This window comes from Vreelandella sp. H-I2 (genome assembly GCF_052959335.1).
This window is the reverse complement of record NZ_JBRAMC010000008.1, coordinates 230,686-287,704: the sequence shown is the minus strand read 5'-3', so window position 1 is coordinate 287,704 and position 57,019 is coordinate 230,686. Positions and strand designations below refer to the sequence as shown.

The 57,019-nt window shown below is 54.8% G+C and carries 54 protein-coding genes; 31 read left to right on the top strand and 23 right to left on the bottom strand.

Going from position 1 to position 57,019, the window contains the following annotated elements:
• Positions 1-176: 176 nt before the first annotated feature.
• The 4 genes from ACUVOF_RS19545 to hexR all read right to left on the bottom strand — a co-directional run bounded on the left by ACUVOF_RS19545 (position 177) and on the right by hexR (position 5,150).
• Positions 177-1,271 carry a TRAP transporter substrate-binding protein gene (locus tag ACUVOF_RS19545; RefSeq protein WP_447045930.1) on the bottom strand — a complete coding sequence of 365 codons (1,095 nt, stop codon included), beginning with the start codon at positions 1,269-1,271 and terminating at the stop codon, positions 177-179.
• Positions 1,272-1,377: 106 nt separating this feature from the next.
• Positions 1,378-1,857, bottom strand: a complete 480-nt coding sequence (locus ACUVOF_RS19540) for a phosphate-starvation-inducible PsiE family protein (protein ID WP_447045929.1) — start codon at positions 1,855-1,857, stop codon at positions 1,378-1,380.
• A 20-nt stretch (positions 1,858-1,877) separates the two neighbouring features.
• Positions 1,878-4,076, bottom strand: coding sequence for a DNA helicase II (gene uvrD, locus ACUVOF_RS19535; RefSeq protein ID WP_447045928.1), 2,199 nt, complete (start codon positions 4,074-4,076; stop codon positions 1,878-1,880).
• Between the two features lie 219 nt (positions 4,077-4,295).
• Positions 4,296-5,150 carry a transcriptional regulator HexR gene (gene hexR / locus ACUVOF_RS19530; protein ID WP_447045927.1) on the bottom strand — a complete coding sequence of 285 codons (855 nt, stop codon included), beginning with the start codon at positions 5,148-5,150 and terminating at the stop codon, positions 4,296-4,298.
• Positions 5,151-5,400: 250 nt separating this feature from the next.
• Between hexR and ACUVOF_RS19525 the strand changes: the two genes are divergently transcribed.
• Entirely contained in the window at positions 5,401-5,616 is a 216-nt protein-coding gene (locus ACUVOF_RS19525) for a PA3496 family putative envelope integrity protein (protein WP_035556145.1), read from the top strand.
• A gap of 33 nt (positions 5,617-5,649) precedes the next feature.
• On the opposite strand, the gene ACUVOF_RS19520 is transcribed toward ACUVOF_RS19525, so the two are convergent.
• Positions 5,650-6,993, bottom strand: coding sequence for a sodium-dependent transporter (locus tag ACUVOF_RS19520; protein WP_447045926.1), 1,344 nt, complete (start codon positions 6,991-6,993; stop codon positions 5,650-5,652).
• Positions 6,994-7,148: 155 nt separating this feature from the next.
• Entirely contained in the window at positions 7,149-8,003 is an 855-nt protein-coding gene (locus ACUVOF_RS19515; RefSeq protein ID WP_447045925.1) for a DUF72 domain-containing protein, read from the bottom strand.
• Between the two features lie 235 nt (positions 8,004-8,238).
• Here ACUVOF_RS19515 and hglS point away from each other — a divergent pair, with 235 nt between their 5' ends.
• Entirely contained in the window at positions 8,239-9,600 is a 1,362-nt protein-coding gene (hglS, locus tag ACUVOF_RS19510) for a 2-oxoadipate dioxygenase/decarboxylase HglS (RefSeq protein WP_447045924.1), read from the top strand.
• Positions 9,601-9,688: 88 nt separating this feature from the next.
• Positions 9,689-10,132 carry a type II 3-dehydroquinate dehydratase gene (gene aroQ / locus ACUVOF_RS19505; protein ID WP_447045923.1) on the top strand — a complete coding sequence of 148 codons (444 nt, stop codon included), beginning with the start codon at positions 9,689-9,691 and terminating at the stop codon, positions 10,130-10,132.
• Here the strand turns inward: aroQ and ACUVOF_RS19500 are convergent.
• Positions 10,125-10,904 carry an IclR family transcriptional regulator domain-containing protein gene (locus ACUVOF_RS19500; protein WP_447045922.1) on the bottom strand — a complete coding sequence of 260 codons (780 nt, stop codon included), beginning with the start codon at positions 10,902-10,904 and terminating at the stop codon, positions 10,125-10,127. The two genes, aroQ and ACUVOF_RS19500, sit on opposite strands and share 8 nt — an antisense overlap.
• A 271-nt stretch (positions 10,905-11,175) precedes the next feature.
• Between ACUVOF_RS19500 and ACUVOF_RS19495 the strand changes: the two genes are divergently transcribed.
• From ACUVOF_RS19495 to ACUVOF_RS19480, 4 genes are all read left to right on the top strand, one after another.
• Complete coding sequence (locus tag ACUVOF_RS19495) at positions 11,176-12,162, top strand: Bug family tripartite tricarboxylate transporter substrate binding protein (RefSeq protein ID WP_447045921.1); 987 nt, start codon at positions 11,176-11,178, stop codon at positions 12,160-12,162.
• A 73-nt stretch (positions 12,163-12,235) separates the two neighbouring features.
• Positions 12,236-12,742, top strand: coding sequence for a tripartite tricarboxylate transporter TctB family protein (locus tag ACUVOF_RS19490; protein WP_447045920.1), 507 nt, complete (start codon positions 12,236-12,238; stop codon positions 12,740-12,742).
• Between the two features lie 28 nt (positions 12,743-12,770).
• Complete coding sequence (locus tag ACUVOF_RS19485) at positions 12,771-14,273, top strand: tripartite tricarboxylate transporter permease (RefSeq protein ID WP_447045919.1); 1,503 nt, start codon at positions 12,771-12,773, stop codon at positions 14,271-14,273.
• A 101-nt stretch (positions 14,274-14,374) separates the two neighbouring features.
• Positions 14,375-15,601 carry a CaiB/BaiF CoA transferase family protein gene (locus tag ACUVOF_RS19480; protein WP_447045918.1) on the top strand — a complete coding sequence of 409 codons (1,227 nt, stop codon included), beginning with the start codon at positions 14,375-14,377 and terminating at the stop codon, positions 15,599-15,601.
• A gap of 9 nt (positions 15,602-15,610) precedes the next feature.
• Here the strand turns inward: ACUVOF_RS19480 and ACUVOF_RS19475 are convergent, their stop codons facing one another.
• The 4 genes from ACUVOF_RS19475 to ACUVOF_RS19460 all read right to left on the bottom strand — a co-directional run bounded on the left by ACUVOF_RS19475 (position 15,611) and on the right by ACUVOF_RS19460 (position 18,424).
• Positions 15,611-16,354: an SDR family NAD(P)-dependent oxidoreductase gene (locus tag ACUVOF_RS19475; RefSeq protein ID WP_447045917.1), complete on the bottom strand. Its 744-nt coding sequence runs from the start codon at positions 16,352-16,354 to the stop codon at positions 15,611-15,613.
• Between the two features lie 97 nt (positions 16,355-16,451).
• Complete coding sequence (catC, locus tag ACUVOF_RS19470; RefSeq protein ID WP_447045916.1) at positions 16,452-16,724, bottom strand: muconolactone Delta-isomerase; 273 nt, start codon at positions 16,722-16,724, stop codon at positions 16,452-16,454.
• 41 nt (positions 16,725-16,765) lie between these two features.
• A complete protein-coding gene (locus ACUVOF_RS19465; RefSeq protein WP_447045915.1) occupies positions 16,766-17,062 on the bottom strand; it encodes a YciI family protein in 297 nt (98 codons plus the stop codon).
• 27 nt (positions 17,063-17,089) lie between these two features.
• Positions 17,090-18,424, bottom strand: coding sequence for a short-chain fatty acid transporter (locus ACUVOF_RS19460; RefSeq protein WP_447045914.1), 1,335 nt, complete (start codon positions 18,422-18,424; stop codon positions 17,090-17,092).
• Positions 18,425-18,598: 174 nt separating this feature from the next.
• On the opposite strand from ACUVOF_RS19460, the gene ACUVOF_RS19455 reads away from it, so the two are divergent.
• Both ACUVOF_RS19455 and ACUVOF_RS19450 read left to right on the top strand, forming a co-directional pair.
• Positions 18,599-19,504, top strand: a complete 906-nt coding sequence (locus ACUVOF_RS19455) for a 3-hydroxyacyl-CoA dehydrogenase NAD-binding domain-containing protein (RefSeq protein ID WP_447045913.1) — start codon at positions 18,599-18,601, stop codon at positions 19,502-19,504.
• Complete coding sequence (locus ACUVOF_RS19450) at positions 19,501-20,529, top strand: cyclase family protein (RefSeq protein ID WP_447045912.1); 1,029 nt, start codon at positions 19,501-19,503, stop codon at positions 20,527-20,529. Before ACUVOF_RS19455 ends, ACUVOF_RS19450 begins: the two co-directional genes overlap by 4 nt.
• 104 nt (positions 20,530-20,633) lie before the next feature.
• On the opposite strand, the gene ACUVOF_RS19445 is transcribed toward ACUVOF_RS19450, so the two are convergent.
• The 6 genes from ACUVOF_RS19445 to ACUVOF_RS19420 form a co-directional block, all read right to left on the bottom strand.
• Positions 20,634-21,584: an AEC family transporter gene (locus ACUVOF_RS19445; RefSeq protein WP_447045911.1), complete on the bottom strand. Its 951-nt coding sequence runs from the start codon at positions 21,582-21,584 to the stop codon at positions 20,634-20,636.
• A 78-nt stretch (positions 21,585-21,662) separates the two neighbouring features.
• The gene (locus ACUVOF_RS19440; protein WP_447045910.1) at positions 21,663-22,541 is read right to left on the bottom strand and encodes a shikimate dehydrogenase family protein; all 879 of its coding nucleotides are present in this window, start codon (positions 22,539-22,541) and stop codon (positions 21,663-21,665) included.
• A complete protein-coding gene (locus ACUVOF_RS19435) occupies positions 22,538-24,424 on the bottom strand; it encodes a bifunctional sugar phosphate isomerase/epimerase/4-hydroxyphenylpyruvate dioxygenase family protein (protein WP_447045909.1) in 1,887 nt (628 codons plus the stop codon). Before ACUVOF_RS19435 ends, ACUVOF_RS19440 begins: the two co-directional genes overlap by 4 nt.
• A 28-nt stretch (positions 24,425-24,452) precedes the next feature.
• Positions 24,453-25,718 carry a TRAP transporter large permease gene (locus ACUVOF_RS19430; protein ID WP_447045908.1) on the bottom strand — a complete coding sequence of 422 codons (1,266 nt, stop codon included), beginning with the start codon at positions 25,716-25,718 and terminating at the stop codon, positions 24,453-24,455.
• Positions 25,715-26,212 carry a TRAP transporter small permease gene (locus ACUVOF_RS19425; protein WP_447045907.1) on the bottom strand — a complete coding sequence of 166 codons (498 nt, stop codon included), beginning with the start codon at positions 26,210-26,212 and terminating at the stop codon, positions 25,715-25,717. Before ACUVOF_RS19425 ends, ACUVOF_RS19430 begins: the two co-directional genes overlap by 4 nt.
• Before the next feature lie 86 nt (positions 26,213-26,298).
• Positions 26,299-27,345, bottom strand: a complete 1,047-nt coding sequence (locus tag ACUVOF_RS19420; RefSeq protein ID WP_447045906.1) for a DctP family TRAP transporter solute-binding subunit — start codon at positions 27,343-27,345, stop codon at positions 26,299-26,301.
• Positions 27,346-27,512: 167 nt separating this feature from the next.
• On the opposite strand from ACUVOF_RS19420, the gene ACUVOF_RS19415 reads away from it, so the two are divergent.
• From ACUVOF_RS19415 to ACUVOF_RS19360, 12 genes are all read left to right on the top strand, one after another.
• Entirely contained in the window at positions 27,513-28,196 is a 684-nt protein-coding gene (locus ACUVOF_RS19415; RefSeq protein ID WP_447045905.1) for a TetR/AcrR family transcriptional regulator, read from the top strand.
• A 117-nt stretch (positions 28,197-28,313) separates the two neighbouring features.
• Positions 28,314-29,642 (top strand): class-II fumarase/aspartase family protein, encoded by a 1,329-nt coding sequence (locus ACUVOF_RS19410; protein WP_447045904.1) that lies wholly within the window; start codon positions 28,314-28,316, stop codon positions 29,640-29,642.
• A gap of 186 nt (positions 29,643-29,828) precedes the next feature.
• Positions 29,829-30,659 (top strand): CoA transferase subunit A, encoded by an 831-nt coding sequence (locus ACUVOF_RS19405; RefSeq protein WP_447045903.1) that lies wholly within the window; start codon positions 29,829-29,831, stop codon positions 30,657-30,659.
• Positions 30,659-31,432 (top strand): CoA-transferase subunit beta, encoded by a 774-nt coding sequence (locus ACUVOF_RS19400; protein WP_447045902.1) that lies wholly within the window; start codon positions 30,659-30,661, stop codon positions 31,430-31,432. The genes ACUVOF_RS19405 and ACUVOF_RS19400 overlap by 1 nt, the downstream gene beginning before the upstream one ends.
• An 11-nt stretch (positions 31,433-31,443) precedes the next feature.
• On the top strand, positions 31,444-32,661 hold the full coding sequence (gene pcaF, locus ACUVOF_RS19395) for a 3-oxoadipyl-CoA thiolase (RefSeq protein ID WP_447045901.1): 1,218 nt from the start codon (positions 31,444-31,446) through the stop codon (positions 32,659-32,661).
• 11 nt (positions 32,662-32,672) lie between these two features.
• Positions 32,673-33,854 (top strand): alpha/beta fold hydrolase, encoded by a 1,182-nt coding sequence (locus tag ACUVOF_RS19390; protein ID WP_447045900.1) that lies wholly within the window; start codon positions 32,673-32,675, stop codon positions 33,852-33,854.
• Between the two features lie 66 nt (positions 33,855-33,920).
• Positions 33,921-34,853 (top strand): pca operon transcription factor PcaQ, encoded by a 933-nt coding sequence (pcaQ, locus tag ACUVOF_RS19385; protein WP_447045899.1) that lies wholly within the window; start codon positions 33,921-33,923, stop codon positions 34,851-34,853.
• Positions 34,854-34,941: 88 nt separating this feature from the next.
• Positions 34,942-35,673, top strand: a complete 732-nt coding sequence (gene pcaH / locus ACUVOF_RS19380) for a protocatechuate 3,4-dioxygenase subunit beta (RefSeq protein ID WP_447045898.1) — start codon at positions 34,942-34,944, stop codon at positions 35,671-35,673.
• 16 nt (positions 35,674-35,689) lie between these two features.
• Positions 35,690-36,334 carry a protocatechuate 3,4-dioxygenase subunit alpha gene (gene pcaG, locus ACUVOF_RS19375; protein ID WP_447045897.1) on the top strand — a complete coding sequence of 215 codons (645 nt, stop codon included), beginning with the start codon at positions 35,690-35,692 and terminating at the stop codon, positions 36,332-36,334.
• Positions 36,335-36,658: 324 nt separating this feature from the next.
• Positions 36,659-37,684: a TRAP transporter substrate-binding protein gene (locus ACUVOF_RS19370; RefSeq protein WP_447045896.1), complete on the top strand. Its 1,026-nt coding sequence runs from the start codon at positions 36,659-36,661 to the stop codon at positions 37,682-37,684.
• A gap of 12 nt (positions 37,685-37,696) precedes the next feature.
• On the top strand, positions 37,697-38,224 hold the full coding sequence (locus ACUVOF_RS19365) for a TRAP transporter small permease (protein ID WP_447045895.1): 528 nt from the start codon (positions 37,697-37,699) through the stop codon (positions 38,222-38,224).
• Entirely contained in the window at positions 38,214-39,503 is a 1,290-nt protein-coding gene (locus ACUVOF_RS19360; RefSeq protein ID WP_447045894.1) for a TRAP transporter large permease, read from the top strand. Before ACUVOF_RS19365 ends, ACUVOF_RS19360 begins: the two co-directional genes overlap by 11 nt.
• Positions 39,504-39,506: 3 nt before the next feature.
• Here ACUVOF_RS19360 and ACUVOF_RS19355 read toward each other — a convergent pair whose 3' ends face one another.
• Positions 39,507-40,412, bottom strand: coding sequence for a helix-turn-helix domain-containing protein (locus tag ACUVOF_RS19355; protein WP_447045893.1), 906 nt, complete (start codon positions 40,410-40,412; stop codon positions 39,507-39,509).
• A gap of 146 nt (positions 40,413-40,558) precedes the next feature.
• Here ACUVOF_RS19355 and pobA point away from each other — a divergent pair, with 146 nt between their 5' ends.
• Complete coding sequence (gene pobA, locus ACUVOF_RS19350; protein ID WP_447045892.1) at positions 40,559-41,743, top strand: 4-hydroxybenzoate 3-monooxygenase; 1,185 nt, start codon at positions 40,559-40,561, stop codon at positions 41,741-41,743.
• 155 nt (positions 41,744-41,898) lie between these two features.
• Entirely contained in the window at positions 41,899-42,426 is a 528-nt protein-coding gene (mscL, locus tag ACUVOF_RS19345) for a large-conductance mechanosensitive channel protein MscL (protein ID WP_447045891.1), read from the top strand.
• A 78-nt stretch (positions 42,427-42,504) separates the two neighbouring features.
• Here mscL and ACUVOF_RS19340 read toward each other — a convergent pair whose 3' ends face one another.
• From ACUVOF_RS19340 to hemC, 4 genes are read right to left on the bottom strand one after another with little or no spacing between them, the layout of a single operon-like run.
• Complete coding sequence (locus ACUVOF_RS19340) at positions 42,505-43,776, bottom strand: heme biosynthesis HemY N-terminal domain-containing protein (RefSeq protein ID WP_447045890.1); 1,272 nt, start codon at positions 43,774-43,776, stop codon at positions 42,505-42,507.
• Positions 43,773-45,314, bottom strand: coding sequence for a uroporphyrinogen-III C-methyltransferase (locus ACUVOF_RS19335; RefSeq protein WP_447045889.1), 1,542 nt, complete (start codon positions 45,312-45,314; stop codon positions 43,773-43,775). Before ACUVOF_RS19335 ends, ACUVOF_RS19340 begins: the two co-directional genes overlap by 4 nt.
• A gap of 13 nt (positions 45,315-45,327) precedes the next feature.
• Positions 45,328-46,107 carry a uroporphyrinogen-III synthase gene (locus ACUVOF_RS19330; protein ID WP_447045888.1) on the bottom strand — a complete coding sequence of 260 codons (780 nt, stop codon included), beginning with the start codon at positions 46,105-46,107 and terminating at the stop codon, positions 45,328-45,330.
• A complete protein-coding gene (gene hemC, locus ACUVOF_RS19325; protein ID WP_447045887.1) occupies positions 46,104-47,048 on the bottom strand; it encodes a hydroxymethylbilane synthase in 945 nt (314 codons plus the stop codon). Before hemC ends, ACUVOF_RS19330 begins: the two co-directional genes overlap by 4 nt.
• 137 nt (positions 47,049-47,185) lie before the next feature.
• Between hemC and ACUVOF_RS19320 the strand changes: the two genes are divergently transcribed.
• The 8 genes from ACUVOF_RS19320 to ACUVOF_RS19285 all read left to right on the top strand — a co-directional run bounded on the left by ACUVOF_RS19320 (position 47,186) and on the right by ACUVOF_RS19285 (position 56,187).
• A complete protein-coding gene (locus ACUVOF_RS19320) occupies positions 47,186-49,969 on the top strand; it encodes an EAL domain-containing protein (protein WP_447045886.1) in 2,784 nt (927 codons plus the stop codon).
• Between the two features lie 81 nt (positions 49,970-50,050).
• The gene (gene argH / locus ACUVOF_RS19315; protein WP_447045885.1) at positions 50,051-51,454 is read left to right on the top strand and encodes an argininosuccinate lyase; all 1,404 of its coding nucleotides are present in this window, start codon (positions 50,051-50,053) and stop codon (positions 51,452-51,454) included.
• Entirely contained in the window at positions 51,451-51,570 is a 120-nt protein-coding gene (lptM, locus tag ACUVOF_RS19310) for an LPS translocon maturation chaperone LptM (RefSeq protein ID WP_113270753.1), read from the top strand. The genes argH and lptM overlap by 4 nt, the downstream gene beginning before the upstream one ends.
• A 33-nt stretch (positions 51,571-51,603) precedes the next feature.
• Positions 51,604-52,875 (top strand): diaminopimelate decarboxylase, encoded by a 1,272-nt coding sequence (gene lysA / locus ACUVOF_RS19305; protein WP_447045884.1) that lies wholly within the window; start codon positions 51,604-51,606, stop codon positions 52,873-52,875.
• Complete coding sequence (dapF, locus tag ACUVOF_RS19300; RefSeq protein WP_447045883.1) at positions 52,875-53,708, top strand: diaminopimelate epimerase; 834 nt, start codon at positions 52,875-52,877, stop codon at positions 53,706-53,708. Before lysA ends, dapF begins: the two co-directional genes overlap by 1 nt.
• A gap of 16 nt (positions 53,709-53,724) precedes the next feature.
• Positions 53,725-54,435: a DUF484 family protein gene (locus ACUVOF_RS19295; RefSeq protein WP_113270756.1), complete on the top strand. Its 711-nt coding sequence runs from the start codon at positions 53,725-53,727 to the stop codon at positions 54,433-54,435.
• Positions 54,428-55,432: a tyrosine recombinase XerC gene (locus ACUVOF_RS19290; protein ID WP_447045882.1), complete on the top strand. Its 1,005-nt coding sequence runs from the start codon at positions 54,428-54,430 to the stop codon at positions 55,430-55,432. Before ACUVOF_RS19295 ends, ACUVOF_RS19290 begins: the two co-directional genes overlap by 8 nt.
• The gene (locus tag ACUVOF_RS19285; RefSeq protein ID WP_447045881.1) at positions 55,429-56,187 is read left to right on the top strand and encodes an HAD family hydrolase; all 759 of its coding nucleotides are present in this window, start codon (positions 55,429-55,431) and stop codon (positions 56,185-56,187) included. Before ACUVOF_RS19290 ends, ACUVOF_RS19285 begins: the two co-directional genes overlap by 4 nt.
• Here ACUVOF_RS19285 and yihA read toward each other — a convergent pair.
• Entirely contained in the window at positions 56,160-56,798 is a 639-nt protein-coding gene (gene yihA / locus ACUVOF_RS19280; protein ID WP_447045880.1) for a ribosome biogenesis GTP-binding protein YihA/YsxC, read from the bottom strand. The genes ACUVOF_RS19285 and yihA overlap by 28 nt on opposite strands.
• Between the last annotated feature and the right edge of the window lie 221 nt (positions 56,799-57,019).

Here is a 57,019-nt window from a genome sequence, read left to right as displayed (position 1 = left end):
CATGCCTGTTGGAGCAACACCTCAATGCGCGATGACTAAAAAACCGCGCTCACTAGTGATCGCTTCAGAAAGGAGCCTCTTAAACGACAAAACCCCACAAAAAGTGGGGTTCGTCAGCAGTCTGAGGGCGCTAATAGCGCCCTTTTGCCGTGCCTGCCGCTTATCTGCCTAAATGATTAGGCATCTACGTTGTCACGATTCTTGAGATAGGCGTATTCGCCGACGTCACTAAACGGACGTAGGAGTTTCTGAAACGCTGAGTAAGACTCATACACACGGCGTGACTCCTCATCGCTATCTACCTGGCGCTGAATGGCTTCCTGTGACGAGGTGTAAAGTGCCGCCATGACGTCTTCAGGGAAGGTGCGCAGTTGAACGCCATGCTCATCGACCAGCGCTTCCAACGCCTGGGCATTACGGAAGGCGAATTCGCTGATCATTGCTAAGTTAGACGCGCGGGCGGCTTCGCGAATGACGTCCTGCAGATCTTCAGGGAGCGCATTCCACGCATCAAGGTTGATTGTACCTTCCAGTACAGCCGTTGGCTCGTTCCACGCCGAGGTGTAGTAGTAATCAGCCACTTGGTGCAGGCCAAAGGCCAGATCGTTATAGGGTCCAACCCAGTCAGCGGCATCCAGAGCGCCGGTTTGCAGCGAGGTGAAAATCTCAGATCCTGGCATATTGACGGTGCTCACACCGATGCCATTCATGGCCTCACCCGCAAGACCCGGTAGGCGTAATTTCAGCCCCTGCATATCTTCCAGCGAGTTGATCTCTTTCTTGAACCAGCCGGCCATTTGCGTGCCGGTATTGCCGACGGCGAAGGGCTTGAGGTTGTGGTTGGCATAGATTTCATCCCACAGTTCCTGACCGCCGCCATGGTACAACCAGGCGTTCATTTCGGTCGTGTTCATACCGAACGGCACGGCGGTAAAAAACTGTGAGGCAGCCACTTTGCCGCGCCAATAGTAAGAAGCAGAGTGACCCATTTCAGCGGTACCGGCAGCCACGGCATCGAATACTTCGAGCGCAGGTACCAGTTCACCCGCGCCATGTACACGGATCTGCATGCGACCATTGGAAAGTTGCTCGACCCGACGGGCAAAGTCATTTGCGCCAGTACCCAGGGCAGGAAAGTTTTTCGGCCACGAGGTGACCATATCCCAAGTGTAGGTCTCTTGAGCGCGCGCACTTGAAGTAGTGACAAAAGGGGCAGCAGCGACACCGGCGGCACTTAGGCCAACGGTTTTGAGAAAGTTACGGCGTTGCATGTGAGCAGAACTCCAAAAGTAATCATGCTGTTGTTATAGGGCGCTAAGTGCGCCGTGTCCGCTTGTTAGTATGCTTTATAGCGAATTTAGCTCGCAAGCCTTCTGATCAATCATCCGCTGCGTCTTTCATGCTGTTGCCATGACGCACCAGCCAATAGCAGCCGCCTAACGCCAAGACCGCCATCGATAACGCCCCAATTTGCCAAGGATCGATGACTTCCATATCCAACACCATAAATTTGCGCACCAATGCCATAATCGCAATTAACACCACGATTTCGACGTGAATAAAGCCTTTCCCACTGGTCATTGTGCGAATGATGGAATTGTTGAATTCCATGGCAATTAATACGGTAAGAATCATATCGAACAGCGCTTGAAATACGCGGTAGTCGAAGGGGTCACGGCTCTGAATAAACAGCAGCTGTACCACATGAATCACTAGATAGTACATGGCCACTAGCACGGCTCCGCCGATGGCCAGGGTCAACACCATTGATATTAAACGTTCAAAGCGCTGGTAGCCGCTTAGTGTTTGCCATCCGTTACTAACTTCAGGAAATAGGCGTTTAAAGCGTTGTTTCATAATGTCCTCTTTAAAGTTGCCTACAGTGGCGTTAGTTTGGCAAAGCCAAGTACCAACCATTTGACGCCTTCGCCTTCAAAACTCACCTGCACGCGGGCGCGGGCGCCTTCGCCTTCCGCGTTGAGAATGATCCCTTCGCCGAATACTGGATGTTCAACCCCTTGGCCGACGTGCAGGCTAGGCAGATCGCCGCTGCTCTCGACGCTTTGCTGGGCAAAGGAGGTACGTGAGGCGGTCACCGGGCGAGAAATATGCCCGCGCAAGCGCACTTCTTCCAGCAGGTGTGGCGGTAGCTCACGCAAGAAGCGCGAAGGGCGTGGAAACACCTCTTTACCGTGCAGGCGGCGGGTTTCTGCATGGGTCAGGTAGAGTTTCTGCATGGCGCGGGTCACGCCCACGTAACAGAGCCGGCGCTCCTCTTCGAGCCTGCCCGGCTCCTCGATAGACATCTTGTGCGGAAACAGCCCCTCTTCAACACCCGCAATGAACACTATTGGAAATTCCAGGCCTTTGGCGGAGTGCAGCGTCATCAGCTGCACGCTGTCCTCGAACTCTTCGGCTTCGTGGTCGCCAGCGTTAAGGGCGGCTTCTGAGAGAAACGCTTCCAGTGCCGCCATGCCTTCGCCCGCCTCGGGTGCCTCAAACACATCGCCCTGAGTGAAGGCGCGGGCAGCGGTAACGAGCTCTTCCAGGTTCTCGACCCGTGCCTGGCCTTTCTCGCCGCGTTCACTTTTGTGGTGCTCTATCAAACCGGTATGAACCGTGACGTGATCGATAATTTCATGCAGCGCCATCCCTGAGGCATCGTTATCGAGCTGCTCGATCAGGTTGGCGAAGGTTTGCACGGCATTAGCCGCGCGGCCCTTCAAGGTGCCGTCGTGGATCGCATCGTGGAGCGCCTGCCAAAGCTGAATGCCTTGTTCACGGGCACGCTGGCGGACAATCTCCGCCGTGCGCGTACCTATGCCACGGGTGGGCACGTTGATCACCCGCTCAAGGGAGGCATCGTCATCGCGATTGATCATCAGGCGAAGGTAGGCCAGAGCATTCTTGATTTCCAGACGCTCGTAGAAGCGGTGACCGCCGTAAATACGATAGGGCATGCCTTGGCGAATCAGCGTCTCTTCCAACAGTCGCGATTGGGCGTTGGAGCGGTAGAGAATGGCAATATCGCGGCGGTTAAAGCCTTCATCGACTTTCTCTTTGATGGTGTCGACGATATAGCGGGCTTCTTCCAGGTCGTTAAACCCGGCATAGATCGAGATCGGTTCGCCTTCGATGCCATCGGTCCATAGGTTTTTGCCCATCCGCTCGCTGTTGTGGCTGATCAGCGTATTGGCGGCTTCCAGGATGGCGCTGGTGGAGCGATAGTTCTGCTCTAGACGCACCGTATGGGTTTGCGGGAATTCCTGCTCAAAGCGGCTGATATTCTCTACTTTGGCGCCGCGCCAGCCGTAGATCGACTGGTCGTCATCACCGACAGCGGTCATAGGGGTCTTCATGCCCGTTAGCAGCTTCAACCAGGCATATTGCAACGTATTAGTGTCTTGGAACTCGTCTACTAGGACATGGCCAAAACGCTCTTGGTAATGCTTCAAAAGCGCTGGGTTATCGCGCAGCAGCTCAAGGCTTCGCAGCAGCAATTCACCGAAATCGACCAGGCCGCCGCGCTCGCAGGTAAGCTGGTAGCGCTCGTAGAGCTCGACCATTTGGCCCATGTAGCCATCGCCATCGACGTTAACCTGATGTGGGCGCAGTCCTTCCTCTTTGCAGCCGGAAATAAAATGCTGCACCTGGCGCGGCGGGTAGCGTTCGTCATCAATCGAATAATCTTTCAGCAGCCGTTTGACCAGACGTAGCTGATCATCAGAATCGATAATCTGAAAGTGTTGCGGCAGCCGGGCGTCCTGCCAGTGGGTGCGTAGCAGACGGTGGGCAATGGAGTGAAAGGTGCCCACCCACACATGACGCATCGAGAGGCTGAGCAGCGCCTCAAGACGTGTCCGCATCTCTTTGGCAGCTTTATTGGTAAAGGTAACCGCCAGCAGTGCGTAGGGAGATAGCCCTTCCGCCTGCATCATCCAGGCGATGCGATGGACCAACACGCGGGTCTTGCCGGAGCCTGCGCCTGCGAGCACCAATAGGTTGCCTTGGGGGGCGCTCACTGCTTCGCGCTGGGCGGAGTTGAGCTGATCGAGAATCGCCGTGACGTCGTCCATAGTAGCCGCTGCCGGATCAAAAAATAGGCGGCTAGTCTAGCACAGCCAGCGAACTGGCTGTGTATACAGGTGTGGTAATCTTCCTGCCTCTGTGACGAGGGCAGGTTTCCGCGAGGGCGCTGTGAACCCATCCATGGGCGCTACTTTTGACATCCCTGTCAAAAGACCCTCGCTTCAACCTGCCCTCGCACCCGGTTATCCAGAACGTATGGGTAAAGTCTAGGACTCTTCAGGAAAGCGCAGCGTGTTGAGGCTCTTTTTAACCGCTTTGAGCTGTTCGGCGAGTTTCGGGCCGCGGGTTTTGGCCACGCCGACAGCGAGTACGTCGATGAGTACTAGATGAGCGATGCGTGAGCTAAGCGGCGTGTAAATTTCGGTGTCCTCGTGGACATCGATATACAGCGGCAGGCTGACCTCTTCAGCGAGTGGTGAGCCGCTGGGGCAGAGGCCTATGACTGTCGCGCCCGCTTCACGAGCCAGGCGCACGCTGGCAACCAACGCTTTGGTGCGCCCGGTTTGTGAAATCGCTACGACCACATCGCCCTCTTTTAAGGTCACCGCCGACATATTCTGCATATGCGGGTCGGCGTAGGCTGAGGTGGAAATTTGCAGGCGGAAAAACTTGTGCTGGGCATCAAAGGCCACAGCACCAGATGCGCCAAAGCCGTAAAACTCCACGCGATTAGCCATTGCCAAGGCATTAACTGCGCGGCCTAAGGAGTCGTTATCAAGCCGGTCGCGCACAGACAGCAACGTGCCCACGGTAGAGTCAAAAATGCTGTGGGAGAACTCAGCAACAGAGTCGCTATCGTTCATGGAAAACTGTGCAAATTGGCTGCCGCTGGCCAGCATTTGCGCCAGCTGTAGCTTGAAATCCTGAAAACCATTGCAACCCAACGCACGACAAAAGCGCACCACAGTGGGTTCGCTAACGGTGGCTTCGGTGGCCAAATCCACAATACGCATGTGGATGACCTCTTCTGGATTGCGCAGTACAAACCGCGCCACCTTTTGCTCGGAGCGTCTAAAGTGCTCCATGCGGCGTCTCATTTCATCGAACAGGGCGCGACTCACGTTCAGCTCCTTGGCTCTCTACACAGACTTGGCTACCTCTAGCATTTCGACAGTATGCCTGACTGATAGCGTAAATGGGCATGGAAAGCGGTGTAAGGGGTAACGTTTAAAGGCCGTTAGCCCTTTTTTTTAAGATTGGTCATCATTTTGTCAAGTAGGTTATAGTAATAATTGAAGTGCCGCACTGCATCATAACAGTCGTCACGAATGCAGGTGGACGTAGGCATATTCATCTGGAGGAACGTCGATTATGAGAAACGTCGAACGAATCACCTCGGTTAAAAGCGAATTGCTCGACATTTTTATGAGTTTACAAGTGGATGAGCATGCTCAACGACAGCGTAGCGCTGCCCAGCGCAGCTTAAGAGCGCGCCGTGGTATTGAGCTGCACAGAGAGTTTCAGAAACTATCGCGAGACATCGCCCCCTTGCCTGATGAAGATCGGCAAGAGAGCGAATTGCACTGAGATTAGCAAATGGCAGAGTAGTGACGGCTTATCTTAAATAAGCCCAGTCACAAATACGGCAATAACGCCAGCGGGCGCTAAATAGCGCGCGATGATGTTCCATACGCTCTTGCCGGTCGCGGAAAGGCCTAGTTCGGCTTCGACACTGTTGCGCTCTAAGCACCAAGCGGTGAAAAGAATCGCACCTAGCCCCGTCAGAGGCAGCATTATTTTGCTGGTCAGCGTATCCAGCAAATCAAACACGCCTAGCCCAAACATGAGTGGCTCGCTCCACACATTGAACGAAAGCAGTGCCGCAATGCCCAGTAACCAGGCGCCTACACCTGCCACAACCGTTGCCATGACACGGCTGAGCGGCGTACGCTCTTCAATGAACTCAACCACCGGCTCAAGCAGTGATATCGCCGAGGTCAGCGCGGCAAACGTCAGCAGCAAGAAGAACATCAAGCCTAAGATTAAGCCGCCATCCATATTGCCAAACGCCAACGGCAGCGTGACGAAAATCAGCCCAGGACCTGAGGCAAGATCCAGATTGTTGGCAAATACAATAGGGAAAATGGCTAACCCAGCACCGAGGGCGATGACGGTATCCATGATGATAACCGTACGGGCGGTTTGCAGCAGGTTGATGTCTTTGCCCAGATACGAGCCGTAAGCCATCATGATGCCCATTCCCAAAGAGAGGGTAAAGAAGGCGTGACCCAGGGCGGCTAGCACGGTCTCTGCTGTGAGCTTGCTCCAGTCCGGGTTGAACATATAGGTCAACGCTTCGCCAAAGTGCCCGGTCGACATACCGTAACCGATCAGCACAACGAGCAGCATTGCGAGGACCGGCATCAAAATTCGCACAGCACCCTCAAGGCCTTTCGTAACACCGCGGGCGACAATGCCAATAACCAACAGCATAAAGACCGAGTGACCCAGTAATAGTAAGCCTGGGTTACTGAGCATGCCATTAAACAGTGCGCCAATGCCGTCGGCGTCTTGACCACTAAACGCGCCGCTCACCGAATTTAAAGTGTAGTAAAGCGACCAGCCGCCAATCACGCTGTAAAACGACAAGATCAAAAAGGCCCCGATAATGCCGCTAATGCCAACAATGGCCCATGCTTTAGGTTTATTCGCTGTGCGGGCCAACTCTGACATCGTGCTGGCAGGGTTCTTCTGGCCACGACGCCCCAGTAGCCACTCAGAAACGAGAATGGGCAAGCCAATCAGCGCGATGCAGAGTAGATAGACAAATACGAAAGCAGCCCCCCCGCTTTCGCCCACCATGTAGGGGAATTTCCAGATATTCCCTAGGCCCACCGCTGAACCAGCGGCGGCCAGCACAAAGGTCATCCGCGATGACCACTGCGCATGTGCAAGCTTCGCCATACATCACCCATTTAGTCGATTGTTGTGTACGTTACTGCGTGCTGTGCACGCGAGTTTTCGGAAAATAGCGTTATTGCCAGCGTCCTTTTCCGAAAGTAAGCGCAATTTATCTGATCAACTGCAAGCATGCCAGTTAGCTGACCTAAAAAGGAGGGCTAAAACAGCTGGCTTTGCTTTTCGCCTGGAAAGGGGTCAAGGGGAGGCAATGAGGTCACTTCTCCGAGCGCGTTATAAAGTAAACGGGCCATCTGTGGGGACTCACGATTATCTGCAGTATGCACAAATAAGAAAGGGGTTTTCCCCTGATTTATCCACAGCTTTAGTTGAGCCTTCCAGGCGGTGAAGTAGCCACTGTTTATTGTTTTGTCAATATGGCCAATGAAGCGAATCACCGGATAATTTGCCGTGGAAAGCACGTGGAGTGGGAGTTTCGGCTTTTCTTGTTGGGCATGAGCCAGGCCCATATGGTCATTTGCTGGGGTTGAGAAGAGCGGACGAACATCAAGCATTACGCGGTTGGCCGAATAAGTTATCAACAGGCGGTTAAGAGCAATTTCTGCGCTCCCTTTGTGGAAAAACGCAGGGTGGCGTACCTCTACCGCGCAAGGTAATTGGGCCGGCCAAGCGGCGAGCAACGCCTCAAGCTGAGGAAGCTCTTGGGGGCCAAAATCGCGGGGTAGTTGAACCATGGTTGGGCCAAGACATTCATGCAGCGGTTCTAGCGCGGCTAAAAAAGCCCATGCATCTTCTAACCGCGTTAGCCGTTGGTCATGGGTGACGCTGGCAGGTAATTTAAAACAGAAACGAAAGTGGGGCGGTGCTTGTTGCGCCCAGGCGGCTACCGTTTCCGGCTTTGGAATACCGCTATAAAACGTGGTGTTGCCCTCAACGCTCGAAAAGACCGATGCATAATCGCTTAATAGCGCTGTCTTGGCATGGCGCGGATAAAGGCTGCCGAGCCAGTCTCGATTGGCCCACATGGGCAAACCGAGATAAAGAGGAGGCGTCATGGGTGCTATGCCTATAATAATAAGGTCAAGTACTAATGTAGCAGCTTAAGGTGGTCGTCTATTAAGGGTTGAGGGCGGCTTTTTACAACGATTTTTTTATGGTTTTAATGTGTAGCAAGGGGCGGAAAATGTGAAATCGTTAATATGCCGATAGCGCTACTATGTAGGTATCGTCTTTTATGGTCAGGTATAGCTTTTTTGATCAGGTATAGCCGTTTATTAAAAGGATAACTCGATGAGTTCAGTGTACGTTAGCAGCGATAAAATCCGCGACCAGTTTTCCAGCGCGATGTCGGCGATGTATCAGCAGGAGGTACCGCAATACGGCACTTTATTGTCGCTGGTTGAGGCTGTTAATAGAGAGGTGCTAGCTGCTAATCCTGCGCTTAACAGTACGCTGCAGGATAGCGATGAGCTGACGCGGATCAATGTAGAGCGACACGGCGCCATCCGAGTGGGCAGCGCAGACGAGCTTGCCATGCTACGCCGCATGTTCGCGGTGATGGGGATGGAGCCGGTTGGCTATTACGACCTTTCGGCAGCGGGCGTGCCCGTTCACTCCACGGCGTTTCGTCCGGTTGCTGATAGTGCACTCAAGCGCAATCCTTTTCGTGTTTTTACCTCGTTACTGCGCCTTGAACTGATTGAAAAAGCTGAACTAAGGGAACAGGCGAGCAAGATTCTACGTGGTCGCGATATCTTTACTGACAACGTCAAAACGTTGATCGAGCGCTTTGAACAGCAGGGTGGGCTTAACGCCGCCGATGCCGAGCAGTTCGTTCAGGAAGCGCTGGAAACGTTCCGCTGGCATGACAACGCCACGGTCGATTTGGCTACTTATGACCGTTTACATAATGAGCACCGGCTAATTGCCGACGTGGTCTGTTTCCGTGGCCCCCACATTAACCACCTAACCCCGCGAACGCTGGATATCGATGAAGTACAGCGGCGTATGCCGAGCGTGGGTATTGATCCCAAAGCTACCATTGAAGGCCCGCCCCGCCGCGATTGCCCGATATTATTGCGTCAGACCAGCTTTAAAGCATTGGAAGAAACCATCGCTTTCGCGGATGCCGCTGAAGGCAAGCATACTGCGCGCTTTGGCGAGATCGAACAACGTGGTATTGCCTTAACCCGTAAGGGGCGCGAGCTTTATGACCGCCTGCTAGCGGCTGCCCGGGAAAATGCGCCTCAGGCTGCGGATAATGACGCTCATCAAGCGCATTTAGCGGAAGTATTTACCGCGTTCCCCGATGATTACGCCATCCTGCGCAGTGAAGCGCTAGCTTTCTTTCATTACCACGCGGTGAAGGGAGTGCCGGTGCAAGGGCCGGTTTCAGCAGCACAAGTCGATCAACTGATTGAGCAGGGCGCCCTGTCAGTCACACCGATGATTTATGAAGATTTCTTACCCGTGAGCGCAGCCGGTATTTTCCAATCCAACTTGGGTGAAAGTCGTCATGATCATTATGGAAGTAGCGCCAGCCAACAGCAATTCGAGCAGGCTTTAGGGACTACCGTGATAGATGAGATTGAGCTGTATACCCAACGCCAGCAGGCATCGCTTGAACAGGCGCTGGCGCAATTGGCGAGTTAAGTGATAGAACAGGCAGTATCGTCAATTTAAGCGGTTAGCCAGTTTATAAAACCAACTTATAAAACACTGCGCAGGGTGGAAGTGAGTAATGAGTCAAGGCAAAGTTTTGGTATTACATGGCCCTAATCTAAATTTGCTGGGTAGTCGTCAGCCAGAGATATACGGATACGAGACGTTAGACGATGTAAATAACATGTTGCGAGAGAAAGCGGTGATGGCAGATTGGGACATACTCTGCCTACAAAGTAATCATGAAGGGGCGTTGATTGATGCTATTCATGCCGCACGCCTTGATGGCACCCAGGCGATTATTATCAATCCCGCCGCTTTTACGCATACTTCAGTGGCCATTCTTGATGCCCTCAATGCCTTTGATGGCAAAGTGATTGAGGTACATTTATCTAATGTGCACAAGCGAGAAGCGTTTAGGCATCACTCTTACGTCTCGCTGCGTGCCGATGGTGTGATTGCCGGATTAGGGACGCAAGGTTATCGAGCTGCGCTAGAGGCTGTGATCGTAGCGTCTAATTAATGTGCGACCGTATTTGAGCCACTTTCTTTTGCAAGACAGGTAAGTAGACATTAATCAACGTATCGAGATCGACCCGAGCAGCGTTAGTACTGATATTAATCGCACCCATTAAATGCTGCTTGGCGTCATAGACAGGAACGGCGATGGAGCGCAAGCCGGAATCAAGTTCTTGATCAGAAATAGCATAGCCCTGCTGCCGCGCTTTACTGATTTGGCTTCTTAGTTCATGAACCTCAGTCACCGTTTTATCGGTGTAGGGTTCTAGCACAATCGACGAAAGGACGTGTTCAAGATCCGTATCGCTGAGTTGAGCCAGTAGCATGCGCCCCATAGACGTATGCGCCGCTGGCAATCTGGTGCCTACTGACAGCGTAATTGCCATCAAGCGATGCTTTGCTGCAGAACGTGCTACGTAAATGACCTCGTTGCCATCTAGCACGCCAAGCGATGAGGACTCTCCGGTTTCAGCAGTAATATCTTCTAAATATTGCTGGATAACGTCCCTATAATTGTTAGCCGATAAAAAGGCATAGCCTAGCTGGAGAACTCGGGGAGCTAATTCAAAGTAACGTTGTTGCTTACGGACATACCCCAGAGCATGCAGCGTGAGTAAAAAGCGCCTAGCTTTTGCTCTATTCATTCCTGTCCGCGTAGCCACCTCGCTTAATGTCATACGCGGGTGGTCATGGTCGAATGCCTGTATAACCTCTAAGCCGCTAGCAAGCGCTGTTACAAAATCACGGCTATCTTCACTCAGTATTTCTTCCTGCATTTTTTACTATCCATTGCCTTGAAATTTGAAATTGTCTTAATGTATGAAATAAAAGATATCGTAAAAAAGTTCGCATTGCGAACTTATGCGATGGGCGAGCGTTGGCAAAGTGAGCGTTGGGTCCTATCCGCAGTAGTTAAATCTCCCTTGCAACTAAAGTTGTGTTTTTTAAAAGGTTAGCAACAACGTAATCTCAGAGTAGTAGCTACGAATACGTATTACGAACAATAATTAAGCATGATAATGACTTAATCACGCACAGGAAGAAAAAATGAACAAACTCCTTAGCTCTGCTTACTTGGCTGCCTGCACTAGCGCTCTGGCGCTTGGGCTCACTGTTTCCTCTGCCAGCGCTGATGAATGGCCGACTAACGATGTGCGCTTAGTCGTGCCTTATGCGCCAGGCGGTACTACCGATGTACTGTCGCGTCGCGTTGCCGATCTGCTTCAGCAAGAACTTGACGCCAACGTCATTGTGGAAAATCGCCCCGGCGCTGGTTCTACGGTAGGCACCGGACGTCTCGCCCGTGGTGGACGCGATGCCGACCACACGATTTTAATGGCTTCTCCGGGCCACACCATCGGCGCCGCGATCTACCCTGATCTAACTTATGACCCGGTAGAAGACTTCGTTTTTCTACAAAACATGATCGATATTCCTAATGTCATGGTGGTGCCGGCAGACAGCCCTTACGAAAATGTCATTGATTTCGTGGAAGCTGCCAAAGAAGAGAACATGACCTTTAGCCACAGTGGGGTGGGCAGTTCTATCCACATGTCGGGTGAGCTGTTTAAGACACTGACAGAGACCAACATGACCGCCGTACCTTTTGCGGGCAGTGGCGCGGCACTGCCAGCGTTGTTGGGCGGCGATGTGGATGTGTCGTTTGAGAATATGCCAACGGTACTTTCGCATATACGTTCCGGCGATCTGCGCGCGCTTGCGGTTACGTCTGCCGAGCGCTCTGAATATCTCCCCGATGTCCCCACACTGTCAGAAATTGGTGAACACAACTTAGACCAGTTCATCACGACCGCTTGGTTTGGCTTGATTGCACATAGCTCTTTCCCCGAAGAAGCGCAGAGTAAAATGCGAGAAGCACTCGCCAACGTAATGGAGCGTGAAGAGTTTCTGGATTTCGCTGAGCAGTTAGGCGCTGAGCCAGGCCAAGTTGCTGGTGAAGAGTTTAAGCAGTTCATCGCCGATGACTTGCAGCGTTGGGAAGAGGTTGCCCAGCAAGCAGGCATCAGCCAATAAGCTAAGTAGCTACCCATGAGTAAAGGCGAGGGCTTCCGCTCTTGCCTGTCTTATTTCTTTGGAGAAGGCAGCGATGACGACATCGGATCCCAAGCGCAGGGTGAAGATAAAGGACATGGGTGATGTGATAGCAGGGGGCGTCCTTCTTGTTTTTGCCCTTGTGCTGGTCTTTTACTTGGTACCCAACTACATCAACGAACCGCCTATTCTACAGAATCCAATGATGTCGCCTCAGTGGCTGCCACGTATCGTGGGCTGGTTAATCGTGCTGTTTTCTATATTGCTTATCGGCCAGGGACTGCTGATATCAAGCCCTAGCGAGGATGACGAGCGCTCGATTGAAAAAGGCTCGCCGCGGCGGTTTTTTATGATGATCGTGGCCTTAGTGATTTATGTTGCCTTGTTTGAATCGATGGGGGCGGTGTTCAGCGGCATTTTGGCAACACTGGTGCTATTCGTGGCACACCCCGTTCGCACGTGGTGGGTATACAGCTTGGCGTTCCTGTTTCCGATTGTCGTTGCACTTTTGTTTATTGAAGTGATGAATGTGCCGCTTCCGATGATGCCTTTTTGGCTCTGAGTGACTGTTTATTCTTTCTAGGTGAGCTATGGAAATTTTTTCGGAAGTCATACAGCTATTCGTGAGCCTGGAGAACTTTCTGGCGATTGCGGTGGGAGTCGTCGTTGGGGTAGTGGTTGGTTCGATCCCTGGGTTAACAGCAACCATGGCGGTGGCACTAGCACTGCCGTTTACTTTCTCAATGCAGCCAATCGCAGCCATTTTGCTGTTAGTTGGGATTTACAAGGGCGGCATGTACGGTGGCTCGATTACAGCGATCTTGATAAGGACACCAGGCTCGCCCGCTTCTGCCTGTACTCTGCTTGATGGCTACCCCATGGCCCAGCAAGGGCATGCGAAGAAAGCACTTAAAGCCGCTCTCTACTCTTCTGTTATCGCTGACTTTATTTCTAATATTGCGTTGATTTTCTTTGCCGCTTATCTGGCTAAAATCGCCCTTAATTTCGGCGCGCCGGAGTTTTTCTGGCTGATCTGTTTCTCTCTCACGATCATTATTTCGCTCGCCAGTGGCTCCATGATCAAAGGGTTGATGGCCGCTCTGCTGGGCATCCTGCTTTCCATGGTGGGGCTGGACGATGTCTTCGGCTCTCAGCGTTTGACCTTTGGCAGCTATAACCTAATGGACAGCATCTCTTTTATTCCGCTGTTGATTGGTCTGTTCGCCATTCCAGAGATTATCGAGTTTTATCGTAAGAAAGCGGTGCCCCATATCAAGGCCAAGGCAAGTGGGGCAGGGTTGGCCTTCTCTGAGCTTAAACGCTGTATGAAAAGTATCGTTCGTGGCAGTTTAATCGGGGTTATTATCGGGGCCATCCCTGGCACCGGGGCCACAGCGGCAGCGTTTATTTCCTATAGCGATGCCCGTCGACGCTCTCCTAACAAAGCGAATTTCGGCAAAGGCGAAGTCGAGGGGGTGGCTGCGGCTGAAGCCGGCAATAACGGCGTTGCTGGCGCTACGATGATCCCGCTGCTGTCGTTAGGCATTCCTGGCGATGTGATCACGGCGATTATTCTCGGTGCCTTTATGGTCCACGGGTTAACGCCCGGCCCGCTGATGTTCCAAGAGAACCTGTCACTCATCTATGCACTCTTCATGGGCATCATGCTGAGCTCGGTTATCCTGCTGTTGGTGGGCAATGTCGCCATCAAGTACTTCTCACTGATTGCTGACATACCTAAACCAATTCTTTTTCCGATTGTGCTGATGTTTTGTGTTTACGGCGCCTATGCCGTCAATAACGACACTTTCGATGTGGGATTGATGCTGGCTTTCGGGGTGCTGGGGTATATCTTTAACCGAGCTGCCATCCCCGCCGCGCCCTTTCTCATTGGCTTTATTTTGGGGCCAATGTTCGAAGATAACCTGCGTCGCTCGCTTTTAATTGGTTCTAACGATCTGTCTATCTTTGTGCGTGGGCCTATCACCTGGTTCTTTATCGCCCTGACAGTGGGCTCTATTGCCTTGGCGTTTTATCGCTTTTTGGAGGGACGTCGAAAGGCCCGCCAGACCGATACGGTGTCGAAGGTCTGAGTGCATTCGCTAGCGCCGCTCCCTTACATACCTGTAGGGAGGAGCGGCGAAGCGATATCGATTTAAGCGGTGCCAATCACACTCTAAAGGGGAGATATGCGATGGCGGGTCCGTTGGCAGGCTTGCGCGTACTAGATCTAAGCCGGGTAATGGCGGGGCCTTGGTGTACCCAGATACTGGCGGATATGGGCGCTGAGGTCATCAAGATCGAACACCCCACGCTTGGTGATGATACTCGCCACTGGGGGCCGCCCTGGCTAAAAGACCGGGAGGGCAACGACACCTTGGAATCGGCCTATTACCTTTCCGCCAATCGCGGAAAACATTCGGTGACCGTGGATATCGGCCAGCCTGAAGGGCAGGCGCTGGTGCGTGAACTGGTAGTTGAAAGCGATATTCTGGTAGAGAACTTCAAAAGCGGTGGCTTGGCAAAAAAAGGGCTTGATTACGCGACGTTAGAGGCGATCAATCCAGGACTGATTTACTGCTCTATTACCGGGTTTGGTCAGACGGGGCCAATGGCCTCCATGGCAGGCTACGACTATCTGATTCAAGCACAAGCCGGATTAATGAGTATTACCGGCGCAGCCGATGGAGAACCGGGCGCTGGGCCGCAGCGGGTGGGCATGGCCGTTTCAGATCTGACCACGGGGATGAACGCTACCATCGCTATTCTTGGCGCGTTGCACCACCGGCACCAGACGGGGGAAGGGCAATATATCGATATGGCGCTGCTGGATGTTCAGGTGAGCTGGCTGGCGAACCAAGCGATGAACTACTTTTGCAGTGGTACCCCTCCGACCCGGACGGGCGAGTACCATCCTAACCTAGTGCCCTACCAGCCATTTCCGACCGCGGACGGTGAAAAAGTCATCATTGCGATCGGTAATGATGGGCAGTTCAGGCGCTTCTGTGAGGCAGTCGGGCGACCTGATTTGGCAAGCGATCCCCGGTTCAGCACTAACCCTGAACGCGTTAAGCATCGGCTTGATCTGATCCCGCAAATAGTCACCATCACCCAAGGGCGCTCAAGCCGAGAATGGATAGAAGTACTCAGTGCTATCAGCGTTCCCTGTGGGCCGATCCAGAATATTGCCCAGGTCTTTGATGATCCACAGGTGAAAGCGCGAAAAATGCAGGTGGAGCTGGAGTCCGAAAATGGCTCAATACCGGGAGTGGCCAATCCTATCAAATACTCCCGTACCCCTTTGGAGTACCACAAGCCGCCGCCACGCTTGGGCGAGGACACCGATAGCGTGTTAGCGCGCTTATTGCACAAAGGCACTGAGGAAATCAGCACCCTGCGTGAAAAAGGGGGCGTGAGGTAACTTCACTACCTAGCCGACGGTCACCCCGCCACACACGAACAGCGTCTGGCCAGTAATAAAACCACTGCGCTCATCACAGTAAAAGCTAACGGCCTGAGCGACATCCTCGGGCTGGCCCATGCGTTTTAACGGAATATTTTCGACGATGCGTCGGGCGCGTTCAGAATCGGGTGGGTTGTTTTGCCAGAAAGCACTGGTCGCAATGGGGCCTGGCGCAACGCAATTAACCGTAATATTGTGTTCGGCAAGTTCCAACGCCCATGTGCGCGCCATGGATTGCAGTGCCCCTTTGGTAGCGCTATATATCGTACGTGCCTCTTTGCCGAGCACCACTCGGCTGGTGTTCAGAACGATACGCCCCATGCCACTAGCCTTCATACTGGGCAGTAGCGCCTGGGTGCAGATCAGCGCCGAGCGTACGTTCAGATGCATTAACTTGTCGAAGTCTTCAAGCTGCGCCTCTTCAAGCAGCGCGGGGGCAACAATGCCTACGTTATTGACCAGTCGGGTTACTGCATGGTGTTCGGCGATTTCTGCCATGACACGGCGAGTAGCGTCTGCATCAGCCAGATCGATCTGATAAGCATCGGCTTGCAGGGTCGGCGCTTCGGGTTCGACGATATCCACAACGACCACGCGATAGCCATCTTGCTGTAAGCGCAGGGCAATGGCTTGACCAATGTTTCTAGCTCCGCCGGTAACAACAGCAACTTGGTTTTGAGTATTGGGGTGTTGAGCAACATCTTGACTCATTCAGTTATCCTTAGCGTGTTTAGGCCGAGTGGGCATTCACTTCGATAGGGCAACACTACACCAAACAAGCATCGTGACGCGTTAGAAAGGCCTACTATTAAGCATCATTCTTGCGTATTGAAGAGGGGTGACGGCAGAGCGGCTTTACCTGGATATCCATATAAGGAAATAGGGGTAAGCCGCTAATAATGCCTTGAAGCTCGGCGTTATCATTGACATCGAATATGCTGACATTGGCGTAACTACTAGCGACTCGCCATAGGTGGCGCCATTTGCTCTGCCGCAGTAGTTCCTGAGCGTAGACTTTCTCGTTCGCCTTGATGTCAGCTGCTTGCTCGGCCGGCATGTCTGGTGGCAGTTTCACTACCATTTACACTTGAAACAGCATTGCATTGCTTCTATCTGATGACGTTATAAAGTATTTTGCCGATTTAGATAGGCCTGCCGCCAGCGCACAATGTGGACCTCGGCGAATAGCTTTGCCTGATAAAATGGATCGGCTTGAATAAAGCGTTCGGCCTCTTCGCGGCTCTCCAGATCGACCAGGTAAATGCCGCCTGACGCCATGGCGCCGTCGTCAGAAAGCTTGGCGCCACAAGCCAATAAGAGATTCGCATTGGCGTCCAGGTAATCAAGATGAGCGGGGCGTACCTCGAGGCGCAGGGCCTGGCGGTCGGGCTTGTCGAACGTTTCGATCAGAAAAGGCATGTAAACATCCTGTGTTGATATGCTTGGTTAGGCACCGAGGTAGCCCCAGATTAGCATGGCACTGCCGTAGATAATTCCCAGATATATCAGGATGAGAACCATGTAGCCCATCACATCGCGCAACTTCAGGCCGGAGATGGCCAGTACCGGGAGGATCCAGAACGGCTGAACCATGTTGGTCCACTGGTCACCAATCTGCACTGCTAACGCCGTGGCTGCCTGAGAGGCGCCCAGCTCTGTGGCAGCTTGCACCATGACAGGGCCTTGAACTGCCCACTGACCGCCACCGGAGGGGGCTAACAGGTTGATGATACCACCGCTAATGAATGACCAGATTGGTAGCGTTTGCGCGCTGGATATATCAACAAAGATATTGGCGAATGACACCACCAAGCCTGAACTCACCAGAATCCCCATGATTCCTGCGTAGAAGGGGTATTGCACGACGATACCGGAGACAATACGAATTCCATCCGCCAAGGCGGCCAAGTAATGGGAGGGTGAGGCAAATAGCAAGATACCCAGGAACAGGAAGGCGAAATTGACGGTATTAAGGTTCAGTGAGCCACCGTCCAACGCGTATAGCGCGATGTACAGCATGCCGAGCAAGCCAATAGTGATGCCCACCAACCTGCTACGATTCAAACGCTCGGCAATGGTGATTTTTTCGCCGCTGGAAAGAGGAGCTTCGGTAGGCACCGCTACCGAGTCCGGATCGATTTCGACGATATCCTCGGCTTTTTTAGGGTGAAGCCAAGCATTGAAAAGTGGCAATGTGAGAAGAATGAGGGCACTGGTGATCAAAAGAATAGGAGAAAAAATAGTGTCGCTTAGCGGTATCAGCCCGATCGAATCTTGTAGGAAGTGCCCTTCGGTAGCGATCAATAGCGGCACACTGCCCGACAGGCCAATGCCGTAAAGAGCAAAACCCGAATACGCAGCGGCAATCACTAAAGGGTAATGCAAGCCTTTCACGTTGAGCGCCAGCTTCTGAGCGACGATCCCACCGATGACAAGGCCAAAGCCCCAGTTTAACCAGCTGCCAATTCCCCCTACCAGGGTAGCAACCACAATAGCGACGAAAGGCGTTTTGACACGTGCAGCGATACGGTTGAGAGCACCATCTACCAAGGGGGTCTTCGCCAAAATGTAACCCGCCAGAAGGATGACCGTCATCTGCATGCTGAACGCCAGCAAGTTCCAGAATCCGTCGCCCCAATAACGTACTGCATTCAGCGGACTAGCGCCCTGTATGAGCACCGCTAAAATCATGGTGAGAATGGTCAGGAAGATGGCAATGACCAATGGGTCAGGCATATAGCGATTGACGAGCCGGGTGAAGAAATTTGCCAGCGCATTCATTAGAAGCAGCCTCGTATTGTCGGCGTGATTGTCATTGTCTACTATGTACGTATAGCGCACATAAGTTCGTTTATTGCAGTGATAGTTAACCCGCGAATTATTTTATTCAATGCGACATTTGTCTAGGGCTGGCGTAAATACGGCTCGAGGCAAGTGAAATAGAAAGGAAGGCTGATGCCGGACGATGCATTACACGCCGCGGTGGTGGGCGCTGGCACCATGGGTACCACCTTGGCTAAGTTGATGGCGGCACAGGGTGTCAACGTTATCGTGGTCGATACCAACCCACACGTATTGGAAACCAGTCGTCTGAGTATGGAAGAGAGCTCTGCTGCTGTTGTCTTTGCCTCAGAATTAACGGTCGGTCAGCGTCCCGATTTTGTGATCGAGAGCGTGACCGAAGACGTCGAGATCAAGCAGAAGGTTATATCCCAAATCGAGGCTAGCGTGGCCGATAGTACTATCATCATGACGAATACCTCGGGTATCCAGATCGATGAGATTGCCGCCAACATGCGCTTACCTCAACGGTTTTTAGGCACTCATTTTTTCAACCCAGCAGACGTCGTTCCTGCAGTCGAGGTAGTTCCCGGTAGCCATACCAAGGCGTCGGTAGTAGAAACGGCGTGCCGTTGGCTGAAGCAGTTGGGAAAACGCCCTGCGATTCTAAATACCTGTGTGCCCGGTTTCGTCGCCAACCGAATCCAGCATGCGGTGATGCGTGAGTGTCTCGCCCTGCTAGAGAGAGGCGTTGTAGAGCCCGAGGCATTGGATGACATCGTGCAGTATTCCATCGGTGTACGCATGGCGTTAAACGGCCCACTGTGTCAGCGCGATCTCAACGGGCTAGATACCCACCTCAATATCGCTCGTTACCTCTACCCGGATCTCGATGCGCGCGATAAGCCTGCGGCACTTCTGGAAGACTACGTTGCTCAAGGGCGCCTAGGTGCCAAGTCAGGACGAGGTTTCTACCGCTGGAGCGACGAGTCGCGTGTGCAACACCAAGCTCAGGAACGGGAAAGACTGCAACGCATCATCGATATTGCCACCCAGCATTCTAAGGGAAACGAGTCATGAATCAGCCACGTTGGAAGAAGCGTCCCGAAGGGAGCAACTGGGGAGATTTCGGGTCAGACGATCAGCTTGGGCGGGTCAATCTCATCGGACCTGAGCAGGTACTCAAAGGCGCCAAGGAAGTCCACGAAGGCATTACGTTCTGCTTATCACTGCCATTGGATATCCCTGGTGGCAAGGTGCTGAATCCTCGCCGTTCGCCGCCGAAGCTGTCGCCAACGGCACTCGGTGATGACCAATACATCAATTTTCCTTTGGCCACTCATGCCCCTACACTGCGTGACGTTATCAGTGATGATCAGGTTCATATCTCGTTGCAGTACTCCACCCAGTGGGACTCACTCGCCCACGTAGGCGCTCTGTTTGATGGTGATGACGACGGTAAACCGGAATGCCGCTATTACAACGGTTTTTTGGCTGAGCAGGATGTCCTCAACTTGAGCCAAAATCCCCAGCAACAGCATGACTCTTATGCTCAGCGACTGGGTATTGAGACACTGGCGGTACACGGGATGCAGGGCCGGGCCGTGTTGGTGGACCTGGTAAGGGTGTTCGGCGCGGGAAGAACGCTGGTAGGCTATGCCGCGCTGATGGATGCGCTTGAGCAACTGAATGTGGTGATTGAGCGTGGAGATATGCTGGTATTACGCACGGGATTCGCTGAAGCGCTGCTGGATATGCAGGGTAGTCCGCAGCCTGATGTGCTGAAAAATACCGGCGCAGTGCTCGACGGTAGCGACCAAGCTCTACTGGAATGGATTACTGAGAGCGGCATTGCGGCAATTTGTGCGGATAATTACGCCGTAGAGAACTTGGATCGTGAATTGGAACCAGGCTGTTGCTCCAAGCTTCCCTTGCACCATCACTGCCTATTCAAACTTGGCCTGCCATTGGCAGAGCTGTGGTATCTGAAGGATATCGCTGAGTGGTTGCATAGCCGTGGTCGCACTCGGTTCTTATTAACGGCACCGCCACTGCGTTTACCGGGCGCAATAGGATCACCAGTGACCCCAGTAGCCACTGTATAGTTTCATGGGTATATACCCTCGCTGCTTGTTTTTCTTACTGTCAGGTACTGTCAGGTAAAGTGCAGGCCCTGGTGTTTTAGTGCATAACTGAAAAGCAAAGCGTTTTAGAACGACAGCAAACCTGACAGCGTCATTAGCCAGATGATCAAGCTGAGCGTGAAGAAAGAAGTGATCGTGCCCACTAGCATAGCGGTGGCGCTAACCCCGCCTAAGCCGTAGCGCTGGCCGAATAGCGGATAAATACTAATCATTGGCGAGGCAGCGAATAAGAGCGCACCGGCAAAGTAGATCGGTTCGATATCCGGAATAAGCAGGAACGCGACCAGGATGGCTAGGGGATGAATGAGCAGCTTGCCGATCACGATTTGCCCCACATCTCGCATCATCCCCTTAACGTGAAGGCCAAATAGCGACCCTCCGATAACGAACAGCGCCGCCGGCCCCGCCGCATCCGCCAGCATATTGATCACTTTCTCAATTGGGCTGGGTATGACGACGCCTGTTACCGCAATCAGTATACCCACCGTGAGCCCGATGAGTACCGGGTTTTTGGCCAGATTGAGCGCCGTTTGACGAACGGTTTTCCATACGCTGGATCCATGCTGATTACCCATTTCGGCAAGAATCAGTGCGGTGGGAATAACAAGCAGGTTCTCAATGAGCATGTTGAGTGCCAAGAGCACCGCCGCCGGCGAACCGATGACCATCGCCGCCACCGGGTAGCCAACGAAACCACTGTTGGCCGCGGCCATCCCCAGCGCCTGCATCGCGCTGGCGTTAAGTGGCTGGCGCTGCAGCTTTAAGCAAAGCACCAACCCCGTCCCTAACACCGCTAGCGAACCAAGCCCGTAAGCAACCAAATAGTGGGGCTGAAAAATAGCCTCCAAAGGCTGCTGATTTAGCGCGCGAATGACCAGGGCAGGGAGGGCGCAATACAGCACAAAAATACCGACGCCTTGCAACTGCTCGCGCTGCATCACACCACTCCACCGAGCCACATAGCCAATACCGATCAGCAGAAAGATAGGAGTGGTAATCGCGAGTATTGCGAGCATAGCAGCCTCTTCAGCGCCTTATGGTGGTCAATAGCGTAGTTCGAATGGCGAATTATTGTACGCTATTTTACAAAGGCATCATGGCTTACTTTGCGCGCTTGGCGAGACAAGCTGTTCAATATAGTGAGTACGCAGCGGTATCACATGAGGGTCGATTTGCTCAGACGCGATGCCATCATGGGTGAAAAAGCGAAACGCATCCACACCTTGAAACACGAACAGATCAACGCCCGATAGCGTTTTAGCACCGGCTTGCTGGGCGGCCTTCAAAAGTTCGGTGTGGGCGGGAATGTAGACAGCATCAAACACCCAGTGCTGGGCACCTAGCCCGGCAGTATCGATCGGGCAACCTGGGTGATTAATGTGGCCGATCGGCGAGCAATTGACCACACCGTGCCACTGGGGTAGTTCGCGCTGCGCCTGCTCTGGGGTGATGCATGTTGCGGTGATGCCCATGCTGTTGAGGTCATTGCTAAGGTTTTGCGCGCGATGCTCATCATGCTCAAGAATATGGATACAGCTGACAGCGAGCTCTCCCAGCGCGCACGCCACCGCACGTCCAACGCCTCCGGCACCGATCAATAAAACATCACCCGCTGGCTGGTCGCTAAACGAGTGGCGGTAGGCGCTGATAAAACCGGTGTAATCCGTATTTTCAGCGCGTAAACCTTCCGCATCGAACAGTAGTGTATTGGCGGTGCCAACGCGCTTCACGCCTTCCCCGCGGATATCAGCCAACTGCGCGGCCTTCTCTTTAAAAGGGAAGGTGATATTGGTACCGCGGTAGCCTTCCTCACGCAGACTTTGAATGGCGTTGGGAAAATCAAAATCCGCGACCCCCAGGCTATCGACTAAATCGTAGCGTACCGGTACGCCCACCGATGCACCCAAGCGCTCATGCAGGTCGGGAGATTGCGATTTGGCGATGCCCTCGCCTACCAGCCCCAGCTTGATCATGCTTGTTTCTCCCCTGCGTCATGGTTGGGTGCGTCTTGCGTAATGCCGTCAATGGTAGCTTCCAGGCGCTGCTGCGCGGTGACGCGTACAAAGGCGTTTGGTGCACCGAGCCCTTGGTAGCCATCACGCTGCACCAGTTCAAAGAAAAACGCCTTGCTGCCGGGCTGCGTATACAGCTGATGGAAGTCACCGCCACTATCTTGATCAAAGAGAATGTGGTGATCCTGCATCCACGCATGCGTTTGTGCCGGAAGGTCAAAGCGTGCGGCCAGGTCGCGGTAATAGTTGCCGGGAATCGGCAGCAGCGGTATGCCCGCCTGTTGCAGCGCTGCGCTGGTATCGCGCATAGCGCTGGTGCGCAGGGCGACATGATGAATCCCGGAGCCGCCGTACTGGCGCACAAAGCGATTACTGGCAGTATCCGGAGAGGCGCTGGCGTTAAGCGCTAAGCGAAAACGGCCGTTATGATTCTGTAGCACTTGGCTCTGGATCAAGCCGCGGGGGTCGGTGACATCGAAAGAGGGCGTGGGCGCCAACTGGAAAATGGCACGGTACTGCAGCATCAGCGAGAGGTAGTCGTGGTAGGAGAGCGCCACGCTAATATGGTCGATATCCACCAGTGCCCCCTGCGGAACGGGCTTAACATCGACAGGAAACTCGCGGTCCCAAGTGCGGCTGAGTTGCGAATCATCAATGATATAGGAGAGGCTGCCATCCACATTGCGTAGCGCGCTCATGCGGTGGCTAGCACCGACCTCTTCGGGTTCGACGATATCGTATCCGAGCTTATCGGCGCGCTTGAATGCTTCATATGCGTTGCCTACGCGCAGGCCGATGGCGGTGACCGCAGTGGCATCGCGCCCCGGCACACGGCCGGTAAAGCTCGATTCGGTGTTGAGCACCAGATTAACGTCACCGGCGGCCCAGCGCTCGGCATTCAGCGTATGGTGGCGCCCAACGCAGGCCATGCCCAGTGCGCTGAGTAGCGCCCGCAGCGATTCTAAATCCGTAGGTTCAACGGCAATCTCTAGAAAGGCGACCGACTCGATCGGCTGCGGCGCGGGAGTGCCGCTGTCACTCTGCATACTGCGCAGCAAGTGGTACGAGCGCAGCCCGTCACGGGCGGTCTGGTCACTGTGGCCCATGCGAAAGACATCGTTAAAAATTTCGTGGGAGAGCGGGCCGTCGTAGCGGGTCTCTTCCAGCATGGCCATAAAGCTGTCCATCTGTAGCTCACCCTGGCCAGGGAAGCAGCGGTAGTGGCGGCTCCACGATAGATGATCCATGGAAAGACGCGGCGCATCGGCAGTCTGTACCAGGAAGATGCGATCCCCCGGAATTCGCCCGATGGTGCCCAGCTCCGTCTGGCGCGAGAAAATGTGGAAGGTATCCAGCACTAGGCCGACATTAGGATGCGCGGCACGGCGCACTACCTCCCAACTATCGCGGTAGTCATGAATATGCCGTCCCCACGCCAGCGCTTCATAGGCGACTCGCAAATGGCGCCGTGCGGCACGCTCGCCGAGCTCATAATAGTCATCGGCGGCGCGGCTTAACCCCGGGAGTGAATCAGGGTGGACGGTGCTGCACGCCATTAAGAGGTCCGTGCCGAGCTCCTCCATCAGATCAAACTTGTGCTCGGCGCGGTCAAACGCTCGCTCCCGCGCGCCCCCCTGCAGACCTTCAAAATCGCGAAACGGCTGGAGCGTAACCAGCTTAAGGCCGCGGGAGCGAATCAACTCACCCGCCTCCCGCGGCGTACCGGTGAAGGCGGTTAAGTCGTTTTCAAACAGCTCAAGCCCCTCAAAGCCAGCCTGGGCAATGGCGTCTACCTTCTCTTCCAGCGAGCCGCTTAGGCAAACCGTGGCAATAGATGAGTACATGGCGTCATGCTCCTTATAGTGCGTTGAATCAGTAGCCCGCCAGGCGTGGCAGGAAGGTGACCAGCTCAGGCACAAAGGTGATCAGCAGTAGGATCAAGAACTGGACGCCCAGCATGGGTAGAATGCGGCGAATAATCGGCCCCATTCCCACCCCCGAGACGGACTCCGCAACAAATAGGCACAGCCCCATGGGTGGCGTGATCAGCCCCATCATCAGGTTGAAAATCACCACGATGCCGAAGTGCAGTGGGTCGATACCCAGCGCCATGGCAATGGGGTGAAGAATGGGTACGAGTACCAAAATGGCCGCGATGCCCTCCAAAAACAGGCCTACCACCAGTAATAGAAGAATGACGGCAATCAGGAAGGTCCACTGGGTATCGATACTCATCAGTGCCCAGTCAGTCAGCATATTGGGCACACGTTCGAACGTTAGCACCCAGTTGGCGGCGGCAACGGCCCCCATGATGACCATGATCACCGCACTATCGCGCATGGCACGAGCGAAGATACCGGGCAGGTTCACCAGCTTGATGTTGCGGTAGAGCACGACGCCCAGAATCAGCGCATAGACCACGGCAAAAGCCGCCGCCTCGGTGGGTGTCACTATACCGGCGAGAATTGCCCCGACGACAAAAACGGGCATCAGTGCGGGTAGCAAACCGTGCAGCAGCGCATGGCGGCGTGACTGCTGCTTGGTCTGTGTGGTGACCATGTCGCCAGCAAAAAAGTAGACGTAAGTCGAAAGCCCTAGCGCCAGCAGAAAGCCCGGCACAATACCGGCCAAAAAGAGCCCGGGTACCGACACGCCAGACACCGTGAGCGCATAGATAATCACCGGAATGCTGGGGGGAATAATGGGTCCAATTACCGAGGATGCGGCCGTCAGCGCAGCGGCAAAATCACGCGGATAACCCTCTTTTTCCATAGCGGGGATAAATACCCGCCCTAGCGCCGAGGTATCCGCTATCGCCGATCCTGAAAGCCCGGCAAAAATGACCGACGCCCAGATATTGACGTGTGCCAAGCCAGCTTTAAGACGGCCGACAATGGCGCTGGCCAGATTAATAATACGGTGGGTGATACCCGCTTCGTTCATCAGCTCGCCAGCCAGAATAAACAGCGGAATCGCCAGCAGCGGAAAAGACTCCATGCCGCCGAAAAACTGCTGCGACACAATGCGAATGTGATAGGGCAAATCGCCGGTGCTCATGAGCACCGTCAGCGAACCGAGGATGGCAAAGGCAAACGGCACTCCGAGTAATACGAGCGCTAAAAGCAGTATGAAAATCATGGCGAAGCCTCCTCACCAAGCTGCTCATTCCAACGTAGCGCGCCCATCACCAGGGCAGAGAGACTGAGCAAGCCGCCGCCCATCAACATAGAAGCCTGAAACAGCCACATCGGCATCCCGGTACTTGACGAGGTGCGCCCGCCACGCGCGGCAATAAACTCAACCGCCGATACCATTAAACCAATCCCTACTACGAAGACGACCAGGTCGACGAGCACGGCTTGCCAGCGCACCCAGCGAGGCGGCAGCAAGCGTCGAATAAGGTCAAAGCCGATGTGCTTGTCTTGTAAGTATGCCCAGGACATACCGAACATCAGGCCGTAAATCATCAGGTAGATGGCGGTGTCTTCTCCCCAGCTAATAGAACCGCCATAGGTGTAGCGGGCAAAGGCATTGCCCGCAACCAGCAGAAATATCAGCATCATGGCAAGCCCTGCCAAGCTGCCATTGAACAGGATCAGACCACGATGTAACCGGGTGAGAAGAGCAGACATAAGAGCACCTTCAATCAATAGTCAGGCACGCAGGGTTGCGAGTGGACCATTGAAGGCCCACTCGTAAGCGTTATGAACAGGCGGGATTAAAAGTTCGCGGAGGCCTCTTCGACCGCCGATGAGAGTCGATCAATCCACTCGGCGTCATCGCCAAGTTCGTCGCGTAGGAACGCCTGTACTGGCGGTTGCGCCGCTTCGCGGAAAGCGTCCATCTGTTCAGCGGTAGGCTGGGTCACTTCCATACCTTCTTCTTGCAGCTTGGTGATCCCCTGCGCCGAGTTGAACTGCTGGATGGCACGCCCGGTGGTGCCAGCGACCACAGCGGCACGTTTTACGGCGGCTTGCTCTTCCTCGGAGATAGACTGGAATATCTCATCGTTGACCAGAATGTGATCCACGCCATAAACGTGGCGATCAAGCGTGAGGTAGTCCTGGAACTCGTAGAAGTTATTGCCGTAGATCACCGAGATAGGGTTCTCTTGGCCATCAACGACGCCAGTGGCAAGCGCTGTAGGTACTTCACCCCAAGCGATGCCCTGGGGCTCGCCACCCAACGCGCTGACCATTTCCAGGTAGAGCGGAATGGTTTGTACACGGAATTTCAGGCCTTCCATATCTTCGGGTGAGTTGATGGGGCGTACGGAGTTGGTGAAGTGGCGAAAGCCAGTCTCGCCGTAGGCTAAGGTACGCAGGCCGGTTTGCTGTAAGCAGTGCTCCGCAAGTGCGGCGCCAAATTCGCCATCCAATACTTGCCATGCCACTGGCGCCGACGGGAAAGTGTAAGGAATATCCGTCACCGCCACCGCTGGGCAGAAATTGGCATAGGCGCCGGAAACCATGGCAATGCTAATAGTGCCATCCTGGGCGCCTTCGATTAGCTCGGTTTCACCGCCGAGGGAGCCGGCAGGGTAGAGTTCCACGGTGAGGTCAGTTTCAGCCTCGACAAGGTTTTTGAATACCTGGGCCGCCGCGCCTTTTTTCGACGTGGTCCAGTCATCTGGGTCCACATGGGCAAAGCGTAGCGTTTGTGCGGAAGCAGTTGCTGCGGACACTAGCGCGGCGGCAGCGATAGCCGCCGTCAAGGTGCGTTTTACGGAGGTAGTTTTTGATGCAAACAGTGGGCGTAAAGACATTGTTATTGTCCTCTTATTGGGCCGTTGTCAGGGGGTTGAAAAGACCTCTAGCAGTGGCGTGCGTAGCCTTTTAACCCTTTCCCAGGCAACAATGTACGAAATGGTACGTTCAGTCAAGCTGTGGCATACTAGACAAAAGATGACCACGACAATAAAAGGCACGCTCTATGACAGCCCCTTCGAACAAGGCCAGCCCGCCGGAAGCCCGGCGGCGGCGCAAAAACAACCCCGAATCCGTGCGCGCCGATATTCTCGCCGTGGCTACTCGTGAGTTCTCAGAAAAGGGCCTCTCTGGGGCAAGGATTGATGAGATCGCCGAGAAAACCTGCGCCTCCAAGCGGATGATTTATTACTATTTCAATGATAAAGAGACGCTCTACCTACACACTTTGGAGGCTGCCTACCAGAAAGTGCGCCTTCAAGAGGCCGAGCTGGACCTGGACCACCTGGCCCCGCTTGAAGCACTTAGCCGGCTAGTGCGTTTTACCTTCTGTCATCACGCCAAGAATCCCGATTTTATCCGCCTGGTCATGATCGAAAATATTCATCATGGGCGGTTTATCGCGCAGTCAGCGCTGATTCAATCGCTCAATGCTGGGGTGATTGATGTGCTTACCAATGTGTATGCGCGAGGCGTCGAGGCTGGCTGCTTTCGTGAGGGTTTAGACCCAAGAGAACTGCATTGGCTGATTAGTGCGCTGTCTTTTTTCAACGTCTCCAACCAACACACGTTTTCGCGAATTTTTGATTGGAATCAAGCCGCTCCTGAGAATCAGAGTAAGTTAGAGGATCATGTTACCGAGATGGTGCTGCGCTATGTGGTCACGGATGCCACGCTGCCCCAGTCGTAAGTAAAAGCTTGGTTAGCGTTAGTTCGAATGGCGAACAACCGTACAATTATTTCCTGAATCGTGCCTTTTTCAGCTACTTTGCTGGTTTGAGCAACGTTAATAGGAGGCTTGGCACTCATGCCTGCTGGATTTTTAAAACATCCTTTTATGAGTCAGCGTGCGATCGCTGCTTGCGATGATGACGCGATGGTGAACGCCATGCTGGCCTTTGAGCTAGCGCTGGCCGAGGTTCAAGAAGCCAGCGGTGCTATCCCCGTTGGCGTTAGCCAGCAAATGCACCACCAACTGGGAAGCGCGACGTTTAACGTAGACGATATTGCCGAGGGCATCGCCAGTGGCGGTAATGCGGCCATCCCTTTCGTCAAGCAGGGCCGGGGGCTGCTGGCCGATGAGCTCAAGCGCTATTGGCACCAGGGCGCGACGAGCCAGGATGTGGTCGACTCAGCGCTAATGCTATTACTTAAATCACGTTTGGCCGCGCTGGATGCATTGCTGCTGCGCTGTCGCTCGGCGGCGACGGCGTTAATGGAAACTCACATCGACACGCCCATGGTCGGGCGTACGCTAATGCAGCAGGCGCTGCCGATCACCTTTGGTGTCAAGGTGGCCCACTGGGCGATCGGTCTTGAGCAGAGCCGCCAGCGTTTAAACCACATTGAGCTCCCCGTTCAGTTCGGCGGTGCGGTGGGCGTGCACTCAGGCTGGGATGCCCTGGGGCTTGAGTGGATGGATGCATTGGCTGAGCGGTTAGGTTTGGCCGCTCCGGTATTGCCTTGGCATACCGACCGCTATCCGATCCATGCACTTGGTACCGCGTTAGATGCAGTGGCGGGCGCGGCTGAAAAAATCGCGCTGGATGTATCGCTACTGACGCAAACCGAAGTCGGCGAAGTGGCGGAGCCTTCCGCTCCGGGGATGGGGGAGTCTTCATCCATGCCTCATAAGCGTAACCCAGTGCGCAGCGCACTGATCAAAGGGGCGGCGCGGCAAGTGCATGGCCACACCAGCGTGTTGGTCAACGCAGCCGCCCAGCCTCTTGAACGTGGGCTGGGCGAGTGGCACGCGGAGTGGGCGCCGTTGATGGAGAGCGCTCTGCTGGTCGAGGGTGCACTAGAGCAGGTGGCGGTGCTGCTGGAAGGACTCGAGGTCTACCCCGACAACATGTGGCGAAACCTGGCGGCCACAGGTGGCGGGATTATGGCCGAGCCGGTGGCGCGTCTACTGACCCCTCAATTAGGTGCGGATAAAGCGAAAGCCGTGAGCGCGGCGACCGCTGAAACGGCTCGCCACGAAGCAAGACCCTATTCTGACGTGCTCGCTGACCACCCCGAAATAAAAGGCATCGTTGATGCCGATGCACTGCGCAAAGCCTGCGACCCTGCGTTATACCTTGGTAGCAGCTCAGCCCAGGTTGTCCGCACTAAAAAGTGGCTAGAAAATAACTAAGAAGCTGAAAAACATGGTTTTTGTTTTATGCACAGATAACGGGGAACGGCTGGCTAGGCGCTAAATTAGCGCGTGAGGGTTTGACCGGATTAGCGTTCAGCAGTAACTTGTTCGTATAGAGAATCTATGTTCGTTTAACGAACAAATACCAATGAGTTAGTAACGATCAGCTAAGAGGCACCCATCATGGCCGAGTTTCTCAGCTTGCATGACGCGGTCGCGCGCTACGTTCAAGACGGCGCCACCGTTGCCATGGAAGGCTTTACCCACCTGATTCCGTTTGCGGCGGGTCACGAAGTGATCCGTCAGAAAAAGCGCGACCTCACCCTGATTCGAATGACCCCCGATATCATCTACGATCAGCTGATTGGCGCGGGCTGCGCCAAGAAAGTGATTTTTTCGTGGGGCGGCAACCCCGGCGTGGGCTCGCTTCACCGCTTGCGCGATGCGGTTGAGAAAGGCTGGCCGCACAAGGTCGAGATTCTGGAACATAGCCATGCGGCAATGGCCTGTGCATTTGAGGCGGGCGCGGCGGGTTTACCGTTGGCTGTTTTCCGGGGTTATATCGGCAGTGAACTGCCCAGCGTGAACGACCAGATCAAGTTCATCGAATGCCCGTTTACCGGTGAGCGGTTAGCTGCCGTGCCGTCGGTGCGCCCGGATGTGTCGATTATCCACGCTCAGCGAGCGGATCGCCAGGGCAATGTCTTGGTCGAGGGCATTGTTGGCGTACAGAAAGAGGCCGTGCTCGCGGCCAAGCACAGCATCGTGACGGTAGAAGAGATCGTCGATGACCTGAAGGCGCACCCGAATGCCTGTGTCATTCCCAGCTGGGCTATCAGCGCTATTTCGGTCGCCGAGAAAGGCGCACTGCCTTCCTACACCCACGGCTACTACGGCCGCAGCAACCGCTTCTACAAAGAGTGGGACGCCATCGCGCGAGATCGCGATACCTTCACCCAGTGGCTCGACGACAATGTCTTTAATGCCGGCGATAACGTGGGAGGCCAAGCCTGATGAGTCTGGAATATACCTCTTCTGAAATGATGTCGGTGACCGCCGCGCGGGCGCTGGAAAATGGCATGACCTGCTTTGTGGGCATCGGACTGCCTTCCGAGGCCGCCAACCTGGCGCGTCTTACTCACGCCCCTGAGGTGGTGCTGATTTATGAATCCGGCACGCTGCAGACCAAACCCGATATTCTGCCATTATCTATTGGCGATGGTGAACTGTGCGAATCGGCACTGACTACGGTGGCGGTACCGGAAATGTTCCGCTACTGGCTACAGGGCGGTAAAGTGGATGTGGGGTTTTTAGGCACGGCGCAAATCGACCGCTTTGCTAACCTAAACACCACGCTGATCGGCGATTACAAAGCGCCTAAAGTGCGCCTACCGGGCGGCGGCGGCGCGCCGGAAATTGCCACCAACGCCGGTGAAGTCTTTATCACCCTGAAGCACTCGAAGCGCGCCTTTGTGAAAGATGTCGACTTCGTCACCACGCTTGGCTTTGGTCGTGATGGTAAAGGGCGTGACAACGTGCCCAATATCGGCAAAGGCCCAACCCGGGTGATTACCGACCTCTGTGTGATGAAGCCCGACTCCGAAAGTAAAGAGCTGGTGGTGGTATCGCTGCATCCCGGCGTTAGTCGCGAAGATGTGATTGAAGCGACCGGTTGGGAAGTGCGCTTTGCTGAGCAGCTTGAAAGTACCCCTGAGCCCAGCGAGAAAGAGCTGACCATCTTGCGTGAGCTCAAAGCACGTACGGAACGTGCCCACGCCGGCGAATAAGGAGTCATGCAATGAACGATGTTTATCTATGCCATCCAGTACGTTCGGCCGTCGGCAAATTTGGCGGGTCGCTGTCGAGCATGCGCCCTGACGATCTCGCCGCGCGTATTTTCGAAGCGCTGCTGGCACGCGCCCCCGGTCTCGATCCGGCGGGCATCGACGATGTCATCATGGGTTGCGCCAATCAGGCTGGCGAGGACAACCGCAACGTGGCACGTATGGCGTCACTGCTTGCGGGTCTGCCGACAAGTGTGCCTGGTACCACCATCAACCGGCTGTGCGGTTCAAGCATGGACGCCATTGGTACCGCAGCACGCGCTGTGCGTGCTGGCGAGGCCGAGCTGATGATAGCCGGCGGCGTCGAATCAATGTCACGCGCGCCCTATGTGCTAGGCAAGGCCGACACTGCCTTTTCGCGCACCCAGACCATGGAAGACACCACTATCGGCTGGCGCTTTATCAACCCGCTGCTCAAAAAGCAGTACGGGGTTGATTCGATGCCGGAGACAGCCGAGAACGTCGCTGAGCAGTTCAAGGTATCTCGCGAGGACCAGGACCGGTTCGCTTTTGATTCGCAGCTCAAGACCAAGCGTGCCCAGGACAACGGCCGTCTGGCGCGCGAAATCGTCCCGATCGAGATCCCACGGCGCAAGCAAGAGCCGCTAATCTTCGACACTGATGAACATCCTCGCGAAACCACGCTAGAAAAACTTGCCAGTCTGCCGACCCCGTTTCGAGCCGCCGGCTCCAGTGTGATGGGGTCGGTCACCGCCGGTAACGCCTCCGGCGTCAACGATGGTGCAGCTGCGGTAATTGTCGCCAGCGGAGCGGCGGTGAAACGTTATAACCTGACACCCATGGCGCGCATTCACGGCATGGCCACCGCCGGGGTGGAGCCACGCATTATGGGTATCGGCCCGGTACCGGCCACCCAGAAACTCTTGAAGCGTTTAGGCATGAGTCTCGATCAGCTCGACCATATCGAGCTCAATGAAGCCTTCGCCGCCCAGGCGCTGGCTTGCCTGCGCGAGCTGGGTATCGACGACAACGACCCACGGGTCAATCCCAATGGCGGTGCTATCGCACTCGGCCATCCGTTGGGCATGTCGGGTGCACGCATCATTACCAGCGCCATGCATGAGCTTGAGATCAAGCAGGGCCGCTATGCACTGTGCACCATGTGTATCGGCGTCGGACAAGGTATCGCCACACTGATCGAACGCGTTTAACGGAGGCCGTCATGGCATTTCATAGCATCAACGGCCGCAGCGTGGCCTATCGGCTGCTCGGCTTGGAAGTGAATCCACTGGTCGTGCTGGCACATCCGCTGGGCATGAGCCAAGCGGTGTGGGACGACATCATTCCCGCGTTGTTGCCCCGTTACCGGGTATTGACCTGGGATCTACCCGGCCACGGCGCCAGTCAAGCGGTCAGCGGAGCACAAATCACCCCCGCTGATCTGGCCGCCGAAGCCTTGGCATTGGCAGAACTGGCGAGTGCTGAGCGTTTTCACTTTGCCGGTACCTCTATTGGTGGTGTGGTGGGACAGCAGCTGATTGCCGAGCATGGTGATCGTCTGCTCTCTGCTACGCTGACTAATACCGGCGCAGTGATAGGCAATCCGGATCTCTGGAACACTCGCGCAGGCCGCGTGCGCCAGGAAGGGTTGGCGGCGCTGTCTGAAGAAATTGTGCCGCGCTGGTTTGCCCCAGCGGCGTTTGAAGCAAGCCCGGCGCTGAAAGCGGGATGGTGCGTACAAATGGGCCGTGGCGACGATGAGTCTTACGCCCAGCTGTGTGAAATGCTCGGCCGCGACACGTTCACTGGAAAGCTCTCCGGCAAGCACGTCCCTAATAAGGTCAGGATACAGCTGTTTGGCGGTAGTGAAGATATGGCCACACCGCCTGCGACGCTGGAAGCGCTGGCAGTGGAGCTCGATGGCGTGCCGCTCGAGGTTTTTGACGGTGTGGGCCATGTGCCCTCGGTAGAAGTCCCAGCGCTATTCGCACAAAAAATACTTGCGGTGCTCGCCGTCGATTTAGGCGACGTAGCGAGCCATGGTGTGCCTTACGACACCGGCCTGGAGACCCGCAAGCAGGTGTTGGGAGAAGCACATGTTGAGCGCTCGACCGCCAACGCCAACAGCCTGGATGCCCCCTTCCAGCAGATGATTACCCGCCTGGCCTGGGGCGAGCTGTGGAGTAACGACGACTTAACCCGTCGCGAGCGCAGCATGATCACCACCGGCATCCTTGCAGCACTTGGCCGTGAAGAACTAACGCTGCATCTAAAAACCGCCAAGCGTATTGGCCTCAGTGAAGCCGAGCTGCGCCAAGTGCTGATGCACGTAGCCATTTACAGCGGTGTACCAGCGGCGAATCACGCCTTTGCTCTTGCCAAAGAGCTGGGTTGGGGCGAGTAAAGCGCCACTCGCTGTACACGTGTTGACAGGGTATCCTCATAACCAAAGGGTTATTGTGAGGGTGTTATGCTAAACACGCGTATAAAGCTACGTCACTTGCAGGCGTTTCTCGAAGTGGCGCGGCAGCGAAGTTTTGCCCGCGCCGCTGAACGCCTCGCAATTACTCAGCCGGGCATATCCAAAACCATTCGTGAGCTGGAGGATACCCTCGCTGTCCAGCTATTTGAGCGTACTCCCCGTGGTGTTTCCCTTACCCAGGCTGGGCTGACACTGCTGCGACATGCAGGCCCGGCAGTGCGCGCGCTGGAGGAGGGCGTCGACGCTATTCAGGCCGTTCAAACAGGCTCTCACTGGTTGCGCGTAGGCACTCTATCTACGGTGGAAAGTCGTCTTTTACCTGAAGCTCTGCGGCGCTGGCAGAGAAATACCACCATCGAACGAGGGGCACAGGTAGTTACCGGTACCAGCGCCTTTCTGCTTTCGCGTTTGCGGCGCGGGGAGCTGGATGTGGTGGTAGGCCGAATGACAGAAGCGCGCGAAATTCATGACCTAAGCTTTGAACACCTCTATTACGAACGTCTCCAGCTAGTGGTTCGCGCAGGGCACCCGTTACTGCTCGAACAGGCGTCAGGTGCCGATAACCTCTGCGCCTACCCCTGGATTGTGCCACCGCCGCAAACCACGCTCCGCCAACAAGTCGATAGCTTTTTTGTACGTCATGGGCTTACGCTGCCTGCCCAACGCATTGAGACACTGTCGTTAGCGCTTGGACAGCGTTATGCGCTTACCGGCGATGCTATTTGGGTAGCGCCGGAAGAGGCGGCGCGCTCAGCCCTGGAGCGCAGAGAACTTTGCGAACTTGCTCTGCCCTTAGAGCTCCATGGCGGTTCCGTCGGGGCATGTATCAACCGTTCACTGCGTCCTACCCTGGCCATTGAAACGTTCTGCGAAGCGTTGCGGGAAGTGGCTGCCGACGTCGTTAAAAGACATAACCTATAGGTTATGAGGGTTGGATAAGTTATTAATTGGCAGGTGGTGTGTTAACCATGACACTAATACCGTCTGTTTCAATCCTTGAGATACCTGTATGTCAAATGATAATAACCGCTTTGTGACCCGTGACCGGAACTGGCATCCACCTGCCTACGCGCCGGGTTATAAAACCTCGGTACCGCGCTCGCCGCAGCAGGCGCTGGTGAGTATGCAGCAACCGACCGCCTCCGAACTGACCGGCCCCGATTTCAGTCACCTGCGTATGGGGCCCCACGATAACGATCTACTGCTGAACTTCCGCCAGGATCCTGCGCAGAACGGACTCCCTCAGGGGGAGCGGATTATCATGTTTGGCCGAGTGGTTGATCAGTTTGGTAAGCCGATACCTCATACGCTAGTGGAAATGTGGCAGGCTAATGCAGGCGGTCGCTACCGCCACAAAAACGATAAGTATCTGGCACCGTTAGATCCTAACTTCGGCGGTGTAGGTCGCTGCTTGACCGATGAGCAGGGTATGTACCGTTTTCGCACCATCAAGCCTGGCCCCTACCCCTGGCCCAATGATGTGAACAGCTGGCGACCGGCCCATATTCATGTGTCGGTAACCGGGCCTTCCATTTCTACCCGTTTGATTACTCAGATGTATTTTGAAGGCGATCCGCTGATTCCCCTGTGCCCTATTGTCCATACGCTCAGAGATCCTGACGCAGTGGAAACAATGATCGGCCGGCTGGATATGGCCCATAGCAAACCGATGGACTGCTTAGCCTATCGCTTTGACATCGTAGTGCGCGGCGAACTGCAAACCTACTTCGAAAACCAGTAAGGCCAGGGGGAACATCATGAAGCAACCCGCTATTCAGCCCAACACGCAGCCGACCAGCGCGCTAATGCTGCGTGAAACCGCCTCGCAAACCGCTGGCCCCTACGTGCATATTGGTCTGGCGCTTGCTGCGGCAGGCAACCCGGTGCGCGATGAAGAAATCTGGAACGAGATGGCCAAGCCTGAGGCCGAGGGTGAGCACATCGAAGTGGTCGGAACGGTCATCGACGGCAACGGCGACCTGGTGCGCGATGCCTTTATTGAGGCATGGCAAGCCGATGTTTACGGCGATTACCAAGCCGATTACGATCTCAGCAAGCCGTTCAATAGCTTCGGACGTACCGCGACGACGTTTGATCACGGTAGCGAGTGGTCATTAACCACTATCAAGCCCGGCGCGGTAAAGCACCCCAGCGGCCAACCAATGGCCCCGCATATCAACCTTACGCTGTTTGCCCGCGGGGTGAATATCCACCTGCAAACGCGGCTCTACTTCGATGATGAAGCGGAAGCGAACGCCCAGTGCCCGGTGCTCACGCGCATCGAATCACCGGCACGCCGCCAAACCCTGATTGCCAAGCGTGAAGAAGGGGATGGCAAGGTGCGTTATCGCTTTAATATCCGCCTGCAGGGCGAAGGCGAGACGGTGTTTTTTGATTTTTAGCCCTGCCATCGGCATGGGTGATTAATAAAGTTAAAGCGTTACTCATTTATTGGGTAGCGCTTTTTTTATTTGGATTCGACCATGGTCGTGACGTGATATTGTAAAAGTCCAATTATTCGTTGCCATATTACCTTTTGAGATAGGTATGTAGACCGCAACACTTGTGATCTGTGGCAGTATCGACATAAAGGCGTGCGGCGGCGCTTAAACATAGACGAATGTCGATTAGCCCTATGCCGTATAGTGGATTAATGTGGCTCCTTAGAGCGAACTAGTATTCGCTATACGAACACACAATAATCCAAAAAAATCCTGGAGGCTTCTATGAAAATTTCCCTATCTCGGTGTGTGTTGGCGGCAGCGATTGCTGGCCTTACTGTTAGCTCGGCGCAGGCTGAAACCACGCTGCGTATGGCTCACTTTTGGCCTGGCCCTTCAGGTGTTAACGAAGATGTCCTACAAGCGTGGGCGGACACGATTGCTGAAGAGTCGAATGGCGATCTGACGGTTCAAATGTTTCCCGCCGGTACCCTCGCCAAACCGGACTCAATTTATGAAGCCGCTGCCAACGGTATTGCCGATATTGGTGCCACTGCCCAGGGCTATACTGCCGGACGATTCCCTCTCTCCCAAATCGTTGAACTGCCTGGGGTAGCGAGCACGGCAACGCAAGGTGCTTGCGTACTACAGACGCTCTACGACGATGGCCATTTAGACAGCGAATACGAAGACACCCGCCCGCTATTTATGTTTACCACCGGCCCCGGTGGAATTCACACCATCGATACTGACGTGCAAACGCCCGCTGATCTGGAGGGGATGCGTATTCGTCGCCCCACTGCTGTGGCAGGTGAAATGCTGGAAAACATGGGCGCGATCCCGGTAGGTATGCCAGCACCGGATATCTATACTTCCATGCAGCGCGGTGTTATTGAAGGCCTGAGTTTCCCTTGGGAAGGCCTAAAAGGCTTTCGCATTAACGAACTCGTCAACTACCACACCGAAGTGCCGTTCTACACGCTGATTTTCGTTGCGACGATGAACCAGCGTACCTACGATGGCCTGACCCAAGAGCAGCAGGCGATAATCGATAATAACTCAGGCATGAAATGGGCAGAGAATGCCGGTGCCGTCTTTGACCGCCTAGACGTTGAAGGTAAGCAAGAAGCCGCCGACGCTGGCCACACCATTCGTGTAATCGAAAACCCGTTAGACCATCCTGACTGGCAAGAGCCGCTGCAGACGGGGATCGAGAACTACCTTACGCAGCTGGAAGAGCGTGGTTTAGATCAGGCGCGCGATGTCTATCAGGCTGCGCTGGCAGCTAGCGAGTCTTGTAGCGCCCAATAGGGATACTGTTTTATGCAATCTACTCTTTACAGGGCTAGCCATTGGCTGGCCCTCATTTGTCGCTTGGTGGCTGGCATCGCTCTGATTGGGTTGCTGGCGGTGACCATTGCCGATGTCAGTACGCGTTATCTATCGCGTGTAACGGAAGGTGCGATTGCGCTACGCGTTTCCGGTAGTGTGGAGTTGGTCAGCTATTTAATGCTGTTTGCGCTATTGGCAGCGATGGCTGCCAATGTCGAAAAGAGCCAAGTAGTGGTGGAAGCATTCTCTCACCGTTTGCCGCAAGCAGTAAAAAATCGCCTGCAGGGCTTCTTCTTGCTCGGTTTTATGGCGCTAGGGATGATTCTCTTTGTGGGCTTGCTGGATTCAGCGACTGCGGCTAGTCGACATGGGGAAATAACCCAGGACCTGCGACTGCCAATGGGACCCATTTTCCACTTGGCAGCGGTACTTAGCTTACTGCTTGGGTTACGTAGTTTTATTCATGCGTTGCTGGGCATGATTTATGCCACGGGTGAGGAGGCGCCTCATGGGGAGTGAAGCGATTGGCGCTATCGGGCTAGGGCTTTTATTGGTATTGATGATTCTGCGTGTGCCAGTTGCCCTCACGATGTTGATCGTGGGAGTGGTGGGGTTTGCGCAAATCATTAGTTGGGACGCGGCCGTTGCGCAGTTGAAAACGGTGCCGGTAGAAGTGCTCTCCAACTACAGCTTCAGCGCCGTACCTATGTTTATCTTGATGGGCGTACTGGCGGCCCATTCGGGCATGGCCGGTAAGCTGTTTGATTCAACAAGGATTATCTGCGGTGGCTGGAAGGGCGGCCTGGCGATTGCGGCGGTTGGATCCTGTGGCATCTTCTCCGCTATCTCTGGCTCTTCGTTAGCGACTGCGAGCACCATGACCCGGGTGGCATTGCCGGAGATGGAGCGCTACGGCTACAACCGCGGCTTAGCGACAGGCGCGCTGGCCGCTGGCGGCACGCTGGGCATTATGATCCCGCCCAGTATCGCGTTGCTTATCTACGCCATTCTTACCGAACAGTCCGTTGGCGATATGTTCATGGCTGGATTGATTCCTGGCTTGTTAGGGCTGGTGATGTATTCACTAACTATTACGGTAGTGATGTATCTGCGCCCCTCCCTAGCCGTGGCGGGTGAACCCACTGCATGGAAAGAGAAGCTGCTCTCACTGACCGGCTTAGTGCCCTTCTTTGGTGTTTTCCTGGTGATGATTTTAGGTATCTATTTTGGTGCCTTTACACCAACGGAAGGGGCCAGTGTCGGGGCGTTCGCTACGCTGCTTTACGCTCTAGTAAAAGGGATGCGCGGTGCGCAGCTTTGGCATAGCGTACAAGAGACATTAGCACTCTCCGCAGTGGTGTTCTTTATGTTGGTGGGGGCTGAAACGCTCGGTTATTTCATCTCGGTGTCGCGCATTTCGTTCTCTATTACTGACTTGCTCTATGGCATGGATCTCACGCCGATTGTTGTGGTGTTGTGCATTCTGGCACTCTACTTTGTGCTGGGCATGTTCATGGACTCTATTGCCATGCTGGTAATCACCGTACCGGTGGTTTATCCGATTATTCAGGCGATGGGTATCGACCCGGTATGGTTCGGTATTTTGACCGTACTGACCGTTGAGCTGGGATTAATGACCCCGCCAGTGGGGATGAATGTGTTTGTCATAAAAGCAATGGCACCGCATGTCGGGCTGGGGGAGATTTTTAAAGGGGTAACGCCTTTTGTGGTGTCTGACTTGCTACGTTTAACCTTTCTCATACTCTTTCCCGTGCTCTCCACTTTTTTCTTGCTCTAAACGTTATGAATGCTCTTGCGACTGACGAACCCGAAAGTCGCGAGGGGAAAACGTTGTATTACGTTTAAAAAAGCGCGTGAAGTAAGCCGGTTCAGAGAAGCCTAAGCTGTCAGAGACTTGGCCAATGGTCATGTTGGTATAGGTGAGCTGGCGCTTGGCTTCCAGCAGCAGGCGTTCATGTAGCAACTGCAGGGCGCTATGTCCGGCGAGTTGGCGGCAGAGCATATTCAGGTGCGCACTACTCACCCCAATCTGCCCGGCTAACTGCTCAATACTTGGCTGCTCGCGATAGTGCGTTTCGATCAGCGCTTGATAGTGCTCTAAATGCTGCCGCCCTTTGTTGCTTTGGCGGGGGCCGTAGCGCTTTGCCGTGCTGCCGGTATAAGCATAAAGGCGCGATAGCTCGACCACTAAGGCTTGAATAAGTGCTTCGAGTAGGCTGTTCCGTCCAGGGGCCGGTTGGCGGTACTCCTGGTCGACCTGAGACACCAGGGTGGCAATTCGCTCAGTCCGGTTGGCCTGTAGCAGCGGGTAGAAGTCGGCTTTTTTTAGCGTACTGCTTTCACCCATGAGTCCATGTAAATGGTCGGCCAGCGGTTTGGCCAGGGTGATAATGTGCCCCTGTACATCCGGTGAAAAGATAAAGCCGTGGATAGTCATCGCAGGCACCACGATAACGCTGGCGCTCTGCAGATGGTGGCCTGTTCCCTCCAGCTCTAACTCAACGCTACCTTGAGCAATAAACAGGATATGCACCAAGTCGGCATGGCGATGCGGACGTATACGCCAATCATGTAACTGGCTGCGCTCAGGAATGGATTCGCAGTGGAGTAAGTCTGGCGTGGGCCAATGCTGCGTCTCGCCATAGAGCTTAAATACCGGAACGGATGTTGCCGACGAGGCTGGCATCACCTAATTCTCCTATACGACTAAGGTAGAGTGATAAAGCGCTAAATGTCCAATAACTGACCTAGATCATGCCTTATTATGCGGCGTGTTTCATTGAAAAATACAAGTCATAAGTTTTAGATAATGACAATGATGAGGCATCCCCTATGAAAACACAGGTCGCGATTATTGGCGCTGGCCCTTCTGGCCTACTGCTGGGGCAGCTACTCCATCGCCAAGGCATTGATAATGTGATTGTTGAGCGGCGCAGCGGTGATTATGTATTGAGCCGTATCCGCGCCGGTGTGCTTGAGCAAGGTATGGTGGACTTGCTGCGCGAAGCGGGTGTTGACCAGCGTATGGATGAAGAGGGCTTACCCCATGACGGTTTTGAGCTTGTTTTCGACAACCGCCGTGTGCGAGTTGCACTGGATGAACTGACCGGCGGCAGTAAAGTCATGGTTTACGGCCAAACCGAAGTGACGCGGGATCTGATGGAAGCCCGCGCCGCCGCTGGCGCGACAACACTCTATGAGGCGGAAAACGTTCAGCCCCACGACCTGGATAGTGACAACCCCTATCTAACCTTTGAGCACAAGGGTGAAACGGTTAGGCTCGACTGCGATTACATCGCCGGGTGCGACGGCTACCACGGGGTATCGCGCCAGTCGATACCTCAAGATCGCATTAAGGAATTCGAAAAAGTCTATCCGTTTGGCTGGCTGGGTATGCTCTCGGATACGCCCCCGGTCTCCGATGAGCTGATTTACGCGCGTCATGAGCGCGGCTTCAGTCTCTGCAGTATGCGTTCTGCTACTCGCAGCCGTTACTACCTCCAAGTACCGCTAGACGAGAAGGTTGAAGACTGGACAGACGAGCGTTTTTGGGAAGAGCTCAAGCGCCGCTTGCCTGACGAAGTGGCCACAAAGCTGGTCACCGGGCCATCCATCGAGAAAAGCATCGCGCCACTGCGTAGCTATGTGGTCGAACCCATGCAATACGGGCGGCTATTTCTGGTCGGCGATGCGGCGCATATTGTTCCGCCCACCGGCGCCAAAGGGCTTAACCTGGCTGCCAGCGATGTGAATACACTCTATCGGCTAATGGTGAAGGTTTACCAAGAGGGGCGTACAGATTTGATCGAGCGCTACTCGCAAACGTGCCTGAAGCGTATCTGGAAAGCCGAGCGGTTCTCCTGGTGGATGACCTCTATGCTGCATAATTTTTCCGACGAAGAGGATTTCAACAGCCGCATGCAACTGGCCGAGTTGGACTACGTGACTAGCTCTAAAGCAGGGATGACGACCATCGCCGAAAACTATGTCGGCTTGCCCTATGAACCACTGGAATAGTGACTAACCTTTCTCCATTTATCCTCCCCTTGCCCAGGCTGACGCTTGGGCTTTTTGTTTTACTTACTTGTCGCCTAACGCGCTGTCGCCCATGCTCCTAATTGAATAAAGTGGCTCTGGGTGTTGGCTAAAACGAAACGTTAGGACGTTTGAAAATGGCAAAATTTTTCCAGGAATTTCGAGAGTTCGCGGTTAAAGGCAATGTCGTCGATATGGCGGTGGGTATCATTATCGGTGGAGCCTTCACGCTCATTGTAAAAAGCCTAGTGGCGGATGTAATGAACCCGCTAATCGGGCTGCTGGTAGGCGGGGTCGATTTTTCAAATTTGTTTGTGGTGTTGCGCCAAGGAGCGGTGGCTGGGCCTTATGCAACGCTAGGGGATGCCCAAGCCGCAGGAGCGGTAACGCTTAATGTGGGCCTTTTTATCAATGCGGTGGTCAGCTTTACGATTGTCGCGTTTGTGGTGTTCCTGTTGGTGCGCACCATCAACCGGTTAAAGCGGGAAGAAGCGGTGGCGCCAGCAAGTCCTACTGAGCAGCCTTGCCCGTATTGTTTAATGGTCGTGCCGATCAAAGCCACACGGTGTGGTCATTGTACTGCGGCCTTACCATCTCCAGCGGTGACTAACGCATCGGTAGAAACGCGCTCTACAGAGCCGCCTGAAGCCCCACTCGCCAAGTAATGACTAATACGCAAAAGGTGCCTGTGTAAACACCTTTTGCGCAGTCTCACGCGTTTGCGAAGTTCTTAATCAGTCATCTTAAGCGCGTTTTTTGATCGTTTTACCCGTTTTTCCGTCCGGCTTCTGACTATCGCTGGCATCGCTTGGTTGGGGCAGCGAAGGTAGCGACTTGGCTAGCATTTCTACGCTGTGGCGGTAATAAAGCTGACTTTTGTTGTGCTCGCCAAGGCTTGCATAAAGACGGGCAAGTTCAGCGCAGACTACCCCACTGGGGCGTTGACGCTGGCTCGCTTCAAAGTACTCTTGCGCTTTTGTCCATTGGCCAACGCGCAGCGAGAGGCGCCCACAGGTGAGCAACAGTTCGGGGTCGTTGGGGCGCTCCTGTAACCACTTCTCGGCTTTTGCCAGTTGGCGGCCTGCGTCCACATTTAGCAAGCCGTAGCGTTTCACCAAGCGTGCGTCCCAGTGGTGATCCAGCGAGTGATTGAGCAAGCGCTCGGCAATCGGCTCTTCGTTGGCTTGAATCAGCGCTTCGCTGTAAAGCACGATCAATTCGGTATTGCCACGCAAGTAGTCGGGCATATCTGCCCACAGCCCACGTACCCGCTCAATATTGGTGGGGTTTTGGGCTTCAAACACGATTAGCTCGCGGTAGGCTTTAAACTCCAACTGCTCGCGTTCTTGCTGCGTGATTAGCTTTTGCGCCGCCAACCGGGGGATTAAGCGCCGCAGGCCTTCCCAGTCGTTAACACTTAAATGCACCTGCTTGAGTAGCTTGAGCACTTGCGGGTGATTCGAGAGTTTTTTATCCAGGCGGTTAAGAATCGCTAGGGCTTCTTCCGGCTGCTGACGCTCAATCATCATTTGCGCTTGCATCAAGCCAACTGCCGTATCGGCGCCATCGGTGGTGAGCTGCGCTTGGTTGAGATGTTCTTGGGATTTCTCATGATGGCCTTGGTAGTGAGCGGCCAGTGCTGCCGAGAGGTAGTTGACCAGTGGTGTACTGGAATCATCAGCAGTGTTAACCAAGGTTTTTTCGGCTTTTTTCCAACGCCCTTCCGTCAACGCTAACAAACCACGCTGAGTGCGCTGCATGGCGCGCCGGTTACGCGCACGGCTGTTCCAGCTACGAAAGCGCCCCATAGGACGAATAATGCCGCTGAGTAGGCGCAGAACAAAGTGCAGCACGATAAACGCAGCAAACAGCAGCACCAGGCCAAACCAAAACGAGGTTTGGACGGAAGTGTCACCTACACGGATCAGCCAATAGCCGGGCACCGACATCATCAGGTGCCCAAACAGGGCCCCAACGGCAAGCCCGGCGACGATGAGGAGAACGAGCTTTCTCATGCATCACCTCCGCTTTGGTCGCGCGTCTCATGGCGATTTTCGATAAAGCGAGCGAGTTCCTGCTGAGAAGCGCTGATATCCGGCAGTTCCGGTTTTACCTGGGCTTGCTGTAGTTCTTGAAGGCGCGTGATAACGCTTTGTGTCTCTTCGCGAGAGGTATCGTAGTAGTCGTTCAGTAACTGTAGTGCTTGGTCAATGCTCGCCTCGTACAGCTCCGGTTCTTCATTCAGCAGTGCCAGTTGCGACTGTTCCAGCACTAAGCGCAGGCTTTGGCGTAGGTAAGACTCTTGCTCCGGGGTAATCAATGCTTCCAGGGCTTCGTCGTGATGGCGCACCACCACCAAGTCTTTGAGCTCCTCACCGAAGCGCGCCAACTGGCGCTGGAAGGTACCGGTAGGCGGCTCTTCTATACCAGAGGTAACTGCGCGCTCTTCGATTTCTTGTGAGAGACGAAGTTCTGAAATACGCTCTTGCTGAGCATTCAATGCTAAGTAAAGCCCTGTGCGGTCAACCTGGGCCACAGCATCAAGCGCTGCTAACTCATTGGCAATCGCTTCGCGTACGGGGGTCAACGCAGGGTTGTCAGCATCGGCCAAGCGGGCATCGGCAGTGCGCAGGAGCGCGGCCGCACCTTCAACATCGCCTTCAAACTGCAGGCGCTGATTGGCTAAGCGTAGCAGGTAAGCGGCTTCGGCATGCAGCCATTCGCGCTCGTCGGTGTCCTGCTCTTGAGAGAGCTGATCTAGCACTTGCCCCAAGGTTTCATCGACATTGCTACGGTAACTTTCAAATTCGCTGCGCAAGTCACTCAGCGCGCTCTGTAGTGCTTCATCGCGCTCGGCTTCGCCGCTGTCCAGGCGTGACTCAAGGTCGCTAACCGTTTGCTGCGAGGCGCTGTCTTCAGCCTGTTGCGCGACTTCGTCGAGGCGCTGTTGCTGGTTCTCAAAGCGCTGCCAGCCTTGCCAAGCGACAAACGCCAAGGCAATCGCCAGGATGATCACCAGTGCAATCGCGAGGCCGCCACTTTTGCCGCCATTGCTTTTACCGCTACCGTTTTTGCCACCACCGCTCTGGTTGGTGCCGCTGCCTTTGTTACCGGTGGGCGGCGTGGTGCCAACCGATGATTTGTCACTGGTCGGCTTTGACGATGAGGCGCTTGAAGAGGGCGAGCTAGAGGTGGACCCACTTGAAGAAGAAGGGCTTGGTTGAGCTGCACTCGTTGAAGGTGAGGCCACGCTGCTGGCACTCTCTTTAGGCTTGCTAGGTGCGCTCGCGCTGTTAGACGTCGTATCGACAGGTTTAGTCGCGCTGGTAGCCGCTGCTGAACTCGCAGTGGGCGAGCCCTTTCCACGACGCCGCGAACGGCTATTTTTCGCACTGTTTTGCGCAGCCGTCGTTGAGCTCGGTGGTGGGGTCGGCGTACTGGGCTCAGACGCGTCGGTTTTGGAAGCTGCCTTGTCGGTCGTATTAGGGACACCTTGAGAGGCATCGGCGGACGTCGGTTGTACATCGTCCTGATCGTTTACTTGTTTGCTCATCTGTCGCTAGCCTTTAGTAAGTTCCTTGATCGACATCGGCATCCTGTGGGTCGCAGGTCTCCAACGCCGCTATCAACGCAGCTGGCGTTGCTCCCGACGCCACCTTGAGGTCACAAAACCCCAGTATGCCAGCCAGTGTAGCCAAACGGCGACTGGAAACGATTAGCGGTTGGTTCAAAGCCGCCTGATTGCACCATTTTGCCAGATGTTCCAGTAGTTCGCTGCTGGTGACGATCAACGCCCGGTAATTACCTGAAAAAAGGCGCGCCTGCAAAGCAGGGGCAAGGGGTTGAAACCTGCGCCGGTACACGGCAACACGTGTCACCTCTGCCCCCCGCTCGGCAAGCGTTTCGGCGAGCAGTGGTCGACCCCCTTCTCCCGCTACTAATAGAACACGCTGATGGTTCAGTTGCTGCAGCGATGCGAGCGCCAGCAGTGCTTCACTGGTATCTTCGCCCGCCGTGGGCGAAGGCACATGTACACGGACGCCCAGCTGGTTATAAAGCGTGCTCGCGGTGGCGCCGCCGACGCTGTAATAGTCAATACCCACTGGTAGCTGGGGCCAGAAACGATCCAACGCCTCGCTTAAACATAAGGCGGCGAAGGGGCTAATGACTATTATCTTATGGTACTGATCAATATCTAGCCAAATACGCCGCGTAACCGGATCTTCCGGCAATGCTTCGAGCTGCATCACATTGAGTGATTCAACGCTCTCGCCTCGCTCACTTAGCGCAGCGGCTAGCGCTTCACCACGTTCACCTGGGCGGCAGATCAGTACCGGTTGGCTCATATTTCGCGGCCGTAAACCTCAGCTAAAATATCCCCAGCACCCTGGTCAAGTAGCTCTTCGGCAATGCGAATGCCTAACGCTTCTGGCTCATGCATTGAGCCGCGGCCTTCAGCGCGCAGCACTTCGGTACCTTCTGGATTGCCGACTAAGCCACGTAACCATAGGGTTTCATTGTCACTATCCAGCACCGCATGGCCCGCAATGGGTACTTGGCAGCCGCCCTCTAGTCGCGTGTTCATGGCCCGTTCGGCGCGCACACGCGTGGCAGTATCGGCGTCATCAAGCGGGGCCAAAAGCGCAATAAGCTCAGGATCATGCAGGCGGCACTCAATGCCTAGCGCGCCTTGTCCACAGGCGGGCAAGCACACTTCTGGCGGTAGCGCCTGGGCAATCCGCTCATCCAAGCCCAACCGCATAAGGCCGGAGGTGGCTAGAATAATGGCGTCAAATTCGCCGGCGTCTAATTTGCCTAACCGCGTTTGTACATTGCCGCGCAGATTAAGAATTTGCAGATCTGGACGAGCTTCGCGAATTTGCAGGCCACGGCGTAGGCTTGCTGTGCCAATACGCGCCCCTTCCGGAAGCTCATCGATGCTAGCGTAGTGATTAGACACGAAAGCATCAGTAGGATCGGCGCCCTCTAAAATAACGGACAACCCCAGTCCTTCAGGAAAGTGCATCGGCACATCCTTCATGGAGTGGACGGCAATATCGGCACGGCCATCCAGCATGGCGTCTTCCAGCTCTTTTACAAACAGCCCCTTGCCACCAATTTTTGATAGCGGCGTATCCAGAATTTTGTCACCCTTGGTAGAAAGTGCCACAAGCTCGACTTCAAGGCCGCTGTGCTCCGCCATTAGGCGGTCGCGAACGTACTCAGCCTGCCACATGGCCAGTTGGCTTTTACGCGTAGCAATGCGCAGTTTGGTGATAGATAGCACGTTATTCTCCCTATACCGCAGACACGGCGAGTCAAACTATGATACTTGTCATCATAAAGCACCGAGCGTCACAGTAAAAATAACCAGGTTAATTATGCTCTCACGCTGCGTGTCTTTTTCGTCTCCTAGGAAACCCTATGACTTCAGTGTTACCTCATAGTCGGCTTGATCAGTTCTTTCTGCTGTCGCAGGACTTGTTCTGTTGCATCGACCTTGAAGGCACGCTTCTGCAAGTCAATCCAGCCTTTGAAACGTTGCTGGGGTATCCTTCTGAAAAATTAATTGGTCGGGCCTGTGGCGTTATCGTACACCCCTTAGATTACCCAGTGATCGAGCAGGCGTTGCATTGTATGCACCAAGGCGAGAAGGCTATTTCGTTCGAAGTGCGTGCGCTTACCGCAACTGGCAAGCAACACTGGCTAGAGGTGACTGCTTCATTTAAGAATGACGTGATCTACATAATCGCCCGGGTGATCACCCTCCGTAAGGCCAATGAAGAGCAGTTACTGCGCAATCAACGGTTATTTAAAATTGTCGGTGAAACTGCGCTGATTGGTGGTTGGTATGTCGATGTGGCTGTGGGGCTGCCTAATTGGTCTGATGAAGTTTGCCGTATCCATGGTTTGCCAGCCGGTTTCCAACCGACTGTTAAACAAGCGGTTGAATTCTACGCGCCTTCCTCCCAGCCCCGTATTCAGGAAGTTTTTCACGCCTGTTGCCACCAGGGGGTAAGTTTTGACGAAGAACTAGAGGTGATTACTTATCAAGGTAAGCACATATGGGTCCGTGTCATTGGTAAGGCTGTGCGCGATGAGCAAGGGCAAATCAAACAGGTGCAGGGCTCAACACAAGATATTACTGAGCAAAAACAGCTGCGCGAAAAGCTAACCAAGCTGGCGCATCGACTCACCATTACCCTAGACAGTATCACCGACGGTTTCTTTACGTTAGATACTGACTGGCGCTTCACCTACGTTAATCCTGAAGCGGAACGCATCTTGAAGCGTTGCGGAGGTGAACTGCTGGGGCAGCCCCTTTGGCAAAGCTTTCCTGGTGTAAAAGGCAGCCGCTTTGAGGAGGAGTATCAGCGTGCTGTCAGCCAACAAAAGTCAGTCCATTTTGAAGCATTTAACTCTCGGCTAGAGAGGTGGCTGGAAGTAAATGCCTACCCTTCGGCGGAAGGGCTAGCAGTTTACTTTCGCGATATAAGTGAGCGTAAGGCGACCGAGCATCAACTGAAGCTGCTGGAGCGTAGCGTCGAGTCGAGCACGAATGGGTTGGTAATTGTCGATACCCAGCGTAGTGATCTGCCGATGGTCTACGTCAATGCCGCCTTTGAGCGAATTACCGGCTACTCCCGCAGCGAAGCGCTAGGGCGCAATTGCCGCTTTTTGCAGGGCGAAGACACGGATTCCGCCACCATCAAACAATTACGGGTAGGCATTGCCCAACAGCGTGAAGTGCACGTCGTCATCCGTAATTATCGGCGGGATGGCAGTGTTTTTTGGAACGATTTGTATATTTCCCCTGTGCGCGATGAAAGCGGTCAAGTGACCCATTTTATCGGCGTACAAAATGATATCTCCGAGCAGCGTGAATACCAGGCTCAGATTACTCATAACGCCAACCACGACGCCCTGACCGGGCTGCCTAATCGGGCAATGCTTGTGCAGTGTTTGGAGCAGGGATGTATGTTGGCGCGTCGTTATCAGCGTTTTATAGCGGTACTGTTTATTGATCTGGACGATTTCAAACCGATCAACGATACGCTCGGCCATGAGGCGGGCGATTTTATCTTGGTTGAGGTCGCTAGGCGTCTTGAAAAGGAGCTACGCCCTTGTGATACGGTGTTGCGCTTTGGCAGCGACGAATTTGTGGTACTGCTACCGGATCTAGCCCATGAGAAAGAGGCGGTGCAGGTGGTAGAGCGCGTATTGCAGCGGCTTTCGCCGCCCTATTGGTATCGCGACAGTGGGCTGCGCATCACGGCGAGTATCGGGATTGCCATCAACGATGGCAGCATGAAAGATCCCCAGCAACTTATACAACAGGCGGATTTGGCGATGTACAAGGCCAAACGACGCGGACGCAACACCTATCACTGGTATACCGAAGATTTAAATCGCAAGGTGAGCGAACGCGTCAACTTACGCAGCGCGCTACAGCAAGCCATTGAGCAACATCAGTTTGAACTTCATTACCAGCCACAGATCCATGCCCCGAGTGGTCGCGTGGTAGGGGTTGAGGCGTTGATCCGCTGGGAGCACCCTGAGCGCGGTAATATTCCGCCGTCTAATTTCATTAGCCTTGCAGAGGACACCGGACAGATCATTCCTATCAGTGATTGGGTGTTAGCCACTGCCTGCCAGGATGCCCGGCGACTCAACGCTATGGGGGTTGGCCCGATAACCATGGCTGTCAATATTTCCCCCATGCAGTTTCAACGACCAGGTTTTGTCGCCTCTATTGAGGAGGTGCTGTCTGATAGTGGCCTAGCACCCGCGCTGCTGGAGTTTGAAATTACTGAGGGCGTGTTAATGGATAGCGCCGAACAGGCGATCCAAGCGTTGCAGGATTTGCGTGGGCTGGGGGTTCATATTGCTTTAGATGACTTTGGCACTGGTTTCTCTAGCCTGAGCTATTTAAAGCGCCTGCCTATCAACAGAATCAAAATTGACCGTTCGTTTGTGCGTGATGTCATTACTGACCACCACGACGCAGCTATTATCGATGGCGTGGTTGCCATGGCGGGAAAAATGGGGCTAGAAGTGTTGATCGAAGGCATAGAGACGTCGGAGCAGTTTGCCTACCTTAAGCAGCGTCACTGTGACTATTTTCAGGGCTATTACTTTGCCCGCCCCATGCCGTTAGACGCCCTCTGCGCATTTTTGACATCTCCCCCGGTGTTTACTGCTTGCTGACCGGCGACTCTGGTACACTTTCCGCCACGACTCCCACTTTCCGTAACGACTTTTACGTTTTGTCAGCAGGATATACCTTCGATGAGCCAAGCTACGAATCAGTCTTGGGGCGGTCGCTTTAGCGAGCCCACCGATGCCTTTGTCGCACGTTTTACCGCGTCTGTTACTTTCGATCAGCGCCTGGCCCGCCAGGACATCCAGGGCTCCATTGCCCACGCCACCATGCTGGCTCGGGTGGGCGTGCTGACCGATGACGAGCGCGATACGATTATCACAGGCCTGACAGAAATTCAGGGTGAGATCGAGCGCGGCGAGTTTAATTGGTCGGTGCCGCTTGAAGATGTGCACATGAATATCGAAGCGCGGCTGACCGACAAAATCGGCATTACCGGCAAAAAACTTCATACAGGGCGTTCGCGTAATGACCAAGTCGCCACCGATATTCGACTGTTTATGCGCGATGAGATCGACGTTATTGAAGTTGAGTTAAAACGGCTGCGCGAAGGCATGATCGAATTGGCTGATCGCGAAGCCGAGACCATTATGCCGGGCTTTACCCACTTACAAACCGCCCAACCGGTCACATTTGGTCATCATCTGTTGGCTTGGCAGGAGATGCTGGCCCGGGACCACGAGCGCCTGCTGGATTGCCGCAAGCGCGTTAATGTGATGCCGCTGGGCGCGGCTGCCCTCGCTGGCACCACTTACCCGATTGATCGTCACGTGTCGGCGGAGCTTTTAGGCTTTGACCGGCCGTCAGAGAATTCTCTGGATGCGGTGTCGGATCGTGACTTTGCGATTGAATTTACCAGCTTTGCCAGCATCCTGTTGATGCACCTATCGCGGATGAGCGAAGAGCTAGTGTTGTGGACCAGTGCCCAGTTCAACTTTATCGACTTACCTGACCGCTTCTGCACTGGCTCTTCGATCATGCCGCAGAAGAAAAATCCTGATGTGCCCGAACTGGTGCGCGGCAAAACCGGCCGCGTTTACGGCCACTTAATGGCCCTGCTGACGCTAATGAAGTCCCAGCCACTGGCTTATAACAAAGATAACCAGGAAGATAAGGAACCGCTGTTTGATACGGTGGATACCGTGCGCGACTGCTTGAAAGCCTTCGCTGATATGGTGCCTGCTATTGAGCCAAAGAAAGCCAGCATGTATGAAGCCGCGCGGCGTGGCTTTTCCACTGCGACAGACTTGGCGGACTACCTGGTACGTAAAGGTGTCGCCTTCCGCGATGCCCACGAAATAGTCGGTCAGTCGGTGGCCTACGGCCTCAAAACCGAAAAAGACCTTTCCGAAATGAGCCTTGATGAGCTCAGGCAGTTCTCCGCTACCATTGAGCAGGATGTTTTCGACGTATTGACCCTGGAAGGTTCGGTGGCTGCGCGTAACCACATTGGCGGCACTGCTCCTAACCAAGTGCGGGCTGCCGCTCAGCGAGCGCGTGAGGCGTTGGCCGCGCTCAAGGCGGGCGCATGAAAACGTTGGCAATCCTGGCCTTTACGGCGTTGCTGTTAACCGGGTTAGCAGGCTGTGGTCAAAAAGGACCGCTTTATTTGCCGGACGATGCACCCGCTGATCAGGCGTCTGAATAGATAGCCGCAGGCCTAGGAGAAGGGGAGAACACAATGGATCACTTTAACTACCGCGATGGCGTGCTGTATGCCGAAGACGTGCCGCTATCGCGGATTGCCGACGAGTTCGGTACACCCTGCTATGTCTATTCCAAAGCGACCTTTGAACGTCACTTTCGGGCCTACACCGAAGCGCTGGGCAGTCATCCGCACCTGATCTGTTACGCGGTGAAAGCCAACTCCAACCTGGCAGTGCTGGGTCTTTTGGCCAAACTTGGTGCGGGGTTTGATATTGTTTCCATCGGTGAGCTTGAGCGAGTGCTCAAGGCAGGCGGCGACCCGGCTAAAATCGTCTTTTCCGGCGTTGCCAAGCAGGCCCACGAAATGGCCCGCGCCCTCGAGGTTGGCATTAAGTGCTTTAACGTTGAATCACGCCCAGAGCTTGAGCGCTTGAATCGCGTCGCGGGTGAGTTGGGTAAGATTGCCCCGGTCTCGCTGCGGGTGAACCCCGATGTCGATGCGGGCACCCATCCCTATATCTCTACCGGTTTAAAGGATAACAAGTTCGGTATCCCGGTGGATGAAGCGTTGGCGGTCTACGAATTAGCAGCGAGCTTGCCCAACCTGCAGGTAAAAGGGCTCGATTGCCATATTGGCTCTCAGCTCACCGAAACAGCCCCGTTTCTGGATGCATTGGAGCGCTTGCTGATGTTGATGGAGCGTCTGCGCGAGCGTGGCATCGAAATCGATCACCTCGATCTAGGCGGCGGCTTAGGTGTGCCTTACCGCGATGAAAAGCCACCACAGCCGTTTGATTACGCCAGCCAATTGTTGGCACGGCTATCGCGCTGGGAAGGTGGCGAAGCACTCACATTGTTGTTTGAACCCGGTCGTTCTATCGCCGCCAATGCCGGCATCATGTTGACTCGGGTGGAGTTTCTCAAGCCCGGCGAAACCAAGAACTTTGCGATTGTCGATGCGGCCATGAACGACTTGATTCGCCCGGCGCTTTACCAGGCATGGCAGGCGATTGTGCCCGTCGATACTCGCGAAGTACGCGAAAGCGCCCTTTACGATGTGGTCGGTCCGGTATGTGAAACCGGTGATTTCCTGGGTAAAGAACGCGAACTGGCAATCGCCGAAGGTGACCTGCTGGCGGTTCGCTCTGCGGGAGCTTACGGCTTTGTCATGGCCTCAAACTATAATAGCCGCCCGCGTGCTGCCGAGCTGATGGTCGATGGCGATAGCTGCCATGTGGTGCGCGCACGGGAAACCGTTGCCAGCCTATGGGCGGGTGAGGCGCTGCTGCCTGAAGGGGGGCAATGATGCTCTTACACTTCACCAAAATGCATGGCTTGGGTAATGACTTTGTCATGATAGATCTCGTGACTCAGCGTGCCCGGCTGGATGAGGCGCAAATTCGCGCGTTGGCAGACCGGCGTTTTGGGATTGGCTTTGATCAGCTATTAGTCGTCGAGCCACCCCGCGACCCAGAGATGGATTTTCGCTATCGCATTTATAATGCTGACGGCAGTGAAGTGGAAAATTGCGGCAACGGAGCGCGCTGCTTTGCCCGCTTCGTGCGCGATCAGCGATTGACTCACAAGCATGAAATCCACGTAGAAACCGCCGGGGGTCCGTTGGTGTTGACCGTGCAGCATGACGGCATGGTGCGGGTGGATATGGGCCGCCCGCGGTTTAGCCCCTTGGCGCTGCCGTTTGATGCGACTGGGGATCAGCCACTGCATCAGCTAGACGTCGGCGATGAAACGCTGCAGATCGGCGTGGTCTCCATGGGTAACCCTCATGCGGTGCTGCAGGTTGATAGCGTGGATAGCGCTCCGGTCGAGCGTCTGGGACCGTTGGTGGAGGCGCATCGCCGTTTCCCTAAGCGTGTTAACGTGGGTTTTATGCAGGTACTCTCGCCCAGCGAAATTCGTCTGCGTGTTTATGAGCGCGGCAGTGGCGAAACGCTTGCCTGCGGTACAGGTGCCTGCGCCGCAGTGGCCAGCGGCATTCGCCAGGGGCTGCTGAAAAGCCCTGTGAAGGTCCATTTGCCCGGTGGAGAACTCAGCATTGAATGGCCCGACCCTGAAGGGGCACTGACGATGGTGGGGCCGGCGACACGCGTCTTTGATGGTCGCGTAGTACTCAATTAATTCGAGGAGAACGGCGATGTCACAAGCCCCCGAACCCCGCAAAACGCTCGATCCTGATCAAGTGGCGTTCTGGCTGGCGCGTCATCCCGATTTTTTTGTCGGCCGCGAAGGGCTGCTTCAACAGTTGCAGGTGCCCCACCCGCATATAGACGGAGCGGTATCACTGCTAGAGCGACTGGTTTACGACTTGCGCCAGCGCGCTGAAACTGCCGAGGGCCGCCTGGAGCACTTGCTGGAGACTGCCCGCCATAACGAGTCCCAGTACCGTCGGCTGCGTGAAACCTTAGTCGCCTTGGTAGAAGCCCCGGACCGTGATGCCTTGGCGCAAGCGCTGGCCACCCAGCTAAGTGAGCGCTTTGAGACGCCCGCTATGGCGCTTTGGTGCCCTGCCAGCTTAAGCGATATTGAGCCGACGCCGCCTCAGCCGCCGCGGCATGTGTTGGACCAGCACGCCAGCGCACGCTTGGCGGCGCTGTTGGATGGCCGCACCAGTCGTTGCGTTAAGCTTAGCGTTAGCGACTGGAAGTGCCTGCTGCCGCATGTCAAGGCGCCCCGCAAAGCGGGTTCCTGCGCTATTTCGCGCCTCTCGGCAGGCGATCCATTGGGCTATCTGCTGCTGGCAAGCCCTAGCCCCGATGCCTACCGAGCCAGCATGGATACGCTCTTCACCGAATATTTAGGTGATATTGTCGCACGCCTGTTGGTGCGCTTGGGCGACTATGGCTAAATCACCCCAGGCCGAGACATCGCTAGTCGAGACGCCGTTAGGTGAGACTAGGATAGCCAAGTGCGTTGAGGCATTTTTGGTTGCCTTGGCGAGCCATGCAAGCCCGGCCACCGTGGCTGCTTACCGACATGATCTGGCGGCACTTTGCGCCTTTACCGAGCGCCGCGAAGTGGCTGAACCGGCGGCACTCGATACCCCTCTTCTGCGTGCGTTTCTAGGGTCAGAGCGCAGCCGTGGCTTGGCGCCTAGAAGCCTTGCTCGGCGCCGCGCGGCCCTATCACGCTTCGCTGACTACTTAGTCAAGCAGGGCGAGCTGGTAGATAATCCGGTCGGGCTATTGCGTACGCCTAAGCAGCCGAGTCACCTACCACGCCCGGTTGATGTAGACGCTTTGGCACGTTTTCTTGATACCCCTCACGACGGCTCACCATTGGGCGCGCGTGATCAGGCCATTCTTGAACTTTTTTACTCCAGCGGCCTGCGTTTGGCAGAGCTGGCGGCGCTTGATCTTAAGGATTTGCAAGACAGCCGGGTACGAGTCATTGGCAAAGGCGGCAAACCGCGTCAGGTACCGGTAGGGCGCCGCGCCCATCAGGCACTGACCGAGTGGCTGGTCTGTCGCTCCGCACTCGCACCTCTTAATGAGCAGGCGCTGTTTGTGGGTCAGCGCGGTGCGCGTTTGGGCCATCGCGCCATTCAAAAACGCTTAGCGCAGCTGTCGATTGCCCGTGGCTTGCCCGAGCATCTTCATCCTCACCGTTTGCGTCACTCTTTTGCCAGCCATTTATTGGAGTCAAGCCAAGATCTGCGCGCTGTACAGGAGCTGTTAGGGCATGCCAACCTGTCGACGACCCAGGTCTATACGCGGCTTGACTGGCAGCATCTTGCAACGAGCTACGATGCGGCCCACCCCCGCGCAAAACGAGCTCATCGCTCTGATAACACTAGCCCTGAAAATCGTAGCCCTAAAAACAATAGCCCTCGGAGTAAGCCATGAAGCACCTCAAGGCGATTACCTTCGATTTAGACGACACGCTATGGGATAACCACGGCGTTATGGCGCGCACTGAGGAGGGGCACTACCGCTGGTTGTTAGAGGCGCTTGAAGCATGGCGAGCCGCGCGTAAGGAACCAACGCTGGCGTTAAGCCAAGAAAGCGGCAGGGAGGATTATCTTCAGCGTCGTCAACAGTGGGCGAAAGAGGTACCCGAACGGCGCGGTGACTTTACATGGCTGCGGCTGCGTGCGCTGGAAGCGCAGCTTGAAGCTGCCGGCCTGCCCCGCAGTGCTGCGTTGATGTGGGCGGCTGCAGCGATGAACGAGTTTCATCGTCTGCGCGTGCTGGTCACCCCTCATCCGGAGGCGGCTGGTTTGCTTGCCGCGTTGGCGGAGCGCTATCAATTGGCGGCCATCACCAATGGCAATATTCATTTGGCGCGACAGCCACTGGCTGCCTACTTTCCGGTGGCCATTGCGGCGGGCGAACTGTTGGCACCTAAGCCTGACCATACATCGTTTCTCACTGCACTTTCGCGCCTGAAGGTGGCCCCCGAGTGCGCCATGCATGTGGGCGACTCATGGCAGGAAGATATAATGCCCGCTCAGCAGTTGGGTATGCATGCGGTATGGATTAGTGAAACGGGGGATCAAACGCTACCTCCGCGGGTCCACCGCATTGCCCACATAAAAGAACTACCCCAGTTACTGGAGTCTTTAGAAAAGCGTCATTCAGGGGGGGTATACAACCACTGATTCAGTTTTTGTGACAGAGTATCGACGCCGTCGCGCTTGAGTGAAGAGAACAACTGAACGGAGACTAAGTCTTCCCACTCTTTTAAACGCGAGCGAACTTTTTGCAACGCAGCGCTGGCAGGCCCTTTTTTGAGCTTGTCGGCTTTAGTCAACAGAATATGCACCGGCATTTCGCGTTGATCAGCATAATCGAGCATCATCTGATCAAATTCGGTCAGTGGGTGACGTACGTCCATTAGCAGTACTAAGCCGCGTAAGCTAAAACGATTACGAAGGTACTCGGCCAAGTGTTTCTGCCACTCTATTTTGACCGCTTCGGGCACCTTGGCGTAGCCATAGCCGGGCAGGTCGACCAAGCGCCGCGACTGGTCATTCATGACGCTAAAAAAGTTGATTAGCTGGGTGCGACCTGGTGTGCGCGAGGTGCGCGCCAACGCATTTTGTTGCGTCAACGCATTGATAGCACTTGATTTGCCCGCGTTAGAGCGCCCGGCAAAGGCAACTTCTGCGCCCGTATCATCCGGGCATAGTGCCAGGGTGGGTGCGCTGATTATAAAACTTGCCGTCGGGTAGTTCAGCCGAGGGACTGGGCTATCATGGGGGGTAGTCATGGACTTGATCCTGAAAAACGAACAAAAAACGGCCTGCTCAGCGCACTATCATTTCACTATCTCATTTCGCTATCACGTAAAGTAGAGCGCATGATAGAGAGCCATAATAGAGAATCGAGAGCAGTACCGCGACGAATTACCCCTAAAGCAGTCTAGGACTTGCATTCCCGCCGCTGGGGTGATTCGTTATAATGTAGGCGGTTTATATCTGCGACCTGGGG

Coding starts and splice junctions, on each gene's coding strand:
- ACUVOF_RS19495 (WP_447045921.1), top strand. CDS start 11,176: ATGAACAAACTCCTTAGCTCTGCTTACTTGGCTGCCTGCACTAGCGCT.
- ACUVOF_RS19335 (WP_447045889.1), bottom strand. CDS start 45,314: ATGAGCAAACAAGTAAACGATCAGGACGATGTACAACCGACGTCCGCC.
- ACUVOF_RS19475 (WP_447045917.1), bottom strand. CDS start 16,354: ATGAGTCAAGATGTTGCTCAACACCCCAATACTCAAAACCAAGTTGCT.
- ACUVOF_RS19320 (WP_447045886.1), top strand. CDS start 47,186: ATGACTTCAGTGTTACCTCATAGTCGGCTTGATCAGTTCTTTCTGCTG.
- pcaG (WP_447045897.1), top strand. CDS start 35,690: ATGAAGCAACCCGCTATTCAGCCCAACACGCAGCCGACCAGCGCGCTA.
- ACUVOF_RS19480 (WP_447045918.1), top strand. CDS start 14,375: ATGGCGGGTCCGTTGGCAGGCTTGCGCGTACTAGATCTAAGCCGGGTA.
- ACUVOF_RS19540 (WP_447045929.1), bottom strand. CDS start 1,857: ATGAAACAACGCTTTAAACGCCTATTTCCTGAAGTTAGTAACGGATGG.
- mscL (WP_447045891.1), top strand. CDS start 41,899: ATGGCAAAATTTTTCCAGGAATTTCGAGAGTTCGCGGTTAAAGGCAAT.
- ACUVOF_RS19340 (WP_447045890.1), bottom strand. CDS start 43,776: ATGAGAAAGCTCGTTCTCCTCATCGTCGCCGGGCTTGCCGTTGGGGCC.
- ACUVOF_RS19545 (WP_447045930.1), bottom strand. CDS start 1,271: ATGCAACGCCGTAACTTTCTCAAAACCGTTGGCCTAAGTGCCGCCGGT.
- ACUVOF_RS19365 (WP_447045895.1), top strand. CDS start 37,697: ATGCAATCTACTCTTTACAGGGCTAGCCATTGGCTGGCCCTCATTTGT.
- ACUVOF_RS19390 (WP_447045900.1), top strand. CDS start 32,673: ATGGCATTTCATAGCATCAACGGCCGCAGCGTGGCCTATCGGCTGCTC.
- ACUVOF_RS19360 (WP_447045894.1), top strand. CDS start 38,214: ATGGGGAGTGAAGCGATTGGCGCTATCGGGCTAGGGCTTTTATTGGTA.
- ACUVOF_RS19290 (WP_447045882.1), top strand. CDS start 54,428: ATGGCTAAATCACCCCAGGCCGAGACATCGCTAGTCGAGACGCCGTTA.
- ACUVOF_RS19500 (WP_447045922.1), bottom strand. CDS start 10,904: ATGCAGGAAGAAATACTGAGTGAAGATAGCCGTGATTTTGTAACAGCG.
- catC (WP_447045916.1), bottom strand. CDS start 16,724: ATGGTAGTGAAACTGCCACCAGACATGCCGGCCGAGCAAGCAGCTGAC.
- ACUVOF_RS19420 (WP_447045906.1), bottom strand. CDS start 27,345: ATGTCTTTACGCCCACTGTTTGCATCAAAAACTACCTCCGTAAAACGC.
- ACUVOF_RS19460 (WP_447045914.1), bottom strand. CDS start 18,424: ATGAATGCGCTGGCAAATTTCTTCACCCGGCTCGTCAATCGCTATATG.
- ACUVOF_RS19410 (WP_447045904.1), top strand. CDS start 28,314: ATGCCTGCTGGATTTTTAAAACATCCTTTTATGAGTCAGCGTGCGATC.
- uvrD (WP_447045928.1), bottom strand. CDS start 4,076: ATGGACGACGTCACGGCGATTCTCGATCAGCTCAACTCCGCCCAGCGC.
- ACUVOF_RS19430 (WP_447045908.1), bottom strand. CDS start 25,718: ATGATTTTCATACTGCTTTTAGCGCTCGTATTACTCGGAGTGCCGTTT.
- aroQ (WP_447045923.1), top strand. CDS start 9,689: ATGAGTCAAGGCAAAGTTTTGGTATTACATGGCCCTAATCTAAATTTG.
- ACUVOF_RS19425 (WP_447045907.1), bottom strand. CDS start 26,212: ATGTCTGCTCTTCTCACCCGGTTACATCGTGGTCTGATCCTGTTCAAT.
- lptM (WP_113270753.1), top strand. CDS start 51,451: ATGAAAACGTTGGCAATCCTGGCCTTTACGGCGTTGCTGTTAACCGGG.
- ACUVOF_RS19450 (WP_447045912.1), top strand. CDS start 19,501: ATGAATCAGCCACGTTGGAAGAAGCGTCCCGAAGGGAGCAACTGGGGA.
- ACUVOF_RS19445 (WP_447045911.1), bottom strand. CDS start 21,584: ATGCTCGCAATACTCGCGATTACCACTCCTATCTTTCTGCTGATCGGT.
- ACUVOF_RS19370 (WP_447045896.1), top strand. CDS start 36,659: ATGAAAATTTCCCTATCTCGGTGTGTGTTGGCGGCAGCGATTGCTGGC.
- ACUVOF_RS19435 (WP_447045909.1), bottom strand. CDS start 24,424: ATGTACTCATCTATTGCCACGGTTTGCCTAAGCGGCTCGCTGGAAGAG.
- ACUVOF_RS19415 (WP_447045905.1), top strand. CDS start 27,513: ATGACAGCCCCTTCGAACAAGGCCAGCCCGCCGGAAGCCCGGCGGCGG.
- lysA (WP_447045884.1), top strand. CDS start 51,604: ATGGATCACTTTAACTACCGCGATGGCGTGCTGTATGCCGAAGACGTG.
- ACUVOF_RS19520 (WP_447045926.1), bottom strand. CDS start 6,993: ATGGCGAAGCTTGCACATGCGCAGTGGTCATCGCGGATGACCTTTGTG.
- pcaQ (WP_447045899.1), top strand. CDS start 33,921: ATGCTAAACACGCGTATAAAGCTACGTCACTTGCAGGCGTTTCTCGAA.
- dapF (WP_447045883.1), top strand. CDS start 52,875: ATGCTCTTACACTTCACCAAAATGCATGGCTTGGGTAATGACTTTGTC.
- ACUVOF_RS19405 (WP_447045903.1), top strand. CDS start 29,829: ATGGCCGAGTTTCTCAGCTTGCATGACGCGGTCGCGCGCTACGTTCAA.
- ACUVOF_RS19355 (WP_447045893.1), bottom strand. CDS start 40,412: ATGCCAGCCTCGTCGGCAACATCCGTTCCGGTATTTAAGCTCTATGGC.
- pcaF (WP_447045901.1), top strand. CDS start 31,444: ATGAACGATGTTTATCTATGCCATCCAGTACGTTCGGCCGTCGGCAAA.
- hglS (WP_447045924.1), top strand. CDS start 8,239: ATGAGTTCAGTGTACGTTAGCAGCGATAAAATCCGCGACCAGTTTTCC.
- ACUVOF_RS19485 (WP_447045919.1), top strand. CDS start 12,771: ATGGAAATTTTTTCGGAAGTCATACAGCTATTCGTGAGCCTGGAGAAC.
- ACUVOF_RS19400 (WP_447045902.1), top strand. CDS start 30,659: ATGAGTCTGGAATATACCTCTTCTGAAATGATGTCGGTGACCGCCGCG.
- ACUVOF_RS19490 (WP_447045920.1), top strand. CDS start 12,236: ATGACGACATCGGATCCCAAGCGCAGGGTGAAGATAAAGGACATGGGT.
- ACUVOF_RS19440 (WP_447045910.1), bottom strand. CDS start 22,541: ATGATCAAGCTGGGGCTGGTAGGCGAGGGCATCGCCAAATCGCAATCT.
- ACUVOF_RS19515 (WP_447045925.1), bottom strand. CDS start 8,003: ATGACGCCTCCTCTTTATCTCGGTTTGCCCATGTGGGCCAATCGAGAC.
- ACUVOF_RS19285 (WP_447045881.1), top strand. CDS start 55,429: ATGAAGCACCTCAAGGCGATTACCTTCGATTTAGACGACACGCTATGG.
- pcaH (WP_447045898.1), top strand. CDS start 34,942: ATGTCAAATGATAATAACCGCTTTGTGACCCGTGACCGGAACTGGCAT.
- argH (WP_447045885.1), top strand. CDS start 50,051: ATGAGCCAAGCTACGAATCAGTCTTGGGGCGGTCGCTTTAGCGAGCCC.
- ACUVOF_RS19295 (WP_113270756.1), top strand. CDS start 53,725: ATGTCACAAGCCCCCGAACCCCGCAAAACGCTCGATCCTGATCAAGTG.
- ACUVOF_RS19525 (WP_035556145.1), top strand. CDS start 5,401: ATGAGAAACGTCGAACGAATCACCTCGGTTAAAAGCGAATTGCTCGAC.
- ACUVOF_RS19465 (WP_447045915.1), bottom strand. CDS start 17,062: ATGCCTTTTCTGATCGAAACGTTCGACAAGCCCGACCGCCAGGCCCTG.
- ACUVOF_RS19455 (WP_447045913.1), top strand. CDS start 18,599: ATGCCGGACGATGCATTACACGCCGCGGTGGTGGGCGCTGGCACCATG.
- pobA (WP_447045892.1), top strand. CDS start 40,559: ATGAAAACACAGGTCGCGATTATTGGCGCTGGCCCTTCTGGCCTACTG.
- yihA (WP_447045880.1), bottom strand. CDS start 56,798: ATGACTACCCCCCATGATAGCCCAGTCCCTCGGCTGAACTACCCGACG.
- ACUVOF_RS19330 (WP_447045888.1), bottom strand. CDS start 46,107: ATGAGCCAACCGGTACTGATCTGCCGCCCAGGTGAACGTGGTGAAGCG.